Source organism: Bifidobacterium sp. A11 (assembly GCF_000499185.1).
GTDB classification, from domain to species: Bacteria; Actinomycetota; Actinomycetes; order Actinomycetales; family Bifidobacteriaceae; genus Bombiscardovia; species Bombiscardovia mizhiensis.
The window spans coordinates 1-45,726 of sequence record NZ_AWUO01000013.1; the positions used below are offsets into that span (position 1 = coordinate 1).

Annotated in this window: 35 protein-coding genes, 1 tRNA gene and 1 pseudogene; 31 read left to right on the forward strand and 6 right to left on the reverse strand. The window is 63.6% G+C overall.

Annotated elements, in window-relative coordinates:
* Positions 1 to 138: 138 nt before the first annotated feature.
* A tRNA-Leu gene (locus P273_RS0108145) sits at positions 139 to 227 on the reverse strand.
* A 118-nt stretch (positions 228 to 345) separates the two neighbouring features.
* On the opposite strand from P273_RS0108145, the gene P273_RS0108150 reads away from it, so the two are divergent.
* The 6 genes from P273_RS0108150 (at position 346) to era (ending at position 5,729) form a co-directional block, all read left to right on the forward strand.
* Positions 346 to 1,146, forward strand: a complete 801-nt coding sequence (locus P273_RS0108150) for a 16S rRNA (uracil(1498)-N(3))-methyltransferase (RefSeq protein WP_024627959.1) — start codon at positions 346 to 348, stop codon at positions 1,144 to 1,146.
* Between the two features lie 89 nt (positions 1,147 to 1,235).
* A complete protein-coding gene (locus tag P273_RS0108155; protein ID WP_024627960.1) occupies positions 1,236 to 1,583 on the forward strand; it encodes a histidine triad nucleotide-binding protein in 348 nt (115 codons plus the stop codon).
* 40 nt (positions 1,584 to 1,623) lie between these two features.
* Complete coding sequence (locus tag P273_RS0108160) at positions 1,624 to 2,823, forward strand: PhoH family protein (protein WP_024627961.1); 1,200 nt, start codon at positions 1,624 to 1,626, stop codon at positions 2,821 to 2,823.
* Positions 2,820 to 3,374 carry an rRNA maturation RNase YbeY gene (gene ybeY / locus P273_RS0108165; RefSeq protein WP_024627962.1) on the forward strand — a complete coding sequence of 185 codons (555 nt, stop codon included), beginning with the start codon at positions 2,820 to 2,822 and terminating at the stop codon, positions 3,372 to 3,374. Before P273_RS0108160 ends, ybeY begins: the two co-directional genes overlap by 4 nt.
* Positions 3,367 to 4,779 carry a hemolysin family protein gene (locus P273_RS0108170; RefSeq protein WP_024627963.1) on the forward strand — a complete coding sequence of 471 codons (1,413 nt, stop codon included), beginning with the start codon at positions 3,367 to 3,369 and terminating at the stop codon, positions 4,777 to 4,779. Before ybeY ends, P273_RS0108170 begins: the two co-directional genes overlap by 8 nt.
* The gene (gene era / locus P273_RS0108175; protein WP_024627964.1) at positions 4,776 to 5,729 is read left to right on the forward strand and encodes a GTPase Era; all 954 of its coding nucleotides are present in this window, start codon (positions 4,776 to 4,778) and stop codon (positions 5,727 to 5,729) included. The genes P273_RS0108170 and era overlap by 4 nt, the downstream gene beginning before the upstream one ends.
* 6 nt (positions 5,730 to 5,735) lie before the next feature.
* Here the strand turns inward: era and P273_RS0108180 are convergent, their stop codons facing one another.
* On the reverse strand, positions 5,736 to 7,703 hold the full coding sequence (locus P273_RS0108180; RefSeq protein ID WP_229133286.1) for a long-chain fatty acid--CoA ligase: 1,968 nt from the start codon (positions 7,701 to 7,703) through the stop codon (positions 5,736 to 5,738).
* A gap of 278 nt (positions 7,704 to 7,981) precedes the next feature.
* Between P273_RS0108180 and P273_RS0108185 the strand changes: the two genes are divergently transcribed.
* The 3 genes from P273_RS0108185 to P273_RS0108195 all read left to right on the forward strand — a co-directional run bounded on the left by P273_RS0108185 (position 7,982) and on the right by P273_RS0108195 (position 10,898).
* On the forward strand, positions 7,982 to 8,605 hold the full coding sequence (locus P273_RS0108185; protein WP_024627966.1) for a 50S ribosomal protein L25/general stress protein Ctc: 624 nt from the start codon (positions 7,982 to 7,984) through the stop codon (positions 8,603 to 8,605).
* A 187-nt stretch (positions 8,606 to 8,792) separates the two neighbouring features.
* Positions 8,793 to 9,920: a branched-chain amino acid aminotransferase gene (locus P273_RS0108190; protein ID WP_024627967.1), complete on the forward strand. Its 1,128-nt coding sequence runs from the start codon at positions 8,793 to 8,795 to the stop codon at positions 9,918 to 9,920.
* Positions 9,921 to 10,103: 183 nt separating this feature from the next.
* Positions 10,104 to 10,898, forward strand: a complete 795-nt coding sequence (locus P273_RS0108195; RefSeq protein WP_024627968.1) for a trimeric intracellular cation channel family protein — start codon at positions 10,104 to 10,106, stop codon at positions 10,896 to 10,898.
* Between the two features lie 40 nt (positions 10,899 to 10,938).
* On the opposite strand, the gene rpsT is transcribed toward P273_RS0108195, so the two are convergent.
* A complete protein-coding gene (gene rpsT / locus P273_RS0108200; RefSeq protein ID WP_024627969.1) occupies positions 10,939 to 11,199 on the reverse strand; it encodes a 30S ribosomal protein S20 in 261 nt (86 codons plus the stop codon).
* Between the two features lie 145 nt (positions 11,200 to 11,344).
* On the opposite strand from rpsT, the gene lepA reads away from it, so the two are divergent.
* From lepA to metF, 12 genes are all read left to right on the forward strand, one after another.
* Positions 11,345 to 13,222 carry a translation elongation factor 4 gene (lepA, locus tag P273_RS0108205; RefSeq protein ID WP_024627970.1) on the forward strand — a complete coding sequence of 626 codons (1,878 nt, stop codon included), beginning with the start codon at positions 11,345 to 11,347 and terminating at the stop codon, positions 13,220 to 13,222.
* A gap of 4 nt (positions 13,223 to 13,226) precedes the next feature.
* Entirely contained in the window at positions 13,227 to 14,567 is a 1,341-nt protein-coding gene (gene hemW, locus P273_RS0108210) for a radical SAM family heme chaperone HemW (RefSeq protein ID WP_024627971.1), read from the forward strand.
* Positions 14,568 to 14,690: 123 nt separating this feature from the next.
* Positions 14,691 to 19,265 carry a glutamate synthase large subunit gene (gltB, locus tag P273_RS0108215; RefSeq protein WP_024627972.1) on the forward strand — a complete coding sequence of 1,525 codons (4,575 nt, stop codon included), beginning with the start codon at positions 14,691 to 14,693 and terminating at the stop codon, positions 19,263 to 19,265.
* A gap of 1 nt (position 19,266) precedes the next feature.
* The gene (locus tag P273_RS0108220) at positions 19,267 to 20,814 is read left to right on the forward strand and encodes a glutamate synthase subunit beta (protein WP_024627973.1); all 1,548 of its coding nucleotides are present in this window, start codon (positions 19,267 to 19,269) and stop codon (positions 20,812 to 20,814) included.
* A gap of 45 nt (positions 20,815 to 20,859) precedes the next feature.
* On the forward strand, positions 20,860 to 21,312 hold the full coding sequence (locus P273_RS0108225) for a hypothetical protein (RefSeq protein WP_024627974.1): 453 nt from the start codon (positions 20,860 to 20,862) through the stop codon (positions 21,310 to 21,312).
* Between the two features lie 2 nt (positions 21,313 to 21,314).
* Positions 21,315 to 22,154, forward strand: coding sequence for an ABC transporter ATP-binding protein (locus P273_RS0108230; RefSeq protein WP_024627975.1), 840 nt, complete (start codon positions 21,315 to 21,317; stop codon positions 22,152 to 22,154).
* Positions 22,155 to 22,297: 143 nt separating this feature from the next.
* Positions 22,298 to 24,061, forward strand: a complete 1,764-nt coding sequence (locus tag P273_RS0108235; RefSeq protein WP_024627976.1) for an ABC transporter ATP-binding protein — start codon at positions 22,298 to 22,300, stop codon at positions 24,059 to 24,061.
* Complete coding sequence (locus P273_RS0108240) at positions 24,062 to 26,008, forward strand: ABC transporter ATP-binding protein (protein ID WP_024627977.1); 1,947 nt, start codon at positions 24,062 to 24,064, stop codon at positions 26,006 to 26,008. It begins immediately after the preceding gene.
* Between the two features lie 6 nt (positions 26,009 to 26,014).
* Positions 26,015 to 27,148 carry a tRNA (adenine-N1)-methyltransferase gene (locus P273_RS0108245; RefSeq protein ID WP_024627978.1) on the forward strand — a complete coding sequence of 378 codons (1,134 nt, stop codon included), beginning with the start codon at positions 26,015 to 26,017 and terminating at the stop codon, positions 27,146 to 27,148.
* A gap of 81 nt (positions 27,149 to 27,229) precedes the next feature.
* The gene (locus P273_RS0108250; protein ID WP_024627979.1) at positions 27,230 to 27,790 is read left to right on the forward strand and encodes a histidine phosphatase family protein; all 561 of its coding nucleotides are present in this window, start codon (positions 27,230 to 27,232) and stop codon (positions 27,788 to 27,790) included.
* 178 nt (positions 27,791 to 27,968) lie between these two features.
* Positions 27,969 to 30,305: a 5-methyltetrahydropteroyltriglutamate--homocysteine S-methyltransferase gene (gene metE, locus P273_RS0108255; RefSeq protein WP_024627980.1), complete on the forward strand. Its 2,337-nt coding sequence runs from the start codon at positions 27,969 to 27,971 to the stop codon at positions 30,303 to 30,305.
* Positions 30,298 to 31,179, forward strand: coding sequence for a methylenetetrahydrofolate reductase [NAD(P)H] (gene metF / locus P273_RS0108260; protein WP_024627981.1), 882 nt, complete (start codon positions 30,298 to 30,300; stop codon positions 31,177 to 31,179). The genes metE and metF overlap by 8 nt, the downstream gene beginning before the upstream one ends.
* A 56-nt stretch (positions 31,180 to 31,235) precedes the next feature.
* Here the strand turns inward: metF and P273_RS0108265 are convergent, their stop codons facing one another.
* The 3 genes from P273_RS0108265 to P273_RS0108275 are packed head-to-tail and all read right to left on the reverse strand — an operon-like array spanning position 31,236 to position 33,621.
* Positions 31,236 to 31,556: a hypothetical protein gene (locus tag P273_RS0108265; RefSeq protein ID WP_024627982.1), complete on the reverse strand. Its 321-nt coding sequence runs from the start codon at positions 31,554 to 31,556 to the stop codon at positions 31,236 to 31,238.
* A 16-nt stretch (positions 31,557 to 31,572) separates the two neighbouring features.
* A complete protein-coding gene (locus P273_RS0108270; protein WP_024627983.1) occupies positions 31,573 to 32,412 on the reverse strand; it encodes an ATP-binding cassette domain-containing protein in 840 nt (279 codons plus the stop codon).
* A gap of 15 nt (positions 32,413 to 32,427) precedes the next feature.
* Positions 32,428 to 33,621 carry an ROK family transcriptional regulator gene (locus P273_RS0108275; RefSeq protein ID WP_024627984.1) on the reverse strand — a complete coding sequence of 398 codons (1,194 nt, stop codon included), beginning with the start codon at positions 33,619 to 33,621 and terminating at the stop codon, positions 32,428 to 32,430.
* A gap of 236 nt (positions 33,622 to 33,857) precedes the next feature.
* Between P273_RS0108275 and P273_RS0108280 the strand changes: the two genes are divergently transcribed.
* From P273_RS0108280 to P273_RS09365, 10 genes and pseudogenes are all read left to right on the forward strand, one after another.
* Positions 33,858 to 35,012, forward strand: coding sequence for a sugar-binding protein (locus P273_RS0108280; RefSeq protein ID WP_024627985.1), 1,155 nt, complete (start codon positions 33,858 to 33,860; stop codon positions 35,010 to 35,012).
* 77 nt (positions 35,013 to 35,089) lie between these two features.
* Entirely contained in the window at positions 35,090 to 36,646 is a 1,557-nt protein-coding gene (locus P273_RS0108285) for a sugar ABC transporter ATP-binding protein (protein WP_024627986.1), read from the forward strand.
* Entirely contained in the window at positions 36,643 to 37,878 is a 1,236-nt protein-coding gene (gene mmsB, locus P273_RS0108290) for a multiple monosaccharide ABC transporter permease (RefSeq protein WP_024627987.1), read from the forward strand. The genes P273_RS0108285 and mmsB overlap by 4 nt, the downstream gene beginning before the upstream one ends.
* Before the next feature lie 85 nt (positions 37,879 to 37,963).
* Entirely contained in the window at positions 37,964 to 38,164 is a 201-nt protein-coding gene (locus P273_RS0108295; protein WP_024627988.1) for a hypothetical protein, read from the forward strand.
* 85 nt (positions 38,165 to 38,249) lie between these two features.
* Positions 38,250 to 41,330 (forward strand): bifunctional [glutamine synthetase] adenylyltransferase/[glutamine synthetase]-adenylyl-L-tyrosine phosphorylase, encoded by a 3,081-nt coding sequence (locus tag P273_RS0108300; protein WP_024627989.1) that lies wholly within the window; start codon positions 38,250 to 38,252, stop codon positions 41,328 to 41,330.
* Between the two features lie 70 nt (positions 41,331 to 41,400).
* On the forward strand, positions 41,401 to 42,408 hold the full coding sequence (pyrB, locus tag P273_RS0108305) for an aspartate carbamoyltransferase (RefSeq protein WP_024627990.1): 1,008 nt from the start codon (positions 41,401 to 41,403) through the stop codon (positions 42,406 to 42,408).
* Entirely contained in the window at positions 42,405 to 42,818 is a 414-nt protein-coding gene (locus P273_RS0108310; protein ID WP_024627991.1) for an aspartate carbamoyltransferase regulatory subunit, read from the forward strand. Before pyrB ends, P273_RS0108310 begins: the two co-directional genes overlap by 4 nt.
* 1 nt (position 42,819) lies before the next feature.
* Complete coding sequence (locus P273_RS0108315; protein WP_024627992.1) at positions 42,820 to 44,199, forward strand: dihydroorotase; 1,380 nt, start codon at positions 42,820 to 42,822, stop codon at positions 44,197 to 44,199.
* 2 nt (positions 44,200 to 44,201) lie between these two features.
* Positions 44,202 to 45,263 carry an orotidine-5'-phosphate decarboxylase gene (gene pyrF / locus P273_RS0108320; protein ID WP_024627993.1) on the forward strand — a complete coding sequence of 354 codons (1,062 nt, stop codon included), beginning with the start codon at positions 44,202 to 44,204 and terminating at the stop codon, positions 45,261 to 45,263.
* Positions 45,260 to 45,726, forward strand: a pseudogene (locus tag P273_RS09365) (hypothetical protein); the annotation flags it as partial. The gene pyrF and the pseudogene P273_RS09365, both read left to right, overlap by 4 nt.

The window sequence follows — 45,726 nt, forward strand, 5'->3', positions numbered from 1 at the left end:
ACCGATCAGCTGTATTAATCACAACAACGATTCAAGCCACGCATGGATTTACGAATCTTCTATGCAATAGCACATTTCAATAAATGTAGAAAGCAGGGAAGATACGAATCGCAATAGCCCCAACGACGTGGAATCGAGTGTCCGGAACGGGAGTTGAACCCGTACGCCTGTATATATATAGGCACTAGCACCTCAAGCTAGCGCGTCTACCATTCCGCCACCCGGACAGGTGCGTAATCGCAACGGAGATAATCATAGCATCTCAGGCGGCATCGTGCACTGGGCGATTGGGGGAGCGTGTCGTCGTTGGGGGTGCTTTTCGGCTGTGGGCTGTAGCCTAACACCATGACTGTACCCCTCTTCCTGCTGGATCCCGACCACGATGATTCCCCCCTGGCCAGCGATGAGCTCCACACTGGCTGGCGCCTGACCCTGCCCGAGCACATCCGTCGTCATGCCCTGGGCTCCATGAGGCTGAAGAACGGGGACCAGCTGGACCTTTCAGACGGAGAGGGACTGCGCATCAGCGCCCTGGTCAGGGATGCCTCGACTGGCCTGGTGGAGGTCACCGCTGTAGGGCGGCAGGCGCCTCCCGAGAATGAATTGATTCTTGTTCAAGCCCTGGCCAAGGGCGGCAGGGACGAGCAGGCCATCGACATGGCTACCCAGATAGGGGTCGATCAGGTCATGCCCTGGCAGGCTGATCGGTCCATAGCCAAATGGCGGCCTGGCCGAAACGACCGGCACTGGCATGCCGCCTTGGACGCGGCCACCGAGCAGAGCCGGAGGGCCTACCGTCCTCGACTGCTGGGCAAGGTGGACAGCCGTGGTCTGGCCGCCTGGTGCCGGAAGGCGACCGACCAGGGAAGCCTGGTCCTGGTACTGCACCAGGATGCCGACCTTGGCTGGGATGCGGTCCGCAAGCGCGTAGACAAGCTGCCGGGGAGGTCGTCGATCGCCGTGGTTGTGGGCCCAGAGGGCGGGATTGCCGATCAGGAGGTCCAGACCATGATGAGGGAGGGGGCCTTAGCGGTTCGGTTGGGGGGCAACATCCTCCGGGCTGCCCTGGCCGGACCAGTGGCCCTGACCCTACTGGCGGACATGTTGGGTCGTTGGCAGTCGGAAGTCCCTGAGCCCAGCGCATGAAGTCGCCCACAATATACAACCTCGACAATAAGATGGAAAACAGCGAAAAGATCAAAAACAGCAATGTCGGCAAAGAATAAGGAGTGGTCATGAGCGATGACGATCGGCAGGAGGACTGCATTTTCTGCAGAATCGTGGCAGGGGAGGTTCCCAGCGAAAAGGTCTATGAGGATGAGACCGTCTACGCTTTCAAGGATGCCAACCCCAAGGCAGCCGTCCATGTCCTGATCGTCCCGCGTCACCACTACGCGTCGGTGGCCGAATTGGCAAAGGCCGACCCTGACACTCTGGCCCACATCGTCCAGGTGGCTCAGCAGATCGCTGACCAGGATTTCCACGGAGCCTACCGACTGATCTTCAACACTGGGGAGGATGCCGGCCAATCGGTCTTCCATGTCCACGCCCACGTCCTGACCGGACAGGTGCTGCCCGAGTGAGGCCCATGTCCACCATCGTCATCGTGCAGGAAGGGAATTCGTGGCGGTAACTACGCGAACCCTGGAGATTCCAGAGGGGATCGACCCGGTTCAGGTGCTGGGGCCGGAGGATGCAGTCATCGACAGGATCGAGCGTGCTTTCCCGGCAGTGTCCATCCTGGTTCGGGGCAACCAGATCATGCTGCAGGCCCGGGACCGGCAGGGCGACGTTCAGGCAGCCCAGATCCGGGACCTACTGACCGAACTCATGCAGACCGCCGATCAGGTCCCTGTGGATGCCGATCAGGTGGGGCGAATACTGGATCACCGTCGTCTGGGGACCGCCGAAGCAACCGATTACTCTCGTCCAGAAGAACAGAAAATTACAGGTAGCAATACGGCAGACCAAACCTATATAAGCCGCGAACCTCAGGATCGCAATACGACAAGCAGTACTTTTGTGGATAATGCTTCTGCAGACCGCGATTATCATGAGACAGCCATTACAGCGTCGCAGGGGGACAACGTCCCGGGAGGCATTGACCAACCCCGCCAGGCAGCTCCTACTGCTCTTCGTCGCCGCCCTCTGACCCAAGCCTCCAAGGGGCCGATCAGGCCCAAGACCGCTGGCCAGTCCGCCTACGTGGCCGCCATGGAAACGCATATCATCACCTTCGGCATCGGCCCGGCCGGCACCGGCAAGACCTATCTGGCGGTGGCCAAGGCTGTTCAGGAATTCCGGGCCGGACGCATCGGGCGCATCATTCTGACCAGGCCTGCCGTGGAGGCGGGGGAGAGCCTGGGTTTCCTGCCTGGCACCCTCAATGAGAAGGTCGATCCATACCTGCGTCCCCTCTACGATGCCCTGGCTGACATGCTGGGCACTTCGCGGCTCCACCGCCTTCTGGCCGATGAGACCATTGAGGTGGCTCCGCTGGCCTACATGCGCGGACGCACTCTGAACGATGCCTTCGTCATCCTGGATGAGGCGCAGAACACCACCCGCAGGCAGATGAAGATGTTCCTGACCCGCCTGGGCTTCAACACCAAGATGGTCATCACCGGCGACGTCACCCAGGTGGATCTGGGCGGACCCGCGTCTGGCCTGGCCACCATCGAACAAGTGCTTCACGGCATCGACGATATTGCCTTCGTGCACCTGCAGGCGGCCGACGTGGTGCGCAATCGGCTGGTCGGGCAGATTGTCCGGGCCTACGACCGTGCGGATCAAGCCCGCAGGCGGGGACGGGAGCAGGCATGAGCGTAGAAGTGACCAACGAGACCCAGTGGCTGATCGACGCCAAGACCTTCTCCGACCTGGGGGTGTGGGTGCTGGACCAGATGCGGGTGAGCACCCAGTCCGACATGACCATCATCTTCAATGATCCCGAGCCCATGGCGGTGTTGCACGAGCGCTGGATGAACCTGGCCGGGCCAACCGATGTCATGAGCTTCCCCATGGACGAGCTGCGCCCCGGGGACGAGAACCATCGGCAGGAGGGCATCCTGGGCGATATCGTCATCTGTCCTTGGGTGGCGGCACAGCAGGCTCTGGCTGCCGGCCATTCCACCATGGAGGAGATGCTGCTGCTGGCCATCCACGGTACCCTGCATCTGCTGGGGTATGACCACGCCAGCAGGGAGCAGGAGGAGCAGATGTTCGGTCTGCAGCGACAACTCTTGCTGACCTTCTTGGCCCTGCGGCAGGGGCCCATTGCGGAGGCTGGTCTGCCGGCCGGGGCTACCAACGCCCTGGAGATCTATGAGCGGTACGGCCGTGATGCCCACCGGAGAGGCAAATCCCATGAGTGAGCGGACCATTGCCGCCTTGGTGGTCATGATCCTGGCCGCCATTGCTCTGGTTGTGCTCTCCCTTGCGCTGGCCGAGGCCCAGGGGGCGCTCAACCGGGTGACCCGATCCAGTCTCAACAATTTGATCCTGGGCCTGCAGACCGACCAGGAGCTCAGCCAGTTCTCCAGGATGAAGCGGATTGATCGCATTCATCGGGCCCAGAGTCTGATCTCCCAGCGGCAGGTGACGGGCAGCGCCTGTGCCTTTTTCCGCATCATCTGCGACATCATGGTCGGTGTCCTGGTGGCCTGCATGGCTGCCCTTGGCGGTCTGCCCCTCTGGGAGCAGCTGCTGTGCGGATTGGTCATGGCCGTCCTGGTGGCCGCCATCTCTGTCACCCTGGGTCCGCATGGCCGTTCCAGCCAGCCTATGGAGGCACTGCTCAAGCACGTGCGCCTGGTCGGACTGGCCGTTCTCCTGACGCCCTTCAAACGTCGGCGGCAGGCTGAAGCCCGCTCCCGCAAAAACCATCGCGGCGATCTTTCCGATGACGAGGAGCTGGAGAAGATCCAGATCGAGCAGGGTCGTGCCATGGTCGACCAGCTGGTGGAGGCCGGCGCCTTCGATCCTGAGATCTCCGAGATGTTGAAGAACGTGCTGACCCTGTCGACCACGTTGACGCGCGAGATCATGGTCCCTCGCACCGACATGATCTGCATCTCCAAGGATGCCAGCCTGGATTCGGCCCTGAAGCTTTTCTCCCGGTCGGGTTTCTCCCGCATACCCGCCATCGGGGACGACGTGGATGACCTGGTTGGCATCGTCTACTTGAAGGACGTGGTCCGCGCCCTGGCCTTCAACCACAAGGGCGACAGATCGGTCGCCTCCATCATCCGCCGGCCGGTTTTGGTGCCTGAGTCCAAGCCGGTGGACGACCTCTTCCACTACATGCAGCGCTCCCGCCACCACCTGGCCGTGGTCGTGGACGAGTACGGGGGCATCGCCGGCCTGGTCACCATTGAGGATGCCATCGAGCAGATCGTGGGCGAACTGGAGGACGAGCATGACCGGGTCCAGCATGACGAGCCCAAGCAGATCGGTCCGCACACCTGGCAGCTGCCGGTCCGCACGCCCATCGCCGACCTGGAGGAGCTCTACGAGATCACCATCGACGAGGACGACGTGGACACGGTCTATGGCCTGCTGACCAAGCTGCTGGGTTCAGTGCCAGTCTCAGGCTCATCGGCAGTGACACGCGGGATCAGGCTGACCGCAGGCGAAGCGGTCGGCCGCCGCAAGAAGATCGCCACCATCGTGGTCGAGCCAGCCAACGGATCCAGCATCGCCCTGGAGGACGGTGCTGAACAAGAAGACCAACAGGTCGACGGGGATCAACCCGAGCAGGACAGTCAGGAGAATTCATGACCAAGGAAGAACAGAGCGATGCCAAGACGCCGGTCCACCGATCGGGGTTCGTGGCAGTAGTGGGCCGACCCAATGTGGGCAAGTCCACCCTTATGAACGCCCTTGTTGGCAGGCCCATCGCCATCGCCTCCTCCCGGCCGGAGACCACCCGCAAGGCCATCCGGGGGATCATGACCCGTCCCGAGGCCCAGGTGGTTCTGGTTGACACCCCCGGCATCCATCGTCCCCGCACCCTCTTGGGCCAGCGTCTCAACGACGTGGTGGAGGCCTCCCTGTCCGATGTTGATGCCATTGCATTTCTGCTGCCTGCCGACCAGGCCATTGGCCCCGGCGATCGCCGCATTCTCAGCCGGCTGCGGTCCGATTTCGCTCGCAAGGACAAGGACGGCAAGTGGACCTGGCGAAAGCCTTTGATTGCCGTAGTGACCAAGATTGACCAGCTGAGCAAGAGTCAACTGGTGGACAAGCTCCTGGAGATTGGCGCCTTTGCCGACTTCTCCCAGATCGTTCCGGTCAGCGCCCTAGAGGCTGACAACGTGGACGAGGTGGCCCAGGTGTTGATGGATGCCATGCCCGAGGGTCCTCAACTCTACCCTGACGACCAGCTGACCGAGGAACGTCCCGAGGACATGATCGCCGAGCTGGTTCGCGGAGCCTACCTGGAGGAGCTTAACGACGAGCTACCCCACTCCCTGGCCGTCCGCGTGGAGTCTGTCGAGCCGGATCCGGAGGGCGGGCGCGACACTGTTCACATCGGCATTTATGTAGAGCGCGACTCCCAGAAGCCCATCGTCATTGGGCGGGGGGCCGAGCACCTGGTGCGGGTGAAAAAGAAGCTGCGCACCGCCGTCAACCGGATCATGGGCCGCAAGGTCCGGTTGGATCTGCATGTCAAGGTGGCCCGCAACTGGCAGACCGACCCCAAGCAGCTGGAGCGCCTGGGGTTCTGATCGTGCTCAGCGGCGGGGTGCCTGGGCGCGCTTGGCCGTGTACATCTTGGTGTTCAGCAGGTCGGCGTAGCGCTCGATGACCTTGGGCCGGATCACCTTCATGGATGGTGTCATCAGTCCGTTGTCCTGGGTGAACTCCTCGGGCAGGATGATGAACTTACGCACTGACTCGGCCCGGGAGACGCCCTCGTTGGCCCGGTCCACGTATTCCTGGACCTCTGCCCGGACCACGGCGTTCTGTGCCGCCTCCTGCAGGGACATGTTGCGATCCAGCCCCTTGGAGGCCAGCCAGGGCCGCAGGGCGGACTCGTTCAGGGTGACCAGGGCCGAGATGAAGGGGCGCTTGTCGCCCAGAACCAGGGCCTGGGAGACGATCTCGGAACGCTCGATGACCTCCTCGATGGGCCTGGGGGAGACGTTCTTGCCTCCAGCCGTGATGATCAGGTCCTTCTTGCGCCCGGTCAGGAAGAGGAATCCGTCACGGGAGAGCCGCCCCAGGTCGCCGGTGGCGTACCAGCCATCCTCGGTGAAGGATGCTCGGGTGGCCTCTTCGTTCTTGTGGTAGCGGTGGAATACGCAGACGCCCTTGATCTGTACCTCGTCGTCCGAGGCGATGCGGATGGTGAATCCCGGGAAGGGGATGCCCACTGAACCCCGGTGGTAGGGGGTGCCCAGGGGGTTGAAGGCGCAGGGTGCGGTGGTCTCGGTCAGGCCGTAGCCCTCATAGACCGGAACATTGGCGCCCCGGAAGAACCCCAGCAGCTCCGGGTCCAGGGGAGCGCCTCCGGAGACGATCCACTTGGCCCGTCCGCCCAGGACCTGGCGCAGAGAAGAGTAGACCAGCGGATCATAGAGGGCTCGCCGCAGGGCGCTGCGCTTGGTCGGCCAGCCCTTACGGGAGATGTCCTCCATGTAGGTGCGTGCCGCTCGGGCCGCCCCGTTGAAGATCCTGCCCTTGATGCCATGTCCAGCCTTCTGCGAGGCGGCGTTGTAGACCTTCTCGAAGACCCTGGGCACGCCGATGATGACAGTGGGCTTGGACTCCTGCAGGTCGGGCAGCAGGGTGGCCAGTCCGGAGGAGATGTACACGTGCATGGTCCCGTAGACGACCCCATAGCTGATGGCCCGGGCGAAGGTGTGGGCCTGGGGCAGGAAGAGCAGGATGGATCCATCCGGGTCATGGGTCAGATTGGGGATGAAAGCGTTCAGGTTCCTGGCCAGCTGGCAATAATGCTCATGGGTCATCTCCACACCCTTGGGGGCCGCTGTGGAGCCGGAGGTGTAGACGATGGAGCAGAGGTCGGTCTTGCGGATGGAGTTGATACGCTCGTCAAGTTCGGCGTCGCTGACCGACTCACCATAGGCCTGCAGCTCCTGCAGGGCCCCGGATTCCAAGCAGGCGATCCGCTCCAGGGTGGGGCATTCCTTGTCGGCCCCCTCGGCCTTGGCCCGCATCTCAGCGGTCTGTACCACCAACAGCTTGGCGTCGGAGTTGTTGACAATGAATCGAATCTGCTCGGCTGAATCGGTGTCGTAGATGGTGGCGATGACCCCGCCGATGGACAGGACCGCGGCATCCACGATGTCCCACTCATAGCTGGTCCTGCACATGAAGGCCACGGCATCGCCCTTCTTCAGCCCGTAGTGCAAGAAGCCCTTGGCGGTGGTTCTGATGTCATGCAGAATCTCGCGGCCGGTCCGGTAGGTCCAGCTGCCGTTCTCCACAAAGTGCAGGACCGGCTGGTCGGGGGTGCGACGGGCCCGGTCGGCGTAGATGTCATAGACGGTCATGTCGTCTGGCACCGGTCCCATGCCGGCGGTGGTGGCCGAGAGCAGTCCCGAGGCCGGATCCATGTGCGTGGTGGTGGCGTAGTCAGCCGACCAGAAATGCGTGTTGGGCAGGGCGAGGGCTTCCTGGGCGGCACCTGATTGATCCGCGGCATCCTCGCCGGTCGGTCCCTCCCCATGACCCACCTGGTGTGCCACAAAAGATTTGACCGATGCTAGTAACGACACGTTGTCTCCTTCAATAATCGCGGGATATGTCCAGAATAGTCGCCCACTTGGAGAAGGGTGGGCCCGGTGCTAAAGTAGGCTCGTTGCTTTGGCGAGGGAGGCTCTCATGGCCTCCGTTATCGACTCGGCTGGATCATCGGCGGCCTTTCCTTATGGGCGGTCCGGAATCCGACGCGGCGATGCGCCAGGACCGGCCCAGGTCGGTCTTGAGGAACCACTCAAGGAAGGAAGCCAACATGGCTAACACAATTAAGCTCGAGGGCGAAGTCCGCGACCAATTCGGCAAGGGGGCGGCCCGCCGCATGCGCGTGGCCCAGCAGATCCCTGCCACCATCTACGCCGGCGGTGCCCAGCCCGACTACATCAAGCTGCCCATGCGCGAGACCACTCTGGCCCTGCGCCGCGCCAACGCCCTCTTCTCCATCAGCTTCGGCGGACAGACCAAGACCGCCGTGGTCAAGGACGTGCAACGCAACCCGGTCAAGCGCCAGGTGGAGCACATCGACTTCTATGAGGTCCGCGCCGGCGAGAAGGTCACCGTGGAGGTGCCTGTCTTCGTCAGCGGCGAGACCAAGGGTGCTGCCGTGGCCCTGATCGACACCCAGAACCTGCAGGTCCGTGCCGACGTGTCCAACCTGCCCGAGCGCATCGATATCAGCGTGGAGGGCCTGTCCGAGGGCGACAAGATCCTGGCCAAGGACGTCAAGCTGCCCGAGGGCTCCGAGCTGGTCATCGACGATATGGAGGAATCCATCGTCTCCGTCGAGATCCCCAAGGAGGAGAGCCTGGAGACCCCCACCGAGGAGACCGAACAGGCCGATGCGGAAGCTGCTCCGGAGGACGACGCCCAGAGCGAGTGAGTCCAGAGGTTTGTTGTGCAAGGCCATGGGATCATCAGGATCCTGTGGCCTTTTTGCTTATGACGGTCACTATGCGAAATGTCTTGAACAGGTCAAGGCCTGCCTATGCGATAGTTCGGGTACCGGGCATCGCCATAAGCATTACACCCGAGCAACCAAATACAGTAGCAAGAAGAAGTGGTAGACAATGGCAGAGCAATCACATCACGACCCGAAGGCACTCAATGAGTTGGCGGACGCTTTCAAGGTCATTCCCAACGATCATCCCGCCTCTGACGAGGAGCGTGCCCGGCTGATTGACAAGCCCGCCTTCGGCCAGCTCTTCTCTGACAACATGGCCCACATGGGATGGACTTCGGATGACGGTTGGAAGGATCGCAGGGTTGAGCCCTATGGACCGCTCAGCCTGGATCCGGGGGCCTCGGTCCTCCACTACGCCCAGGAGGCCTTCGAGGGACTCAAGGCCTACTACCACGACGACGGCTCCATCTGGCTCTTCCGCCCCGATGCCAACGCCCAGCGCTTCTACAATTCAGCCAAGCGTCTGGCCCTGCCCCCGCTTGAGCCCAATGACTTCCTGGGTTCGGTCGCGGCCCTGGTTCGCCGTGACGCGGCCTGGGTGCCCAAGCGGCGTGAGTATACGCTCTATATGCGCCCCTATATGTTCGCCTCCGAGCCTTTCCTGGGCGTGCGCGCCCCGCATGCGGTGGACTATTGCGTCATCGCCTCGCCCTCGGGACCCTACTTCGCCGGCGGCGTCAAGCCGGTCAGCATCTGGGTGGAGGACAAGTGGTTCCGTACCGGTCCCGGCGGCACCGGCTTCGCCAAGTGCGGCGGCAACTATGCGGCCTCCCTGCTGGGCGAGAACCGCGGCGTCGAGCACGGCTGCGAGCAGGTCTGCTTCGTCGACGCGGCTACCAAGACCTATCTGGAGGAGCTGGGCGGCATGAACATGTTCACCGTCCACAAGGACGGACACCTGGAGACCCCCAGCCTGACCGGAACCATTCTGCCCGGCGTCACCCGCAACTCTCTGATCGCCCTGGCCCAGGACCACGGTCGTGACGTGGTGGAGACTATGATCCGCCTGGATACCCTGCTGGACGACATCCGCTCCGGCGAGGTCACCGAGGTGTTCGCCTGCGGAACCGCCGCCATCATCACCCCGATCGGGCGCTTCAAGTCCGAGAACTTCGACGTTCAGGTGGCCGACGGTGGCTCAGGCAAGGTCACCATGGACTTCCGTAACGAGCTCCTGGGCATCCAGCTGGGCGAGATCGAGGATCCGCATGACTGGATGTGGAAGGTCTGCTGAGCGCTGACCTCATTCCTGCCTGACAGGTCTTGCAGGGAAGGCGACTTCAGGGCGACATTTCGCCTTGGGTCGCCTTCCTTCGTTTTTGTGGCCTTGCGCACATCACCGGCCTGTTCAGCTTCGGGGTTGGCTAATCTATAGACGGACTTGAGTGCAGGACGGTTCCGGGAGGAGAAGCGCGGGATGAAGACGGCCTTGGAGGGGAACCTGATCTTCATGGTCATCGAGTACCTGGGTATCTTCAGCTGCGGGCTTTCGGGTGGTCTGGCTGCCGTACGCAAAGGGTACGACATCATCGCCATCCTGCTGGTCTCCTGGATCAGTGCCCTGGGAGGCGGGGTGGTGCGCGATGTCCTGCTGGGTCAGGTGCCGCCCAGCGGCATCACCGACAAGGGTTCGGTCATCGTCACCCTGGCCTCCGGCCTGGTGGTGGCTGTCGCCCATCCCGAAATCAGCAGGATGACCTGGTCCATGCTGGTCACTGATGCCATGGCCCTGGGATCCTTCGCGGTCAACGGGACCGCCAAAGCCCTGATGTGTGGAACCGGCGGCATGACGGCCATCTTCATGGGCATGGCTACGGCCCTGGTCGGCGGCCTGCTGCGAGACATTCTCCTCAATCAGGTACCAGCGGTCATTCAGGATCAGCATTGGTATGCGCTGCCTTCCTTGGTTGGTTGCCTGCTGACCCTGGCCTCTGTGCGCGCCCAGCAGCATGGGCTTTATCCGGCCCGCGTAGATATGATCCTGGATCTGGCCATTGTGGCCCTGGTGGTCGTCCTGCGCATCATCTCGGTGAAATTCGACATCCTGGTGCCTGGAGCCATGAACCGGCGTTCAGCCCGGCTGTCGCTCAACGACGCCCAGTTGGCCAGGGCCATCCGTCATCTGATGCGTGGCCGCTCGGACATCAGCGTCACCATCAAGCACACCGATGAGGATACCGATGAGAATCCGGATATGAAAAAGGGCCGGTGACCCAAGCGCTTGGGTCACCGGCCCTTGTGGGGCACCCGGTTCAGAGGGCGTTGACGGCGTTGGCCAGACCGGACTTGCGGTTGGCGGCCTGGTTGCGGTGGATCACACCCTTGCCGGCGGCCTTGTCCAGACGGCGGGCGGCCACCTGGAAGGCAGCCTGAGCGGCCTCCTTGTCACCGGCATCCACGGCCTTGCGCACGGAACGCACTGAGGTCTTGATTGCGCTCTTGACCTCCTTGTTGCGCAGGTGCGCCTTTTCGTTGGTGATGACCCGCTTCTTCTGCGACTTGATGTTTGCCAATGTTGCTCCAAACGATGAATGTATCTGTACAGACAACCCACCATAGTAGCACCCGACCGGGAGAAGAATCCTCCTGGAGCGGGCGCTTCGGCCCAGGGCATCGTCTAGAATCGTTAGACCAGACGTACGTGAGGAGAGCAGACCGGTGCAGGACGCCAAGAACCAACCAGGATTCACCGACCAATCGCTGATCCGCAACTTCTGCATCATCGCCCATATCGATCACGGCAAATCCACAGTGGCCGACCGGATCCTGCAGCTTAGCGGGATTGTGCCCAAGCGCGAGATGCACGATCGGTTCCTGGACAGGATGGACATCGAGCAGGAGCGCGGCATCACCATCAAGTCCCAGGCCGTTCGCCTTCCCTGGGTCAAGGACGGTGTCGAATACACCTTGGGCATGATCGACACCCCAGGCCATGTGGACTTCACCTACGAAGTCTCCCGGGCCTTGGAGGCCTGCGAGGGCGCAGTCCTGCTGGTGGATGCCACCCAGGGCATCGAGGCGCAGACCCTCTCAAACCTGTATATGGCCCTGGAGGATGACCTGACCATCATCCCCGTCCTCAATAAGATCGACCTGCCTTCGGCCGAGCCGGACAAGCACGCTGAGGAGATCGCCAACCTGATCGGCTGCTCCACGGACGAGGTGCTCCGGGTATCAGGCAAGACCGGCCAGGGGATACGTGAACTGGTGGACCGCATCGTGGACCAGGTGCCGGCCCCCAAGGGGGATCCCAAGGCTCCGGCACGGGCCCTGATCTTCGACTCGGTCTATGACTCTTACCGGGGGATCGTCACCTACATCAGGATGGTGGATGGCGAGCTCAAGGCGCGGCAGAAAATCCGCATGATGGGCCGGGCGACTGTGCATGACCCCATCGAGTTGGGTGTGATCAGTCCGGACATGACCCCCACCAAGGCCCTGGGTGCCGGGGAGGTCGGCTACGTGATCACCGGCGTCAAGGACGTCAGCCAGTCCAAGGTGGGCGACACGGTCACCACCGAGGCCAACCCGGCCAAGGAGCCCCTGCCCGGCTATCAGGATCCCCAGCCCATGGTCTATTCCGGGCTCTTTCCCATCGACAACGCCCAGTTCCCCGAGCTGCGTGACGCCTTGGACAAGCTCAAGCTCAACGATGCCGCACTGGTCTATGAGCCGGAGACCTCGGTGGCCCTGGGCTTTGGCTTCCGTTGCGGCTTCCTGGGTCTGCTGCACATGGAGATTGTCACCGAGCGCCTGAGCAGGGAGTTCGGCATGGATCTGATCGCCACTGCCCCCAACGTCACCTATCAGGTGACCATGGAGGACGGCAGCGAGCACACGGTGACCAATCCCAGCGAGTTCCCCGACGGCAAGGTCCGTCAGATTCTGGAGCCTGTGGTCAGCGCCGACATCATCACCCCCAAGGAGTTCATCGGACCGGTCATGGAGCTCTGCCAGGATCATCGCGGGCAGATGGGGACCATGGAGTATCTGAGTCCCGAGCGTGTCGAGATGCACTACAAGATGCCTCTGGCCGAGATCGTCTTCGACTTCTTCGACCAGCTGAAGAGCCGGACCAAGGGCTACGCCAGCCTGGACTACCAGCCTGACGGCACCCAGTCCGCCGACCTGGTCAAGGTGGACATCCTCATCCAGGGGGAGAAGATCGACGCCTTCTCGGCCATCGTCCACAAGGACAAGGCCTACGCCTACGGGGTGATGATGACCAAGAAGCTGCGCAAGCTGATTCCCCGCCAGCAGTTCGAGATCCCCATCCAGGCGGCCATAGGGTCTCGGATCATCGCCCGGGAGACCATCAGCGCCCTGCGCAAGGATGTGCTGGCCAAGTGCTACGGGGGCGACATCACCCGCAAGCGCAAGCTGCTGGAGAAGCAGAAGGCCGGCAAGAAGCGAATGAAGATGCTGGGTCATGTCGAGGTACCCCAGGAGGCCTTCATCGCCGCCCTGAGCACCGGCCAGGCCCAGGATCGGGACACCAAGGACAAGATCCGTGCCGCCGCCAAGAAGGAGGGCTGAACGGGTGGGATCCTACCAGGTCTACATCCATGTGCCCTTCTGCATGCGCCGCTGCGGCTACTGCGACTTCAACACCTATACGGCCCGGGATCTGGGCGGGGGAGCCAGCCGGGAGCACTACGCCGACCTGGCCATCCAGGAGATGCGCATGGTCCGCGACTGGCAGACCTCCCGAGGGCTGATAGAGCCGCCCGTGTCCACCATCTTCTTCGGCGGGGGCACCCCGACCATTCTGCCCGCCCAGGATCTGGTGCGCATGGTGGAGGCCGTGGCCGACCTCTGGGGTCTGTCCCCCGGGGCCGAGATCACCACCGAAGCCAACCCCGACACCGTGGATCGGGCCTATCTGGAGCAGCTGCTCCAAGGTGGCATCAACAGGGTCTCCTTCGGCATGCAGTCAGCGGTGCCCAGCGTCCTGGCCACTCTGGACCGCACACATACTCCGGCCAATGTGACCACTGACGTGGCCGCCGCTAAAGATTTGGGGCTCAGGGCCAGTGTGGACCTGATCTACGGAACGCCGGGGGAGCGGCTTGAGGATTGGCGGACCAGCCTCCAGGCGGCCCTGGACCTTGGCGTGGACCATGTCTCCGCCTATGCGCTGACCCTGGAGCCCACCACCAAGATGGGCCGTGCCGTGCGCCGGGGCCAGTTGCCCGCCCCCGATGACGACGACGAGGCGACCAAGTACGAGATGGCCGACGACATGCTCTCCCAGGCGGGCCTTAACTGGTACGAGATCTCCAACTGGGCCCGTCCCGGCCAGGAGAGCCGCCACAACCTGGGCTACTGGCACAACGTGGACTGGGCCGGCATCGGCCCCGGCGCCCACTCCCACTATTGTGCTCTGGAGGGTCAGGGCCCGGGCATGACACCGGTGGAAGAGGCCCGGGGGTCCGAGCCCACGCCTTCCGTCTCTCCCGGGTTCAGGGCCACAGGAACAACAGCTCAAGAGGCCGATTCCAAGGCATGCTGGTGGCTTTCGCCGGAGCCTAGCCTGGGGGAGCGGCGTGCCCGGGCCATTCGCTCCTGGGACATCGCCCATCCCAGGGACTGGGCCGCCGCCATGAATGCCGGACATGTGCCCTGGCAGGATGCCGAGCTTCTGGGATGGAGGCAGGATCTTGAGGAGACGGTCATGCTGGCCCTGCGCCTGCCGGAAGGCCTGGGACTGGACCGGCTGACCAGGCAGGCGGGTCGTCCTGCCGATCCGAAGATCCTTAAGGATCTGGTGGACCAGGGGCTCCTGCTGCCCGTGGGTGACAGAATCCAGGTGACCCGCCGGGGCCGCCTGCTCAACGATCTGGTCATCGATCAGGTCCTGGAGGCGGTAGGCATTCGTTAGACACTGCGGAACGTTACATGGATGTCACCTTTGGATGCATTATTCTGTTGATTCACCAATGACCAGGCTCTTCAAGGGTGGAGCATGCCGGCCCCGCCCCCGTCCACGAATGAGGTGATTGCAGTGTCATTCACGGCCCCTCTCGATCTGCACGTCCACGGCCCGCAAGGGCTCTATGACCCTGATACGGAACACGATGCCTGCGGTTTCGGCATGGTGGCCACCCTCAACCGACGCGACGAAAGACTGATCGTCGAGCAGGGCATCCGCGTCCTGGTCAACCTGGACCACCGAGGGGCCGTGGGAGCCGAGCCCAACACCGGTGATGGCGCCGGCATCATGCTCTCCATGCCCGACGAGTTCATGCGCACCCGCGTCTACCGGGATCTGCCTGAAGCCGGCCACTACCTGGCGGGCATGGCCTTCTTGGACAGGGACCCGGCACAGGCTGCCAGCCAGGAGGAGGCCATAGCATCGATCGCCGGCCAGGAGGGTCTGCGTGTCCTGGCCTGGCGGGCAGTGCCCACCGACCCGGACGGACTGGGTCTGCAGGCCCTGGCCTCCATGCCGCGATTCCTCATGCCCATCATGTGCGATGCCGAGCCAGATGACCGCGGGGGACTGGCGCTGGAGCGGCTGGGCTACCGGGTCCGCAAGCGGGCCGAGCACGAGCTGGGCGTCTACTTCGCCTCCCTGTCCTGCCGGACCATCACCTACAAGGGCATGCTGACCACCAAGCAGCTGCAGGGCTTCTTCCCCGACCTGAGCGATCCGGCCATGAAGGCCCGCCTGGCCATCGTCCACTCCCGCTTCTCCACCAACACCTTCCCCTCCTGGCCCCTGGCCCAGCCCTTCAGGATGATCGCCCACAACGGGGAGATCAACACCATCCAGGGCAACCGCAACTGGATGTCGGCCCGCGAGGGAAAGCTGAGCTCGGAGCTGCTGGGCGACATGGCCCCGTTGCTGCCGGTCAACACCCCAGGAGCCTCAGACTCGGGCACCTTCGACGAGACCCTGGAGCTGCTCCACCTGGCCGGCCGGTCCCTGCCGCATGCTGTCTCCATGATGATGCCTCCTGCCTGGCAGCAGGATCCGGACATGGACCCTGACCTGAAGGCCTTCTACCAGTACAACGACACCCTGATCGAGCCCTGGGACGGCCCGGCGGCCATCGTCTTCACCGACGGGACCCTGGTGGGAGCCCAGCTGGACCGTAATGGCCTGCGCCCGGGCCGTTGGCAGCTGACCGATGACGGTCACCTGGTTCTGGCCTCGGAGGCCGGCGTCCTGGAGGATACGCCCCAGGAATCCATCGTCGCCAAGGGCAGGCTGGAGCCGGGACGTATGTTCCTGGCCGACACCAAAGAGGGCCGGATCGTGCCCGACAGCGAGATCAAGCACCAGTTGGCCAGTCTGCACCCCTACAGGAAGTGGATTGCCGAACGCACCGTCCGCCTGGACGACCTGCCCGAGCGCGAGCATGTCAATTACTCGCGCATCTCGGTCCACCGCAGACAGCAGGCCTTCGGCTACACCCGGGAGGATCTGACCATGCTGCTGGGGCCCATGGCCGAAACCGGCAAGGAGCCCATCGGGTCCATGGGCAATGATGCGCCCATCGCTGTGCTCTCACGCCGGTCCCGTATGCTCTTCGACTACTTCACCCAGAAGTTCGCCCAGGTCACCAACCCGCCCCTGGACTGGGAGCGCGAGGAGCTGGTGACCAGCATCGCCTCGGCCATCGGCCCCGAGCCCAACCTTTTGGAGGACACCCCCGAGCACGCCTGGAAGATTCACATCGACCTGCCTGTGGTGGACTCCGTCCAAATGGCCCAGATCAAGCGCCTGGATCGGGCGCCGGTCCTGGAAGGCCGCTTCCGCCCCCGTCTGATCCGCGGCCTCTACCAGGTCGCCGGCGGTGGCAAGGCCCTTGAGGAGCGTCTGGAAGCCATCGAAAGAGAGGTGGATCAGGCCATCGAGGAGGGCTGCAATGTCCTTGTCCTTTCCGACCGGGATTCCAACCACATCTGGGGGCCCATACCCTCTCTGCTGCTGACCGGGGCCGTCCAGCACCACCTGCTCCGTCGGCACACCCGCACCCAGGTCTCTTTGGCGGTGGAGGCCGGCGACGTGCGCGAGGTCCACCATGTGGCCCTGCTGATCGCCTACGGCGCCGCCTGCGTCAACCCCTACCTGGCTCTGGAGTCCGTGGAGAACCTGGCCAACAGCGGCGACCTCCACGTGGATGCGAAAAAGGCCTCCGCCAACCTGGTCCGGGCCCTGAGTACCGGGGTCCTGAAAATCATGAGCAAGATGGGTGTGAGCACCATCATGTCCTACCGTGGCTCCCAGCTCTTCGAGGCCGTCGGACTGAGCCGTGAGGTCATCGATCGCTGGTTCACCGGCACCACCTCCCTGGTGGGCGGTATAGGTCTGGATGAGATCGCCGCCGAGGTGGCCCAGCGCCATCGGGTGGCCTACCCCATCGAATGGACTGCCGGCTCCGGGCATGACCTGGAGACAGGCGGCAACTACCACTGGCGGCGCACCGGCGAGGATCACCTGAACGACCCGGAGTCCATCTTCCTGCTCCAGCAGTCCACCAAGCGCGGGGACTACGAGCTTTTCAGGGCCTATACCGACCATGTGAACGCGGCGGCCAAGCAGGGTATGACCCTGCGCGGCCTTATGGAGCTGCACTCCGACAGGGCGCCCATACCGCTGGACCAGGTGGAGTCCGCCGAGTCCATCGTCACCCGCTTCTCCACCGGAGCCATGAGCTACGGATCCATCTCCCAGGAGGCCCATGAGACCATGGCCCTGGCCATGAATCGGCTGGGGGCCCGGTCCAACTCCGGCGAGGGCGGCGAGTCGCCGGACCGGATCGCAGACCCGGCTCGGACAAGCCGCATCAAGCAGGTGGCCTCGGCCCGGTTCGGGGTGACCAGCGACTATCTGGTGTCGGCCACCGACCTGCAGATCAAGCTGGCCCAGGGGGCCAAGCCGGGGGAGGGCGGCCATCTTCCGGGCGCCAAGGTCCCGCCCTGGATCGCCCAGGTCAGACGGTCCACCCCCGGGGTCGAGCTCATCTCGCCCCCGCCCCACCACGACATCTACTCCATCGAAGACCTCAAGCAGCTGATCCACGATCTGAAGATGGCCAACCCCCGAGCCAGGATCCACGTCAAGCTGGTCTCCGAGCATGGAGTCGGAACCGTGGCCGCGGGCGTGGCCAAGTGCCATGCCGATGTGGTCCTCATCTCCGGCCAGGACGGCGGCACGGGGGCGGCTCCGCTCAATGCCATCAAGCACGCGGGCACCCCCTGGGAGCTGGGCCTGGCCGAGACCCAGCAGACCCTGGTCATGAACGACCTGCGCTCACGGATCGTGGTCCAGTGCGACGGGGAGCTCAAGACCGGCCGTGACGTGGTCATAGCCGCCCTGCTGGGGGCCGAGGAGTTCGGCTTCGCCACCACAGCGCTGCAGGTGGAAGGTTGCGTCATGATGCGGGCCTGCCACAAGAACACCTGCCCCCAGGGCATAGCCACCCAGGATCCGGAGCTGCGCTCGCGCTTCACGGGTCGGCCCGAGGATCTGATCAACTTCTTCATGTTCATGGCCCGCCAGGTGCGGGAGATTCTGGCCTCTTTAGGCTTCGCCAGCCTGGAGGAGGCGGTCGGCCATGTGGAGTGCCTGCGCCGGGACCCCTCCGTGCAGACCTGGAAGAGCCAAGGCATCGACCTGGATGCCATCCTGCGCAAGCCAGGCCCCACCCCGGGCACGGTATTGCACCACACCCAGGCCCAGGACCACGAACTGGACAAGTCCCTGGATGTGGACCTGATCAATCAGGCTGTCGATGCCCTGGACGAGGGCCGGCCGGTGGCCATCAAGACAACCGTGCGCAACGTCAACCGGAGCGTGGGCACCATGCTGGGCTACAGGATTACCCGCAAATACGGAGCCGCTGGCCTGCCGCAGAACACCGTGGACATCACGCTGACAGGTTCCGCCGGTCAATCCTTGGGAGCCTTCATCCCCAGGGGCGAGACCATCCAGGTGATCGGCGAGGCCAACGACTATGCAGGCAAGGGCCTGTCCGGAGGTCGTCTGGTCCTCCGCGCCGCCCAAGGCGTTCGATTCGACCCGCACCAGACCGTCATCTGCGGCAACGTGGCTGGATTTGGTGCCACCTCGGGTGACATGTTCGTGGCTGGACGGGCCGGGGAGCGCTTTGCCGTACGCAATGGTGGCGGCCGCTTCGTGGTCGAGGGCCTGGGCGACCACGGTTGCGAGTACATGACCGGCGGACTGGTGGTCGTTCTGGGTTCCACAGGACGCAACTTCGGTGCCGGCTTCTCGGGAGGGGATGCCTACCTGCTGGACATGGATGCCTCACGGCTCAATCCTGAAGCCTGGAATGATGGCTCCCTGCTGGCCCTGGAGCCTGACCAGGACCAGGCGGCCATGCTCAAGGAACTGATAGCGGAGCATGTCCGGCTGACCGGGTCAAAGGCTGCGGCCGACCTGCTGGAGGACTGGCCAAGCGCGCTGGCCCGGTTCACCCATCTGGTTCCCCGTCGTTATCTGGCCATGAAGAAGGCCATGGAAGAGGCCGAGCGCGAGCAGGTGGACTTCAACGCGCCTGGCGTCTGGGACGCCACCTACGCCCAGGTCATGGAAGGAGCGCACTGATATGGTCGACCCCAAGGGATTCCTCAAGGTACGCACCCGGCACGAGCTCGCCGAGCGCCCGGTCGCTGAACGCCTGAAGGACTGGCGCGACGTGCACCAGACCACTGGCCCCGGGCCCTGGACCGCCGAGCAGGCCGCCCGCTGCATGGACTGCGGCACCCCCTTCTGCATGACCGGCTGCCCCCTGGGCAACCTGATCCCCGAGTTCAACGACCTGCTGTCCCGGGGTCGCTGGGAGGAGGCTTACGAGCGGCTGAGCCTGACCAACAACTTCCCGGAGTTCACCGGACGGATCTGCCCGGCTCCCTGCGAGTCCTCCTGTGTGCTCTCCATCCATCAGCCGGCCACCACCATCAAGCTGGACGAGCAGACCATCATCGACCAGGCCTGGTCCCTGGGTCTGGTCAAGCCCAGACCGCCGCAGCGGCTTACCGACATGACCGTGGCCGTGGTCGGGTCGGGTCCCGCAGGTCTGGCCTGCGCCCAGCAGCTGACCCGGGCCGGACACACGGTGGTGGTCTATGAGCGTGCCGATGCCATAGGCGGACTCCTGCGCTACGGCATCCCCGCCTTCAAGCTGGAGAAGTCCCTGCTGGACCGTCGGCTGGAGCAAATGGAGGCCGAGGGGACCCGATTCCGCACTGGCGTCGAAATCGGCCGAGACCTGGGCTGGGATCAGCTACGGGCCCGTTACGACGCCCTGGTGGTGGCCATCGGTTCCACCGAACCCCGGCGGGTGGACCTGCCCGGTCGGGATTTGCAGGGCATCCACTACGCCATGGACTTCCTGCCCGACCCAACCCGTAAATTGATGGGCCGCGAGCCCATCAACAACATCGATGCAGCCGGCAAGGACGTCATCATCATCGGTGGCGGCGACACCGGGTCCGACTGCCTGGGCACGGCCCTGCGAGAGGGCGCCAAGTCGGTCACCGTCCTGCAGATCCGGCCCAAAGAGCCCTCGTCCAGGCCCGATAACCGGCCCTGGCCGACCTACGCCCGGCTCTACAATCCCACCTCTTCCATGGAGGAGGGCGGTCACTACGAGTACGCGGTAGACAGCCTGGAATACCTGGGCGACGGCTCCGATGACCGAATCAACCTGGACCAGACCAGTGCCCCCACCGGCTTCGACCGGGACCATGAGGGACGGGTGCGCGGCGTTCGCGTGGTGGATGTCAGTCGTGACGATCAGGACCGAATCATTCCCCACCCCGACACCGAACGGGTTCTGCCTGCCGACCTGGTGCTGATCAGCATTGGTTTTGCCCATCCGGAGACGGCTACCCTGACCGGACAGACCGGCGTAGGGCTGGACGGACGCGGCAACGTGGCCCGGGATGCCGACTATGCCACCGAACGTGACGGCATCTTCGTCTGCGGTGATGCCGGACGCGGTCAGTCCCTGGTGGTCTGGGCACTGGCCGAGGGCCGTTCCTGCGCTGCGGCGGTGGACAGGTATCTGACAGGCGCCACTGAATTGCCCGCCCCCATCCGAGCCGATGAGCGCCCCATGACCCTGCCCGCGGCCGACCGGCGCCCACGCTAATATGAAAAGGTATGGTGCCGATCGAAGGGATGGAGGCAGTGGGATATGACCAACCGCGCTGAACGTAGGGCGCAGGCCAAGCGGAGCCGCCGTGGCGGCAATGATGACCGGAGGATGACGGCCAAGGGCAGGGCCGGAGTGATGGATGAACGGGCCTTGCAGGAGCGCTCCCGTCGGCTGGAGGCTGGCCAGGGCGCCGAGTGGAAGCCCACTGGGCACACCGATGACCTGGTGCAGAAGGACTCCGTGGACCCCAATGACCGCAACCCCCGTCTGCTGAGGGCTCCCAGCGGCGTGCGTCAATGGCTGCGAATCCTGGTCTGGGCCCTGATCATCTGCTCCGGCCTGGCCTTCCTGGTCTGCATGTGGCTGCCCCACGTTCCCATCTGGGCCACCATCGCCATCGCGGCGGTCTTCTGCCTGGGCGTACTGGGACTCTTCCTGGTGGGCGGCAATCGGGACAATCCCCGTCTGGACTCCTACGGAACGGCCCTGTGACCATGAGCGAAAGCGTGGCAGAACAGCAGGCCGTGCGCATGCAGCACGTGGGATTCCGCCGTCAGGGCCGGGTCATACTGGACGATGTCAACCTTGAAGTGGGCCAGGGGCAGAAGTGGGTCCTCTTCGGGCCCAACGGCGTGGGCAAATCCACTCTGGTGGCCATGATGAGCACCCGAGGCTTCCCCAGCACCGGCAGCGTGGAAATCCTTGGCAACCGGCTGGGCAAGGTGAACGTCTTCTCCTACCGGCATCGGATAGGACTGGCCTCGGCCGGCCTGGCCAAGACCATCAGCCCTCAGGAGGATCCCTACGATGTGGTGCTGACCGCCTTCAGCGACACCACCGGCCGTTGGAGGGAGACCTTCACGCCCGAGCAGGAGGAGGCCACCCTGGCCCTGATGGACCGGTTCGGCATCGCCTACCTCAAGGGCAAGCGCATGTATCGGCTCTCCGAGGGGGAGCGCGGCCGTGTGCTGATATGCCGGGCGCTGATGGCCAATCCCGACCTGCTCATCCTGGACGAGCCGACCACCGGGCTGGACCTGGGCGGCCGGGAGCTGGTGCTCAGGGCCTTGAGCGACATTGGCCGTGAAGACAAGGACCGCACGGTCATCCTGGTCACCCACCGACTTGAGGAAATCCCTCTGGGCTTCAACCGGATAGCCATGATGGGCCGGCGTCCTGCCGACACTGCAGACACCGGTGACCCGGATCCGGGCACCATCGTCTACCAGGGCCCCTTGGAGGGTGGACTGACCGGTCCGCGCCTGAGCGAGCTCTTCGGTCTGGATCTGACCGTGGTCCACCGTGACGGACGCTGGGGTGCCTTCGCCGTCTGAACGCCACTGCCTGTTGACCACGTTCTGACACGCCCGTATCAGCTCAAGGAATAGCAGATTCGTTCTCCAAGGCGCGGGTATAGACTGTGGTGGTTTGTCTGCCCGGGGACCGTGGCAGACCTGTATGCGTGAAGGATGTTGACGTGATCAAGATATGGACTCGCTACCTGCGGCCTTACTGGCTCCAGGTGGCCGTTCTGGTGCTCTTTCAGGTGGCGCAGACGGCCTTGAACCTCTACCTGCCCAACCTGCAGGCGGACATCATCGACAAGGGCGTGGCCGTAGGCGACCAGGATGCCATTTACCGGATCGGCTGGCAGATGATGGGGATCACCGCCATCCAGATCGTGGCCAACATAGTCGCCGTCTACTGCGCCACCCGGCTGGCCATGAGGATGGGATACGAGCTGCGCAGGGACCTGTTCGCCTCGGTGGAGGGCTTCAGCCTCAACGAGATCGAGCGCTTCTCGGCCGGTTCCCTGATCACCCGCACCACCAACGACGTCCAACAGATGCAGATGACCACCATGCAGACCCTGATGATCATCCTGCAGGCCCCGGTCATGCTGATCGGCGGACTGATTCTGGCCCTGCGCCAGGACGGCCCACTGACCTGGTCCCTGGCGGTCATCGTGCCCCTGATCCTCCTGGTGGCCCTGGTGCTCATGGGCAGGATGGGACCCCTGTTCACCCGCCTGCAGAACATGCTGGACTCCGTCAACCGACTGGTCCGCGAGCAGATCTCCGGCGTGCGGGTCATCCGCGCCTTTGTCCGCGAGAAGACCGAGGCCGCCCGCTTCGACAAGGCCAACCGCGACGTCTACGGCGTCCTGATTTCCACCGGCCGGCTGATGAGCATGATGGTGCCGCTCATGTGGTTCCTGCTGAACATGTCCAACGTGGCCATCATGTGGTTCGGCGGCCGCCGCATCGATTCCGGGGCCATGCAGATTGGTGCCCTGCAGGCCTTCATCCAGTACCTGATGATCATCCTGTCGGGCCTGATGATGGCCGCCATGATGTCGGTCATGCTGCCCAGGGCCGCTGTGGCCGCCCGAAGGATCAACGAGGTCCTGGAGGCCACCAGCGAGATCGCCGCACCCGAGCACCCCTACCGCAACGAGCACCCCCAGGGGCTTCTGGAGTTCAAGCATGTGGACTTCAGCTACCCGGGCGCCCAGGACCCGGTTCTTTCTGACATCTCCTTCACTGCCCGGCCGGGAACGACCACGGCCATCATCGGGGCCACGGGATCCGGCAAGTCCACCATCATCCGGCTGGCCAACCGCATGTTCGACGTCACCGACGGCCAGGTCCTGGTGGATGGGCACGACGTGCGTGAGTACGACCCCGACCAGCTGGCCCTGATCTTCGGGCCGGTCCCGCAGAAGGCCACCCTCTTCACCGGCACCATCCGTGACAACATGCAGTACGGGGACCCAGACGCTGACGACGACCGCATCTGGGAAGCCCTGCGCATCGCCCAGGCCGAGGACTTCGTCCGTGAGATCCCCGAGGGCTTGGACGCTCGCGTGGCTGAGGGCGGCACCAACTTCTCTGGCGGGCAGAAGCAGCGGCTCTGCATGGCCAGGGCCATCCTGCGCAACCCCCGCATCTACACCTTCGACGACTCTTTCTCTGCCTTGGATATGACCACCGACCGGGCCCTGCACGAGGCCCTGGTGCCGGTCACCCGCCAGGCCACCCAGATCGTGGTGGCCCAGAGGGCGGCGTCCATACGCCAGGCCGACCAGATTCTGGTCCTGGATCGAGGCCGCATCGTCGGCCGGGGTACCCACGACCAGCTTATGGAGGACTGCCCAACCTACCAGGAAATTGTCCAGTCCCAGGGCGGGCAGGGTCCCGACGTGGAAGAGCTCAGCATTGACGAGGGGAGGGCCGAGTAGATGGCTAAGAACTTGAGCGTAAATACAGACTCGCAGGCCGTGGGCGGCCGCCGTCACACCGTGGGCCGGCTGGTCCACTATCTGCTGGCCAGCCCCTGGAGGGTCATCGTCATGGTCCTCTCCGGCATGATCGCCGTGGCCATGATCGTCATCGGACCCAAGGTCATGGGCGAGGCCACCAACGTCCTCTTCGAGGGGCTGCTGGGATCCATGCTGGTCAAGATGGGCGCCAAGCCCGGCACCCCCAAGCAGGCTGTGGTCACCTACCTGCAATCCCGCGGCCAGGACAAGTTCGCCCGGATGATCGACTCCATGAACGTCCAGGTTGGCGTGGGCATCGACTGGGGACGCTTCGGCACCATCCTCATGTTCGTCATCGGCATCTACCTGATCTCCATCCTGGTCAGGCTGGTGCAGAACTTCCTGATGACCCGGTTGGTCTCCGACGCGGTCTATACCATGCGCAGGCAGATCGAGGACAAGCTGGACCGGCTGCCCCTGCAGTACTTCGACCGGACCCCGCGCGGCGAGGTCATGAGCCGGACCACCAACGACATCGACAACATCTCGGGCACCCTGCAGCAGATCCTGGGCGAGCTGCTCTTCTCGGTCTTCTCCATCATCGGCGCCTTCATCATGATGCTGACCATCTCGCCCCTGCTGACCCTGATCGCCTTCATCATCATCCCGGTCATGGCCCTGTGCGCGGGCATCATCCTCAAGAAGACCCAGCCGCAGTTCACCCGGCAGTGGATCCGCACCGGCCAGGTCAACAGCCACGTGGAGGAAATGTTCTCCGGCCACATGGTGGTCCGGGCCTTCGGCCACCAGCGCAAGGCCGAGGAAGAGTTCGAGGAGCGCAACCAGGAGCTCTACCAGGCCAGCTTCAAGGCCTCCTTCTTCTCCGCTCTGGTCACGCCCATGTCAACCTTCTTCGGCAACCTGAGCTTCGTGATCGTGGTCATCATCGGCGGCGTACACGTGCTCAACGGCAGCATGAGCCTGGGCGGTCTGCAGGCCTTCACCCAGTACACCCGTCAGGCCTCCCAGCCCATCGGTCAGCTGGCCTCCATGGGCACCATGCTCCAGTCCTCCCTGGCCTCCTGCCGCAGGGTCTTCGACTTCCTGGACGAGGCCGAAGAGGTCCCGGACATCGAGCATCCCGACCATCTGGGTCAGGAGACCGGAGGCAAGGTCGAGGGCCATGTCCGCTTCGACCACGTCCGCTTCTCCTACGATCCGGCCGAGCCGCTGATCAAGGACCTGTCCATCGAGGCCAAGCCCGGGCAGACCATCGCCATCGTCGGGCCCACCGGGGCGGGCAAGACCACCCTGGTCAACCTGCTCATGCGCTTCTACGAGATCCAGGGCGGACGCATCACCATCGACGGCGTGGACACCTCCAGGGTGACCCGTCACGACCTGCGCAGCCACTTCGGCATGGTCCTGCAGGACACCTGGCTCTTTGACGGGACCGTCCGCGACAACCTGCTCTACGGGCTGGACGAGGGGCAGACCATCCCCGAGCAGACCATGATCGATGGCGCCAAGGCCACCCACGTGGACGAGTTCATCCGCAAGCTGCCCCAGGGCTACGATACCGTCCTCAATGAGGACAGCAGCGAACTCAGCCAGGGCGAACGCCAGCTGATGACCATCTGCCGGGCCTTCCTGTCCGACCCAGACATCCTGATCCTGGACGAGGCCACATCCTCGGTGGATACCAGGACCGAGCTGCTGGTTCAGCAGGCCATGAACACCCTGCGCAAGGGCAGGACCTCCTTCGTCATCGCCCACAGGCTGTCCACCATCCGTGATGCCGACCTGATCCTGGTGGTCAACCACGGCTCGGTAGTCGAACAGGGCACCCACGACCAGCTGTTGGAGCGCGGCGGGGCCTATGCCTCCCTCTACAACTCCCAGTTCACCAAGGGCGAGGAGGGCTGAGGAGGCATGAGCCTAAGACGCGGTCCGCTGAGTGTAGGGGAGCGGGTCCAGCTGACCGACCGGCGTGGCCGCAAGCTGACGGTCATGCTGGAACCTGGTGGCCTGACCCAGACCGACCACGGTCTCCTGCCGCACGAGGCCATGATCGGTCTGCCCGAGGGGTCCGTGGTGGTGACCATCTCGGCCGACAAGTGGCGGCAGATGCGTCACAAGCAGGATGCCGACACCGACACAGGTGAGCATGACAGAGCCAAGCCCTGGAAGTCCTCGCGAGGCATCGGAGGATGGGCCTTTACCGTCATGCGTCCACGGCTTGAGGACTATATTCTCTCCATGCCGCGCGGCGCCCAGATCATGTACCCCAAGGATGTGGCCCGGGTCATCCTTCTGGGCGACATCCGTCCCGGCATGAGGGTTCTGGAGTCGGGAGCCGGTTCAGGGGCCATGAGCCTGGGGCTTCTGGATGCCATCGGCACCGAAGGAAAACTGACCAGCATCGAGCGGCGGGAGGAGTTCGCCAGGGTGGCCATGGGCAACGCCACCGTATTCTTTGGGCAGCGCCCTGCCCAGTGGGACCTGCGTACCGGCGATTTCGACACCGTTGCGGGCGATCTGCCCGAGGACGAATTCGACCGTATTGTTCTGGACATGCTGGACCCGTGGAACCGTTTGGATCAGGCCTACCGGGTCATGGCCCCCGGCGGCGTGCTGACCGCCTACGTGACCACCACCACCCAGCTCAGCCGACTGGCCGAGGCCCTACGTGCCGACGGTCGGTGGACCGAACCCGAGATCATGGAGAGCCTGGAGCGTTCCTGGAAGGCCGACGGTCTGGCGGTCCGACCCGAGCATGAGATGATAGGGCACACCGGCTTCCTCTTGACCAGCAGGGCCATGGCTCCCGGCCAACAGGCTCTGCGCAAGCATATCCGGGCTACCAAGGACTACCAGACCGATGTGGATCAGGGCCGGCGGCCCGCCAAGATCAGCGGCTCAAATCGCGAGCGCGAAAAGGAAGACCTGGAGGACCTCGAGGATTTGGAGTTGCGCCGGGTCTCCGATCGCAAGCTACGCAAGGTGTTGCGTGATCTGGACCATCAGGTGCGCACTCTGGAAGACGGCAAGGAGCAAGAAGGCTGATCGCCCATGACCCTCACTTTCACCCGGCTCTGTCATAATGGAAAAGACGCCTGATAGGAACTTCGGGAAAGGAAGCATGGCATGGGTTTGCGAAAAGGTCTGAAGGCCGAGGAACTGCGCAGGTGCAGCCGAACCCTCATGCTCATGCGTCATGCCAAGACGGAACGCCAGGGGTCACAGGGCGATCGCAGCCGCCAGCTGACCGACCGTGGCCAGAAACAGGCCCGGATCATGGGCCGTGGATTGACCGCTTTGGGCCTGGTGCCCGACCGTATCATCTGCTCGGGTGCGCCCCGGGCCCGTCAGACCCTGGACGGCATGCTCAAACCCCTGGGCGACGGACCCCGGGTCGATTACCGGGAATCCCTCTATGAGTCCGGCATGCAGGCGGTCTTCGACCAGCTGGCGCAGACTGAGGACCGTGACCGCCGGGTCCTCATCCTAGGGCATGAGCCCACCGTGTCTATCTGCTCACAGTGGCTGGCCGAGGACAACTCCGATCCTGACCTTTTGGACCTGCTCAATCTTGGACTGCCGCCGGCCACTATGGTCGTGCTGGGCTCCGAGCGGCCATTGACCGACTGGGGAACCCATCAGGCCCGTTTGCTTGGCATTCTGGGCCCCCAGGATCTGGAGGACTGACCGGCGGAACAAGCCTAAGTCAATCTTATGCAGGCAGTCTCAGTGAGCATCGGTCACCTGCCAGCCGTCCTGTCGTTATCGATTCAGGTTATGGCGACACCTTATTTGCACCAATTACCCGCCTCCCCCCGCCGCTGATAGGCTGACCAAAGACATCAGGACGAAACTGGGAGGTTTCATGGCAGCGATTACATCCGTGTCCGGATTCCCGCGCATCGGCGCGCACCGCGAACTCAAGAGGGCCATCGAGGGCTATTGGAAGGGCGAACGGAATCTGGACGAGGTTCGGCGCACAGCCGCTGATCTGCGGGCCAGGCACTGGCAGCTTCAGCAGCAGGCAGGCGTCGACCTAATTCCCGTCAATGATTTCAGCTACTACGACCAGGTCCTGGATACCTCCATCCTCCTGGGCGTCGTGCCAGAGCGCTATCGGAAGCTGGGCCTGGGTCCCGAGGATACCCTCTTCGCGATGGGCCGCGGCTACCAGGGGGAGCAGGGTGACGTGACCGCCCTGCCCATGAAGAAGTGGTTCACCACCAACTACCACTACCTGGTGCCCGAGATCGATCAGGACACCAAAATCGCTCTGGAAGGCGATAAGCCCTTCAAGGAGTTCCAGGAGGCGCGCGAACAGGGCATCGCCGCCAAGCCGGTGCTGATCGGCCCCTATACCTTCCTCAAGCTGGCACGCGGCCCCCAGGGCGAGCTGCTGGATCTCGATCCGGCACTGGTGCAGGACCTGGCCAAAGCCTACGCAACCATTCTGGAGCGGTTCATTGGCCTGGGCGCCGACTGGGTACAGCTGGACGAGCCCTATCTGGTCCTGGACAAGGAACCGGGCGACCTGGACCTCTTCGAAACCCTCTACCAGCCCATTCTCAAGGCCCGCCAGAGCGATCAGGGCAAGGTCCGTATCCTGCTCAACACCTACTTCGGCCATGTGGGCGACTGCTATGACCGGCTGGCTGACCTGGGCTTCGACGGCATCGGCCTGGATCTGATCGAGGGCAGGGATGAGAATCTGGCGGCCCTCAAGGAGCACGGCGTGCCGGAGGGAACCACCATCTTCGCCGGCCTGGTCAACGGCCGCAACATCTGGCGCAACGACTATGCGGTCAGCCTGGGCCTCCTGGATGCCCTGCACCAGGTGACCTCGAACGTGGTGGTGTCCACCGCATGTTCCCTCCTGCACGTGCCCTACACCGTGGCCGACGAGGACGGGCTGGATGCCGACACCGTGCGGCCCCACTTCGCCTTTGCCCTGGAGAAGCTGGGCGAGCTGCACGACCTGGCCCAGCTGGCCGATGCCGACGAGGATCAGCGCCGCTCCAGCAAGGCCCTTGCCGACAACCAGAAGCTCTTCGACGGCAGCCGCGTCCAGCCTGACCCGCAGGTGCAGCAGCGCCTGGCCGGCCTGAAGGACGAGGACTTTGTCCGCACCCCGGCCCGGCCCGAGCGCCAGAGGATCCAGGCCCAGGAGCTGGGTCTGCCCCTGCTGCCCACCACCACCATCGGCTCCTTCCCCCAGACCGGCGAGGTCCGCGCCGAGCGGGCCCGCCTACGCAAGAAGGAAATCAGCCAGGAGGACTACGACAACTTCATCGCCCGCAAGATCGACCAGGTCATCGACCACCAGGAACAGATCGGTCTGGATGTTCTGGTCCATGGCGAGTTCGAGCGCAACGACATGGTCGAGTACTTCGGCCAGAACCTCAAGGGCTACCTGTTCACCCGGAATGCCTGGGTCCAGTCCTATGGCACCCGCTGCGTCAAGCCTCCCATCGTCTGGGGTGACATCTCCCGTGCCCGGCCCATCACCGTGCGCTGGTCCTCATACGCCCAGTCCCGCACCAACCATGTGGTCAAGGGGATGCTGACCGGTCCGGTGACCATTCTCAACTGGTCCTGGCCCCGCGAGGACATCGATCACGAGCAGCAGACCCGCCAGCTGGCCCTGGCCATCCGTGACGAGGTCCTGGACCTGGAGGCCGCAGGCATCCGCATCATCCAGATCGACGAGGCCGCCCTGCGCGAGAAGCTGCCGCTGCGGCGCTCCGACTGGCACAGCCGATACCTGGACTGGGCCATCCCCGCCTTCCGGCTGGTCCATTCCGGCGTCAAACCCACTACCCAAATTCACACCCACATGTGCTACTCGGAGTTCAATGACATCATCAAGGACATTGATGCCATGGACGCCGATGTGATCTCCTTCGAAGCCTCCCGCTCCGATCTGACCGTCCTGGATGCCATTCAGGAGGCCAAGTTCGAGACCGAGGCAGGCCCCGGAGTCTACGACATCCACTCGCCGCGCATCCCCTCAACCGAGGAGATCGTGGACCGGATCCACGCCATCCTGCAGAAGCTGGACGCGGCCAAGGTCTGGATCAACCCCGACTGCGGATTGAAGACCCGAGGCGACAAGGAGACCTGGCCCAGTCTGGAGCACATGGTGGCCGCCGCACAGCAGGTGCGCGCGGAGCTATCGTCCAGTCAGGAGTCGGATCATGCATGAGCCTATCTTTTCCCTGGAGGTCTTTCCCCCCAAGCGCGATGCCCCGGTGGGCACCATCTATGACACCCTGGATGGTCTGGAAGGGCTGATGCCCGACTTCATCTCGGTGACCTACGGGACCGGCCGGCGCTCAGACCGTACGGCCACGGCCCGCATAGCCAAGACCATCCATACCGAGTACGGCATCCCTGCCGTGGCGCACTTGACCGCCCAGTACGCGGACCACGAGGTGATCGACCAGGCCCTGGACATGTTCGATGACGCAGGGGTGGCAGCGGTGCTGGCCCTGCGCGGCGACAGCGTGGAGGGGCGCGAGCCTGCCGGAGTCTTCGACCATGCCAGCGACCTGGCCGCCTACATCCGTTCCCGTCGGCCCAACCTGTCGATATACGGAGCCTGTTATCCGGAGACTCACCCGGAGGCCGCCTCGCCTGAGGAGGACATCGAGAATCTGAAAATCAAGGTGGATTCCGGCGTGGATCATCTGGTTTCGCAGCTCTTCTACGACAACGCCGATTTTCTGGACTTCCTGGACCGGGCCCGGGCAGCCGGCATCCAGGTGCCCATTGAGGCCGGCATCATGCCCATCACCAACGAGGGCCAGGTACGGCACATGAGCGAGGTCTGCAAGGCTCGGATCCCGGCGGCGGTTGAGTCCATCCTGGAGCGCTGGGGTGACGACCGGGCAAGCTTGCGCGAGGCGGGCATCATCTACGCCTCACAGCAGATCGCCGACCTGGTGGCGCACGGGGTGGATGGCATCCACCTGTACTCCATGAATCATTCTGGCGTCACCAGGCGCATCTGGCACAACGTCCGTCACCTCTTCCGGCAGGTGGGCGCCAAGGAGGAGCCGGTCGGCAACCAGAAATGATCGCATAAAAAGGGAATGCCCCGCACCGATGACCGCAATAGCATGATCGCCAGCTTTCAGCGACGCTTTCGGCCTTGATTGTCGGTGCGGGGCCTCAACCATGGCCAGACCTTGAGTGCAGCTCTGTTCAGCGGCGGTATCATGCCAATCAGCAGACCAAGGATCATCCCTCCGATGGTTACCCAGGAGGCCAGGTCACGTCCCAGCAGAATGAGAACGACCACCAGGCCGACTCCGATCAGGGATAGGATCGGTGTCCAGCGTTGCTGCGAGTCGGTCAGCCGGTCGTTTTTCTTTGGCAGAAATCCGTAGATCAGTCCCACCGCCAGCCCTACCAGGGCGCAGGCAATGGTCAGGAGGATATCGGTCAGCTGCATTCTAGGGTTCCTTCGTTCATGATTGCTCAGGCAGGATCTTTCTGGTGCCGCGCAGAGCGTGGACGCGGGCGTTGGCTCTGGCCATGGCATCCAGTTGTTCCTGGTCCTGGATGACATCCTCGGGATCAATGCCTGAAATTAGCGCTATTACGGTCTCATAGGTGGTCTTGGCCGTAGGCAGGACGCCCACCAGCCGACCCTGGCGCATGACTGCTATGCGGTCGGAAACCGCGAAGACATCCGGCAGATCGTGGCAGACCATGAGAATGCTGCGGCCTTCGGAACGCATGCGCTTGATGTAATTGAGCACCTCGGCGGACTGCATGACCGATAAGGAGGCCGTCGGCTCGTCCATGAGGATCAACTCGGGATTGTCCAGCAAGGTTCTGGCGATTGAGACGGTCTGTTTTTGTCCCAGGGAGAGGGTTGCCATGGGTTGGCCTACTCGGATGGGGGAGGACAGCGACTGCAGGACCTGACGAGTACGCCGACGCATGGCTTCGTCATCACGACGATGGTGACGATCACGCAGTTCCTTGCCCAGGAAGAGGTTGGAGGAGACGTCCAGGTTGTCGCAGAAGTCCTGGCCTTGGAAGACGGCAGCGATGCCCAACTGATTGGCGACTCTGATCGAGGGAATGTTGGTTGGTCGGCCCTTCCAGATCAGCGTACCCCGATCGGGTCGGATCAGGCCTGACAAAATCCTGACCAGGGTGGACTTGCCTGCACCATTGTCGCCCACGACGGCAAGCACCTCATGTTGGCGAATGTCCAGGCTTACATGTTTGAGGGCCTCAACGAACCCGAACCTGATGCAGAGGTCGTCCATCTGCATCAAGACAGTGGTTTCATGCAATCCAGGTCACCTCCTCTACGATGATCGACCCGCGGATTCTGTGGACACATCAATGTGTTCGTTGACGCTATCGACAGCCATCATAGCCGCCCCCAGAGCCGATCCGGTAATCGGATAGCGGGCAGGGAGCACCTCCATGGGGACCATGGCGTCGGGGAAAAGCATGCGCTGGAGAGTCTCACGAAGGGGCTCCAGAAACACGTCTTCTGTTGTGCTCAGGATGCCTCCCAGGACCACTACCTCGGGATCCACGGCGTTGCAGAGATCAGCCACTACATTGCCGATGCGGATGGCGGCGTCGCCTACGATCCGCCGGCAGCCGGGGTCCCCCTTGACGGCATTGGCCACCAGATCCTCCAGGGTCATGTTCCCATGGGTCACGCTCAGCAAGGAGACCAAGCGGTTCTCATCCACCACCGTATTCAGGCACCCACGGTTGCCGCAGATGCAGATATCGCCCAGGGGATCCACCTGAACATGGCCGATCTCGCCCGCAAGCCCGGTGGTGCCCCGCCAGACCTCGCCGTTGATGACGATCCCAGAGCCCACACCGTCGTTGGCGTGGATGTAGACGAAGTTGCGTCTGCCGACCGCCACGCCCATTCTCAATTCGGCCATGGCCGCGAAGTTGGCGTCGTTGTCCACTTGGACCGGCACCTGGAAGGCCTCGTGGAAGGTGCCTATCAGATCCTCCTTGTCCCAGCCTCGCAGGATGCCGGGAATGGCCAGCTGGTGAGTCCTGCAGTCCACAGGGGCTCCCATGGCCAGGCCTATACCGACAAGCTCATCCGGTTGGGCACCAATGGAAGTCAGCGTCTCCTTGATCAGGATCATGGCCCGTTCCAGGGTAGTGTCCGGCTTGTGCTGCCGTGGCAGGGCCATATCATGCTCTGCCAGGATGGCATGGCTGGCATCGACCACTTCCAGCCGCATCTCGTGACGGCCGATGTAGAGCCCGACCCCGAGGCCCTTGCGGCGGGCCAGCATGACCAGGGTGGCGCGACGGCCGTTTCTGGTGGTGGAGGATGTCTCCAGAAGTCCCTGATCGCCCATCTGACGTACCAGGTTGGAGACAGTCGCTGTTGAGAGCCCGGTATTTTCAGCCAATTCGATCTGGGTCATGGCGCCGAATCTTCGGATCGTATCCAGCAGGAGGGCACGGTTGGCCTCGCGCAGTGAGGACTGTGAACCGAACAATCGATGTGCCATAGGTTCCAGTGTAGCCAAGATCGTGGCTTGCCCCCGCCCAGTGCACCCCTTGGGCCGGTGAAAGTAAAAAGTTCGAGCGAATTATTAAGTTCATGTACGAAACAGATAAATAGATAATCAGCTTTATTGAGTTGATAAAGTTAACGCAATTGGGTATGCTGACCACTGGGCCTGCAATGAAGGGGCCCAGGCAGACGGAGATGCCTGCCAGAGAATTCAAAGATGAAGGAGTCTTCATGAAGATGATGCAACGAACCATGGCGGCAGTCATTGGCGTCGCCATGCTGACCGGACTGGGCGCCTGCGGCGGATCACGTGCCTCCAGTTCCTCCCAGGAGGGAGGGGCGATCAGCAAAGGAGCCACCATCGGTGTGTCCATGCCCACCAAGTCCGAGGAGCGTTGGAACAAGGACGGCAACAATCTGAAGACCAAACTGGAGAAGGCCGGCTACAAGGTAGTGCTCTCCTTCGCGGATGACAAGCCCGCCCAGCAAAACGCCGACATCGAGAACATGGTCAACAAGGGCGCCAAGATCGTGGTGGTGGCCTCCAAGGATGGCACCGCCGTGGGGCCTGCTGTCGAGAAGGCCAAGGATGCCGGGGCCAAGGTCATCGCCTATGACCGGCTGATCATGAACACCAAGGCAGTTGACTACTATGCGACATTCCAGCTTGAGCGCACCGGCGTGCTGGAAGCCAACTGGCTGATCGACCAGCTGGGACTCAAAAACGGAGCCAAGGGTCCATTCAATATTGAGCTCTTCACCGGTTCTCCCGATGACAACAACGCCAAGTACTTCTTCAAGGGCGCCTGGGAGCTGCTGCAGCCCTACTTCAAGTCGGGCGTTCTGGTCAGTCCCTCCCAGCATGGCGGCGGCGTGACCAAGGACTTCAAACTCTCCGACTGGCAGAAGATCTCGGTCCAGTCCTGGAAGACCGAACAGGCTCAGAAGGATATGGAGTCCATTCTCGATTCCACCTACGCCCACGGCGAGCGTTTGGATGCCGTGCTGAGCCCCTATGATGGCATCAGCCAGGGGGTCATCAACGCCATCCAGTCCAAGAGGCCCGACATCCAGCCCAATACTGACAGCTGGCCCAAGATCACCGGACAGGACGCCATGGAGATCTCCGTGGCCAACATCTCCAAGGGACTGCAGGGTCAGACCGTCTTCAAGGACGTCAACAAGCTGGCCGAGGCCGTCTACGACATGATCATCGAAATTGCCCAGGGCAAGAAGGTTACCGGCATCAACGGCACCTTTGACAACAACAGCATCAAGGTGCCCTCGAAGCTGCTGGATCCCAAGGCCATCACCAAGGACAACCTGACCGATCTGGTCAAGGCGAACTACCTGACCCAGGCACGATTCGATCAGCTGACCAAGTGAGGTTGGCATCACAGTCGCGCCGGACCGTCCCGCTTCCGGTCAAGGGGAGGGACGGTCGGCGCACAGGAGGTGAAAGCATGTCCGACGAGGACATCTTGTTGCGAATGCAGGGAATCACCAAGACCTTCGGTCCGGTCAAGGCCCTGTCCAATGTGGACATGGACGTGCGCAAGGGCGAAATCCATGCCATCTGCGGGGAAAACGGGGCCGGCAAGTCAACCCTGATGAATGTGCTGTCCGGGGTCTACCCTCACGGCAGCTATACCGGCGAAATCCTGTTCGACGGCAAGCCCTGCCGCTACCGGACCATCAATGATTCGGAGGACGACGGCATCGTCATCATCCACCAGGAGCTGGCGCTGAGCCCTTTCCTATCCATTGCCGAGAACATCTTCCTGGGCAATGAGCAGGCCCACAATGGCGTCATGGACTGGGACACGACCAGGGCCAAGGCCTCGCGTCTGTTGGAGCGTGTGGGGCTGGACGAGAAACCCGACACCAGGGTCATGGATCTTGGAGTGGGCAAGCAGCAGCTGGTGGAGATCGCCAAGGCGCTGTCCAAGCACGTCAGGCTGCTGATTCTGGATGAGCCCACAGCCGCCTTGAACGACGATGATTCCGATCATCTGCTGGATCTGGTCAGACAGCTGCGTGACCAGCAGGGAGTGACCAGCATCCTCATCACCCACAAGCTGGGCGAGGTGGGGCAGATTGCGGATGGGGTGACCATTCTACGGGATGGCTCCACGGTGGGCGGCATGCGAATCGACCAAGACCACCCGCTGGATCAGGATCTGCTCATCCAGAAGATGGTCGGCCGCGAGCTGACCAACCTCTATCCCGAGCACGTGCCGCACATCGGCAAGGAGGTGCTCAAGGTCAGCGATTGGACCGTCCACCATCCGCAGGATCCCTCACGCACCGTGGTCGATCATGCCAATCTGGTGGTTCACCAGGGTGAGATCGTCGGATTGGCGGGACTCATGGGTGCGGGCCGCACCGAGATGGCCATGAGCATCTTCGGGCGGTCCTATGGCAGCCATATCAGCGGCAGAATCGAGATGCATGGCCGTCAGGTCGAGCTGCCGAACGTCCAGTCGGCCATCGATTCGGGCCTGGCCTACGCCACTGAGGACCGCAAGGTCTTCGGACTCAACCTGCTGCAGAACATCAGGGAAAACGCCTCCTTGGCCTCGCTCAAGAAAATGAGCCGCCATGGAGTCATGAACGAGAACCTGGAGAGGGCACGGGTGGAGGAGTACCGCAAGGACTTCAACATCAAGTGCAGCAACATCGATGTGCCCGTCTCCACCCTTTCCGGCGGCAACCAGCAAAAGGTCGTGCTGGCCAAGTGGGTGATCTCGGATCCTGATGTGCTCATCCTGGACGAGCCCACCCGAGGCATTGATGTGGGAGCCAAGTACGAGATCTACGAGATCATCGACCGGCTGGTCGACCAGGGCAAGGCTGTGGTGGTCATCTCCTCTGAATTGCCCGAGCTGATCGGCATCTGTGACCGGATTTATACGGTCAGCCAGGGGGTCATCACCAACGACGTGGAGCGCCGAGACTTCTCGCAGGAGTATCTGATGAAGGGCATGACCCAGGAAAAGAAGGGAGTGGCAGCCAGATGAGCTCGCCCAACAGCAACAAGAGCACCGCCCAGGCGGTGGAACAAGAACAGGCAGGACCTGGCATTCTGGCCTCCCTGGCCAGCAACGCCCGGCAGTATGGCATCGTCGGCGCCCTGGTGGTCATCGTGGTCGTCTTCGAAATACTGACCAAGGGGGTGCTGCTCAAACCCAACAGCTTCGTCTCGCTGATCCAGCAGAACGCCTACGTGATCATCCTGGCCATCGGCATGGTCATGGTCATTATCGCCACCCACATTGATTTGTCGGTGGGCTCGCTGGTGGCCTTCATCGGAGGCGTGTGCGCCATCCTCATGGAACATATGGGGGTCAATTGGATCGTGGCCATCGGCCTGTCCTTGATCGTAGGTCTGCTGATCGGCATCTGGCAGGGTTTCTGGGTCGCCGTCATCGGCATTCCAGGATTTATCACCACCCTGGCCGGCATGCTGATCTTCCGTGGTCTGGCCACAGTCATCGTCGGCGAGTCCGTGCCTATCACCTCCGCACAGTTCAGGGGGATCGCCCGTGACTACCTGCCCAACATCCTGGGATGGTGGGGCCCCTTCGACGGCCTGACCGTGGTGCTGGGCCTGATCTGCATCCTGGCATACGCATGGTCGCAGATTGCCCGCCGCCGCAAGACCCTGGCTGTAGGTCTGGTTCCCGAGCCCAAGGCCTTGATGACCGGCAAGATCATCGTGGCCGCAGTCGTCATCCTCTTCGTGACCTACCTGCTGGCCTCCTCCGGCAATGAGAACCAGGGCGGGACGCCCATAATGCTGGTCATCGTGGCCGTATTGGTCCTGATTTACAACTTCATCCTCACCAGGACCGTCTTCGGCCGACATGTATACGCAGTGGGCGGCAACCGCAAGGCTGCCGTGCTCTCGGGCATCAACGCCAAACGGGTGGACTTCACGCTATTCGTCCACATGGGCTTCCTGTCCGCTGTGGCGGCCATCTGCATGCTTTCACGACTGGCCTCGGCCACCGCCCAAGCTGGTATGGAGTTCGAAATGGACGCTATCGCATCCTGCTTCATCGGCGGCACAGCTGTCACCGGCGGCATCGGCACCATTCCCGGGGCGGTCGTCGGAGCCTTCGTCATGGGTGTGATCAACCAGGGACTGTCCATCATGGGCGTGGACACGGCCATCGTCAAGACCATCAAGGGGCTGGTGCTCCTGCTGGCCGTGGCTATCGACGTCATGTCCAAGCGCCGCAAGAGCTAACCAATCATCGGCATGAGGGATGGGCACTTGCCGTCCCTCATGCCGATCAACCATCTTTGGAACATTGGTAAAAAGGAGCACAATCGTGCGTATCACCGGCAAGGCTCGTTCTCGGATGTATGGCCTGACTGCTGCAGCCTGCGCCATCTGGCTGGTCCAATCCCTGGCTGAGGCTGTGCGGGACGGCAGCCTGCTGACATGGCCCACACTGATCTTCTCCGTGTGCTTAGCCGTCGTCACTGTATACTGCGCTGTCTGCGCCTTTCGGGAGGGCCGCAAGGGCTGACGACCCGTCACCCCTATAATGCCTGTACCTGCTCCGCAGACATCAGAGTCGTCGCGGAGCCTTAAGCAAAGGCAGGGGATGAGTCATGGAAGATCCGGCGCAACCGACCACTTCGACCCTGATCCATCTTGGGCTGCACGACCTGGACAAGGCCCGGGTCCGGCTGGATCGGCTTGCCCGCCTGGTGGACGACCAGGCTCTGGAGCAAACCCTGGTCCAGAGTCTCGACCAGGCCTGTGATCCGGACGAAGCCCTTGCGGGGCTGATACGAATTCTGGAGCAGTATCCGCAAGGAGCCCGGCCGGGCTTTCTGGCCGGATCCCCGCAGGAAAACCAAGAGGCTGCCCAGTCGCTGATCAGGGTGTTGGGGGCCTCGGAGGCCATGGGCCGACTGATGCGCTCGCGGCCGGAGCTGGCAGAGGCGGCCGCCCTCGACCCCGACCACCTGGCTGATTGCCCGGCGGAAACCAGGCAGAGGCGGATCCTTGACGCCTTGGACAAGGTGGAGAAGAATTCAGAATCCTCGCCTTCACTGGCCGCGTATGCCGATGCACTGCGGTTCGAATACCGGCTGCAGCTGGCTGCAGTCATGGCCCGAGACCTGGCAGCTGAGGACCCTCTGGAGCTGGAGCCAGCAATCAGCAGGGCCCTGTCAGACATGGCCGATGCCGCACTCCAAGGGGCCCTGAGCATTGCCTGCCGTCAGGTCCCCAATGCGGATTCATGCCGTCTGACCGTCATTGGCATGGGCAAGCTGGGCGCCCAGGAGCTCAACTACGTGTCCGATGCGGATCTCATGTACTTGGTGGAGCCGGCTTCTGGGGCGGACCCGAATGGGACTGATCTTATTGCCGTCGGCACTGCCATGGCCGTCCTCCTGCAGCGGGTCTGCCAGGCGGTCATTCCCGGATCGACCGAGCCGCCGCTATGGAAGGTCGATACCGCCCTGCGGCCCGAGGGACGTGACGGCCCCCTGGTGCGCCGTCTGGCCTCCTACGCCGACTACTATGCCCAGTGGGCTGAGAACTGGGAATTCCAGGCCCTGCTCAAGGCCCGTCCTGTCGCTGGCGACAAGGCCCTGGGACAGGACTATTCGGCCATGGTCGAGCCCCTGGTCTGGGGTGCCTGCCAGCGTCCCAACTTCGTCTACGACTGCCAGCGGATGCGCCAGCGTGTGGAGCGGCTGATACCCGAGGACCGCAAGGAGCGCGAAATCAAGCTGGGCCAGGGCGGACTGCGGGATGTGGAATTCACCGTCCAGATGCTCCAGCTGGTCCATGGCTCCAGCGACCCGGATCTGCGTTGTCCGGCCACCCTGGATGCCCTGCAGGCCCTGTCCCGCGGCGGCTACATTTCACGCAAGCACGGCGACCAGCTGGACCAGGACTATCGCTTCGAGCGGGTCATGGAGCATCGCCTGCAGATGTGGCAGCTGCGCCGCACCCACCTCTTCCCGAAAATCACCCGTTCAGGCATACTCGGCCAGCGGCCGCCCAGCCTGGAGGAGCTGGAGAGCAACCGCGATCTAAGGCGGCTGGCCCGGGCCTTCGGTCTGCACGCCGACCAGATGCTGGCCCAATACCAGGCCACCAGAATCGAAGTCCGCAACCTTCACCAGGCCATCTATTTCCGTCCCATGCTGCCCATCAACGCCCAGGTGGATGAGGACGAGGTCAGCCTGCGCCCCCAGGCGGCCCGCGCCAGGTTCGCCTCCATCGGCTTCGCCGACCCCGATGCAGCCATTCGCCACGTCACAGCCCTGACCACAGGGGTCACCCGATCGGCGCGCATCAACCGGATCCTCATGCCCGCCGTCCTCCAGTGGCTGGGGGAGGGGCAGGATCCGGACATGGGACTCCTGGGCTGGCGAACCCTTGAGGAGCACTTCGGCGGCAAGAGCACCTACCTGGGCTTCCTGCGGGACTCCACCTCGGCCGCCCGCCGCCTCTGCCATGTCCTGTCCAATTCACGCTATTTGTCCGGCGCCCTGGCCCGGTCCGTCCAGTCGGTGACCTGGCTGGGCCATGACCAGGACATGATCCCCCGTGATCGGGCCACCCTTGACAAGCGCGCCGCAGCATATCGGACACGGCATGCGGACTCGCTGGAGGAGTTCGCCACCGCAGTGCGGGCCATGCGCCGCCAGGAGATCGAGCGTATTGGACTGGGCTGGATGAGCGGTGTGGACGATCAGCAGGCCTGTCTGGCGGGCATGTCCGATGTCTACGATGCAGCCATCAATGCAGCCTTGGACTGGGCTGTGGACCACCGACTGGGACAGGCTAGCGCACCAGCCGATCTGGCCGTCATCGGCATGGGCCGGTACGGAGGCAGGGAGGTCAACTTCAACTCGGACGCCGACATCATGCTGATCTACCGTCCTGCCTCAGGCGCCGACCAGGACCAGGCGGCCGAATTCGCACGTGGGGTGACCGCCGACCTGCGGGCCGTCCTGGCTGGACGGGCCAGCCTGGAACCCGGCATCGACCTTGACTTTGACCTGCGTCCCGAAGGACGCCAGGGTCCTCTGGTGCGCTCCCTGGACTCCTACCAGCGCTACTACCGCGAATGGTCCGAGACCTGGGAACATCAGGCCCTGATCCGGGCCAGATACGCTGCCGGGAATGCGGACCTGGCCAAGGCCTTTCTGGAGGGTACGGCCAATCCGCTGCGCTACCCTCAGCAGCCGCCCAACGAGGAGGAGCTGGGGCAGATTCGCCGGCTCAAGGCCCGGATGGAGGCTGAGCGGTTGCCGCGCGGCGTGCGTCGGGACCGGCACCTGAAGCTGGGCCGGGGAGGGCTATCTGATGTGGAGTGGACGGTTCAGCTCCTCCAGCTGCGTCATGCCCACGATCTGCCTGAGCTGCAGGTCACCGGCACGCTGACAGCCCTGGACGCCCTGGAGGCTGCGGGACTTATCGAGACCAAGGATGCCAAGGCCCTACGCCGCAGCTGGGTGCTTTGCACGGCTGCCCGCAACGCCAACTTCCTCTGGTCCGGACGTGTTTCCCAGGCGGACATCCTGCCTGATGACGGTCAGGTTCTGGGAGGCATCGCGGTCTGCCTGGGCTACCCGGCCCACCGAGGCCAGCACTTTGTCAACGAGCTGCTGGCGGCCATGCGCCGCTGCAGGCAGGTCATGGAACGACTCTTTTACGGAGGCTGACCCTGGGTCCATCCGGGGTCGTATGCTTGTTCAGGTCACATAAGGTGGCCACCTTGAGGAAGGTGAGCCGTTGTCCCAACAAGTTGATCACGCATCCAACACCTCTTCCGCCGTCGTTCCCCTTCGTGGGCGAAGTGTGGTAACCCTCGACGACATTCCCATGACCCAGATCCTGGACCTGCTGGATCGGGCGGCCTACATCGATACCCATCGCCGCCAGGTGGCCCACACCTGCGACGGCCGGGTCCTGGCTACGCTCTTCTATGAACCCAGCACCCGCACCCGGCTCAGTTTCGAGACGGCCATGCTCCGTCTGGGCGGCCAGGTCATCGGGTTCGCCGGCGCCCAGCTGGCCAGCGTCTCCAAGGGGGAGTCCATCAGCGACACCCTGAAGACGGTCTCCAACTACGCCGACATCGTGGCCATCCGCCACCCCAAAGAAGGGGCCGCTCTGGTGGCCTCCCAGGCAGCCACGGTCCCGGTCATCAACGCCGGCGACGGTGGACACATGCACCCGACCCAGACCCTGACCGACCTGGCCACCATCCGCGCCCGCAAGGGTCGGTTGAACCACCTGACCATCGGTCTGTGCGGGGACCTGACCTTCGGCCGCACCGTCCACTCCCTGATCACCACCCTCTGCCGCCTGGGCCATGTGGACTTCGTCCTGATCAGCCCCGACGAGCTGCGCACCCCCGAATACGTCCTGGAACGAATCCGCTCCTCGGCCGACTGCACCTACCGTGAGACCGGGGACCTGAATGGGGTCATTGGCGACCTGGACGTGCTCTACATGACCCGTGTCCAGCAGGAGCGCTTCTTCAACGAGGACGACTACCTGCGTCTGCGCGACACTTACATTCTCAATGCCGACAAGCTTCGGTCCGCGCGCCCCGACATGGCCATCCTCCACCCGCTGCCCAGGGTCAACGAGATCGCCGTGGAGGTGGACGATGATCCGCGGGCGGCCTACTTCCAGCAGGTCCGCAACGGCATGCTGGTCAGAATGGCCCTGGAGAGCGCCCTGCTGGGCGACGAGCTGCCTGGTTACCGCAAGCAGAAGGAGGTGGCCGCATGAAGGTCACCAGCATTGTTGACGGCATCATCATCGACCACGTTCGTGCGGGCACAGCCCTGAAGGTCTTGCACTACCTGCGCGTGGATCCGTCGCAGACCCGGCTGGCCCTGATCATGAACACGGACAGCCGCAAGTACGGGTCCAAGGACATCATCAAGATCGAGCAGACCGGGGATCTGGATCTGACCGCCCTGGGATTCATCGCCCCCGAGGCCACCGTCGACGTGGTCCGGCAGGGCAGGATCGTCAGCAAGCATCAGCCTGACCGCCCCAGCCATCTGGTCAACGTCATCACCTGCGTCAATCCCCGTTGTGTGACCACGGTGGAGACCGGCGTGGACCAGCGCTTCCACCTGGACGCTGCCGGGGTCTACCGCTGCGACTACTGCGACGAGAAGGCTGAAGACTGACATGCGGCTGCTGGGGTTGACTGATTGGCGCAGCGGCAGGGCGGTCGATCTGGTGCTTCCCCAGGCAGTCGAAAGCGCGCTGATCGACGAGACCGGTGCCATGTCGGCAGGGGCGGATCAGATAGACGCTTCGGGGCTGGTACTGGCTCCGGCCCTGGTCGATCCCCACGTCCACCTGCGCGACCCTGGGCAGACCGATAAAGAGGATATGGTCACCGGCGCAGCTGCCGCAGCGGCCGGAGGCTACGGGCTGATACTGCTCATGCCCAATACCCAGCCCGCCATGGACGGCCAGGCGAAGATGGCCGACGGGCGCACGGTCATCGAATACCTGGAATCCTATGAACGTGACCACGGGCTGTGCCTGCCGGTGGACTATGCCCTCTGCGTGGCTGCTACCAAGGACCGGGCAGGCCGTCAGGCCTCAAACCCAGACGACTGGTCGGGGCACCTGCCCGGCCACGGATGGGCACACCCTGTAGTGGCCATCAGTGACGACGGCTCGGCCGTCGCCGATCAGGCCCTTGAGGCTGTGGCCGCCAATGCCCGGGAATTCGATCTGCCCATCCTGGACCACTGTGAACACCACGAGCACGGTCAGGTCAACCTTGGTGCTGTCAGCCGCCAGCTAGGACTGGAGGGGATTCCAGCCTCCACCGAGACCGCCATCATCAATCGGGACATCGCCCTGGCAGAACGCACCGGCACCAGGGTGCATCTGCAACATGTCAGCACCGCCGGCGGGTTCGAAGCTGTCCGCCGGGCCAAGGCCCATGGTCTGCCGATCACCTGCGAGACCGCACCCCACTATCTGGCCCTCTGTGACGAGGACCTGCTGCGTTGCGGCAGCATGGCCAAGATGAACCCTCCGCTGCGGTCCCGCGCCGACCAACAGGCTGCCCTTGAGGCCGTGGCCGACGGCACTGTGGACATGATCGCCACCGACCACGCCCCCCACACTCTTGCTGAGAAGGCGTTGGGGCTCAAGGATGCCCCCAACGGCATCATCGGCCTTGAGACTGCCTACGCGGTCTGCAACCAGGTCCTGGTCAAAAGCGGGCTCATCAGCCATGACCGCCTGATCGAGCTCATGTCCTTAGCTCCAGCAGAGCTCATGGGCATGCACCGGTTCCTGCCCGAAGACCTGCCCTCGTACATGGCCAACACGGTCAATAAGGCTGGCCAGCCACCCGTCGACTTGGTCATCTTGGATCCTGAGGCCAAGTGGAAGGTTGATCCCAACCGCTTCCACTCCAAGGCGAGGAACACCCCCTTCGCCGGGGCGGAACTGACCGGACGGATCATGGCCACCATCAAGGATGGGCATCTGGTCTTCTCCCGCCTGCCCGCAAGCCGTGTCATCACCAGGGAAAGGATCTGAGCATGGACCGACTGACCGCGCTCATCCAGGACAAGCAGAATCCGACCGTGGTCGGCCTGGATCCGCGACCGGAACTGCTGCCCAGCCAGCTGATCGAACAGGCCCGGCAGCGCGCCGCCGGGAGCATGGCCCAGATGGGCCTGGACCCCAAGGATCCGCAGCAGACCCAGGGCGAACAGGCTCAGGCCGTCTGGGCGGACCACCTGGCCCGGGCCTATCTGCGCTTCAACCTGGCCATCCTGGAGGGCGTGGCCGACCTGGTGCCTGCAGTCAAACCCCAGATCGCCATGTACGAGGCCCTGGGACCCTGGGGCATCAGGGCCTACACCGGCACCTGCCGGGCGGCAGCCGACCGCGGCCTCTACGTCATCGGGGATGTCAAGCGCGGGGACATCGGCTCCACGGCTCAGGCCTACGCCGCTCACCTGGACGGGCTTCCCCTGCCCTTCGCCCCGGGGCAGGCAGTGGACGGGTCGGCCCGGACAGGCGGGAGGTTCCCCTGGTACGAGGATGCCCTGACCATCAACGTCTACCTGGGCTCCGACGGGGTGGAACCCTTCCTGCAGGCGGCCGAGCACATCCAAGGCGACCTCTTCGCCCTGGTGCGCACCTCCAACCCCTCGGGCAGCCAGATCCAGGAGCTGGGCCTGGATACGGACTCAGGCGGCGGCACCATCTATCAGCGCCTGGGCGAATTGGTCGAATCCTGGGGGCGGCCCTCCATCGGCGAATCAGGATACTCCCGGCTTGGAGCCGTGGTCGGCGCCACCCATCCCGACGACGGGGCCCTTCTGCGTCAGGCCATGCCCCACACCTTCTTCCTGGTCCCCGGCTATGGAGCCCAGGGCGGTTCCGCGGCCGACGTTGCGCCCATGTTCGACCGGTCCGGCGGCGGCGCTGTGGTCAATTCCTCCCGGGGGATCATCGCAGCCTGGCGGAAGGATCCGGACTACAGCCCGCAGCTCAGCGTTCAGGCGGCCCTGGGCATGGTCACCCGCGACGCCCGCCAAGCCGCGCAGGCTATGAAGGACGATCTCAATCAGGCGATCAAGGAGGCCCGATGAAACCCAACCTCTTCATATCCACCAGCCGGGTGGAGGAGCAGGCCCAACAGGCAGGCCGGATGCCCGGACGCCGCACGGCCCAGGTCACCGGCATGGAGCCGTTGGACCGGCAGGTCTGGCGGATGACCATCTGCGACCCCTACCTGGCAGCCCATGCTCCGGCAGGAGCCTTCATCAACCTCTACTCGGCCGACCGCATGACCATGATGCCCAGGCCCTTCGGCATCAGCCGGGTCCTGGAGGGCGAGCAGATCGAGATCATCTTCGCCGTCGTGGGCCAGGGGACCTATGAGTTCTCCCGCCTGCAGCCAGGCATGGCTGTGGACCTGCTGGGGCCCCTGGGCCATGGCTTCGACCTGGGGAAGCCGGCTGACTATCTGCTGGTGGGCGGCGGCCTGGGCGTCCCCCCGCCTGATCCGCGCAGCCCAGTGCCTGCAAGGCCGGTCCGGTGTGCGCACCACAG

Excerpts from the sequence above, each read along its gene's own strand:
- P273_RS0108150 (WP_024627959.1), top strand. The coding sequence starts at position 346 with ATGACTGTACCCCTCTTCCTGCTGGATCCCGACCACGATGATTCCCCC.
- P273_RS0108155 (WP_024627960.1), top strand. The coding sequence starts at position 1,236 with ATGAGCGATGACGATCGGCAGGAGGACTGCATTTTCTGCAGAATCGTG.
- ybeY (WP_024627962.1), top strand. The coding sequence starts at position 2,820 with ATGAGCGTAGAAGTGACCAACGAGACCCAGTGGCTGATCGACGCCAAG.
- P273_RS0108170 (WP_024627963.1), top strand. The coding sequence starts at position 3,367 with ATGAGTGAGCGGACCATTGCCGCCTTGGTGGTCATGATCCTGGCCGCC.
- era (WP_024627964.1), top strand. The coding sequence starts at position 4,776 with ATGACCAAGGAAGAACAGAGCGATGCCAAGACGCCGGTCCACCGATCG.
- P273_RS0108185 (WP_024627966.1), top strand. The coding sequence starts at position 7,982 with ATGGCTAACACAATTAAGCTCGAGGGCGAAGTCCGCGACCAATTCGGC.
- P273_RS0108190 (WP_024627967.1), top strand. The coding sequence starts at position 8,793 with ATGGCAGAGCAATCACATCACGACCCGAAGGCACTCAATGAGTTGGCG.
- P273_RS0108195 (WP_024627968.1), top strand. The coding sequence starts at position 10,104 with ATGAAGACGGCCTTGGAGGGGAACCTGATCTTCATGGTCATCGAGTAC.
- P273_RS0108220 (WP_024627973.1), top strand. The coding sequence starts at position 19,267 with ATGGTCGACCCCAAGGGATTCCTCAAGGTACGCACCCGGCACGAGCTC.
- P273_RS0108225 (WP_024627974.1), top strand. The coding sequence starts at position 20,860 with ATGACCAACCGCGCTGAACGTAGGGCGCAGGCCAAGCGGAGCCGCCGT.
- P273_RS0108230 (WP_024627975.1), top strand. The coding sequence starts at position 21,315 with ATGAGCGAAAGCGTGGCAGAACAGCAGGCCGTGCGCATGCAGCACGTG.
- P273_RS0108240 (WP_024627977.1), top strand. The coding sequence starts at position 24,062 with ATGGCTAAGAACTTGAGCGTAAATACAGACTCGCAGGCCGTGGGCGGC.
- P273_RS0108245 (WP_024627978.1), top strand. The coding sequence starts at position 26,015 with ATGAGCCTAAGACGCGGTCCGCTGAGTGTAGGGGAGCGGGTCCAGCTG.
- P273_RS0108250 (WP_024627979.1), top strand. The coding sequence starts at position 27,230 with ATGGGTTTGCGAAAAGGTCTGAAGGCCGAGGAACTGCGCAGGTGCAGC.
- metE (WP_024627980.1), top strand. The coding sequence starts at position 27,969 with ATGGCAGCGATTACATCCGTGTCCGGATTCCCGCGCATCGGCGCGCAC.
- metF (WP_024627981.1), top strand. The coding sequence starts at position 30,298 with ATGCATGAGCCTATCTTTTCCCTGGAGGTCTTTCCCCCCAAGCGCGAT.
- P273_RS0108265 (WP_024627982.1), bottom strand. The coding sequence starts at position 31,556 with ATGCAGCTGACCGATATCCTCCTGACCATTGCCTGCGCCCTGGTAGGG.
- P273_RS0108275 (WP_024627984.1), bottom strand. The coding sequence starts at position 33,621 with ATGGCACATCGATTGTTCGGTTCACAGTCCTCACTGCGCGAGGCCAAC.
- P273_RS0108280 (WP_024627985.1), top strand. The coding sequence starts at position 33,858 with ATGAAGATGATGCAACGAACCATGGCGGCAGTCATTGGCGTCGCCATG.
- P273_RS0108285 (WP_024627986.1), top strand. The coding sequence starts at position 35,090 with ATGTCCGACGAGGACATCTTGTTGCGAATGCAGGGAATCACCAAGACC.
- mmsB (WP_024627987.1), top strand. The coding sequence starts at position 36,643 with ATGAGCTCGCCCAACAGCAACAAGAGCACCGCCCAGGCGGTGGAACAA.
- P273_RS0108300 (WP_024627989.1), top strand. The coding sequence starts at position 38,250 with ATGGAAGATCCGGCGCAACCGACCACTTCGACCCTGATCCATCTTGGG.
- P273_RS0108310 (WP_024627991.1), top strand. The coding sequence starts at position 42,405 with ATGAAGGTCACCAGCATTGTTGACGGCATCATCATCGACCACGTTCGT.
- P273_RS0108315 (WP_024627992.1), top strand. The coding sequence starts at position 42,820 with ATGCGGCTGCTGGGGTTGACTGATTGGCGCAGCGGCAGGGCGGTCGAT.
- pyrF (WP_024627993.1), top strand. The coding sequence starts at position 44,202 with ATGGACCGACTGACCGCGCTCATCCAGGACAAGCAGAATCCGACCGTG.